The organism is Pseudomonas xantholysinigenes, assembly GCF_014268885.2.
GTDB lineage: Bacteria > Pseudomonadota > Gammaproteobacteria > Pseudomonadales > Pseudomonadaceae > Aquipseudomonas > Aquipseudomonas xantholysinigenes.
Genome location: NZ_CP077095.1, coordinates 5,253,701 through 5,310,318 on the forward strand (window position 1 = coordinate 5,253,701; position 56,618 = coordinate 5,310,318).

General features: G+C 65.1%; 52 protein-coding genes (2 of these 52 running past the window's edge). 20 read left to right on the forward strand and 32 right to left on the reverse strand.

Going from position 1 to position 56,618, the window contains the following annotated elements; translation table 11 throughout:
• Together hemW and HU772_RS23355 are read left to right on the forward strand one after the other, a co-directional pair.
• Positions 1-1,131 carry the 3' portion of a radical SAM family heme chaperone HemW gene (hemW, locus tag HU772_RS23350; protein WP_186656688.1) on the forward strand. 48 nt of this gene lie to the left of the window's left edge, so the window shows 1,131 of its 1,179 coding nt (coding positions 49-1,179); its start codon lies off the left edge, out of view; it ends in the stop codon at positions 1,129-1,131.
• 9 nt (positions 1,132-1,140) lie between these two features.
• Positions 1,141-1,467 carry a DUF3392 family protein gene (locus HU772_RS23355; protein ID WP_110735365.1) on the forward strand — a complete coding sequence of 109 codons (327 nt, stop codon included), beginning with the start codon at positions 1,141-1,143 and terminating at the stop codon, positions 1,465-1,467.
• A 624-nt stretch (positions 1,468-2,091) separates the two neighbouring features.
• On the opposite strand, the gene trmB is transcribed toward HU772_RS23355, so the two are convergent.
• The 4 genes from trmB to HU772_RS23375 form a co-directional block, all read right to left on the reverse strand.
• The gene (gene trmB, locus HU772_RS23360; RefSeq protein WP_186656690.1) at positions 2,092-2,814 is read right to left on the reverse strand and encodes a tRNA (guanosine(46)-N7)-methyltransferase TrmB; all 723 of its coding nucleotides are present in this window, start codon (positions 2,812-2,814) and stop codon (positions 2,092-2,094) included.
• Between the two features lie 9 nt (positions 2,815-2,823).
• Complete coding sequence (locus HU772_RS23365) at positions 2,824-3,636, reverse strand: thiazole synthase (protein ID WP_186656692.1); 813 nt, start codon at positions 3,634-3,636, stop codon at positions 2,824-2,826.
• Between the two features lie 52 nt (positions 3,637-3,688).
• Positions 3,689-3,889 carry a sulfur carrier protein ThiS gene (gene thiS, locus HU772_RS23370; RefSeq protein WP_186656695.1) on the reverse strand — a complete coding sequence of 67 codons (201 nt, stop codon included), beginning with the start codon at positions 3,887-3,889 and terminating at the stop codon, positions 3,689-3,691.
• A gap of 102 nt (positions 3,890-3,991) precedes the next feature.
• Positions 3,992-4,363 (reverse strand): DUF423 domain-containing protein, encoded by a 372-nt coding sequence (locus HU772_RS23375; protein WP_186656697.1) that lies wholly within the window; start codon positions 4,361-4,363, stop codon positions 3,992-3,994.
• 64 nt (positions 4,364-4,427) lie between these two features.
• Between HU772_RS23375 and mtgA the strand changes: the two genes are divergently transcribed.
• Complete coding sequence (gene mtgA / locus HU772_RS23380; RefSeq protein WP_186656699.1) at positions 4,428-5,138, forward strand: monofunctional biosynthetic peptidoglycan transglycosylase; 711 nt, start codon at positions 4,428-4,430, stop codon at positions 5,136-5,138.
• Positions 5,139-5,252: 114 nt separating this feature from the next.
• On the opposite strand, the gene rpoH is transcribed toward mtgA, so the two are convergent.
• From rpoH to ftsY, 4 genes are all read right to left on the reverse strand, one after another.
• Positions 5,253-6,107 carry an RNA polymerase sigma factor RpoH gene (rpoH, locus tag HU772_RS23385; protein ID WP_186656701.1) on the reverse strand — a complete coding sequence of 285 codons (855 nt, stop codon included), beginning with the start codon at positions 6,105-6,107 and terminating at the stop codon, positions 5,253-5,255.
• Between the two features lie 110 nt (positions 6,108-6,217).
• Positions 6,218-7,246, reverse strand: coding sequence for a permease-like cell division protein FtsX (gene ftsX / locus HU772_RS23390; protein WP_186656703.1), 1,029 nt, complete (start codon positions 7,244-7,246; stop codon positions 6,218-6,220).
• Positions 7,243-7,914, reverse strand: coding sequence for a cell division ATP-binding protein FtsE (ftsE, locus tag HU772_RS23395; RefSeq protein ID WP_186656705.1), 672 nt, complete (start codon positions 7,912-7,914; stop codon positions 7,243-7,245). The genes ftsX and ftsE overlap by 4 nt, the downstream gene beginning before the upstream one ends.
• Entirely contained in the window at positions 7,911-9,452 is a 1,542-nt protein-coding gene (gene ftsY, locus HU772_RS23400) for a signal recognition particle-docking protein FtsY (protein WP_186656708.1), read from the reverse strand. The genes ftsE and ftsY overlap by 4 nt, the downstream gene beginning before the upstream one ends.
• 234 nt (positions 9,453-9,686) lie before the next feature.
• Here ftsY and HU772_RS23405 point away from each other — a divergent pair, with 234 nt between their 5' ends.
• The 4 genes from HU772_RS23405 to HU772_RS23420 are packed head-to-tail and all read left to right on the forward strand — an operon-like array spanning position 9,687 to position 14,195.
• The gene (locus tag HU772_RS23405) at positions 9,687-11,042 is read left to right on the forward strand and encodes a M16 family metallopeptidase (protein ID WP_186656710.1); all 1,356 of its coding nucleotides are present in this window, start codon (positions 9,687-9,689) and stop codon (positions 11,040-11,042) included.
• Entirely contained in the window at positions 11,035-12,528 is a 1,494-nt protein-coding gene (locus HU772_RS23410; RefSeq protein WP_186656712.1) for a M16 family metallopeptidase, read from the forward strand. The genes HU772_RS23405 and HU772_RS23410 overlap by 8 nt, the downstream gene beginning before the upstream one ends.
• Positions 12,528-13,142, forward strand: a complete 615-nt coding sequence (gene rsmD / locus HU772_RS23415) for a 16S rRNA (guanine(966)-N(2))-methyltransferase RsmD (RefSeq protein ID WP_186656714.1) — start codon at positions 12,528-12,530, stop codon at positions 13,140-13,142. Before HU772_RS23410 ends, rsmD begins: the two co-directional genes overlap by 1 nt.
• Positions 13,143-13,202: 60 nt before the next feature.
• Positions 13,203-14,195 carry a hydrolase gene (locus tag HU772_RS23420; protein WP_186656716.1) on the forward strand — a complete coding sequence of 331 codons (993 nt, stop codon included), beginning with the start codon at positions 13,203-13,205 and terminating at the stop codon, positions 14,193-14,195.
• 191 nt (positions 14,196-14,386) lie between these two features.
• Here the strand turns inward: HU772_RS23420 and HU772_RS23425 are convergent, their stop codons facing one another.
• The 3 genes from HU772_RS23425 to HU772_RS23435 form a co-directional block, all read right to left on the reverse strand.
• Entirely contained in the window at positions 14,387-15,358 is a 972-nt protein-coding gene (locus HU772_RS23425; RefSeq protein ID WP_217858722.1) for an IS110 family RNA-guided transposase, read from the reverse strand.
• Positions 15,359-15,665: 307 nt separating this feature from the next.
• A complete protein-coding gene (locus HU772_RS23430) occupies positions 15,666-16,520 on the reverse strand; it encodes a sulfurtransferase (RefSeq protein ID WP_186662235.1) in 855 nt (284 codons plus the stop codon).
• Between the two features lie 35 nt (positions 16,521-16,555).
• Complete coding sequence (locus tag HU772_RS23435) at positions 16,556-17,221, reverse strand: TetR/AcrR family transcriptional regulator (protein WP_186662234.1); 666 nt, start codon at positions 17,219-17,221, stop codon at positions 16,556-16,558.
• 170 nt (positions 17,222-17,391) lie between these two features.
• Between HU772_RS23435 and HU772_RS23440 the strand changes: the two genes are divergently transcribed.
• From HU772_RS23440 to ggt, 6 genes are all read left to right on the forward strand, one after another.
• The gene (locus HU772_RS23440) at positions 17,392-18,822 is read left to right on the forward strand and encodes a coniferyl aldehyde dehydrogenase (protein WP_186662233.1); all 1,431 of its coding nucleotides are present in this window, start codon (positions 17,392-17,394) and stop codon (positions 18,820-18,822) included.
• Positions 18,822-19,307: a twin-arginine translocation pathway signal protein gene (locus tag HU772_RS23445; RefSeq protein WP_186662232.1), complete on the forward strand. Its 486-nt coding sequence runs from the start codon at positions 18,822-18,824 to the stop codon at positions 19,305-19,307. Before HU772_RS23440 ends, HU772_RS23445 begins: the two co-directional genes overlap by 1 nt.
• Before the next feature lie 50 nt (positions 19,308-19,357).
• On the forward strand, positions 19,358-20,956 hold the full coding sequence (locus tag HU772_RS23450; RefSeq protein ID WP_186662231.1) for a GMC family oxidoreductase: 1,599 nt from the start codon (positions 19,358-19,360) through the stop codon (positions 20,954-20,956).
• Between the two features lie 111 nt (positions 20,957-21,067).
• Complete coding sequence (coaD, locus tag HU772_RS23455; RefSeq protein ID WP_134691301.1) at positions 21,068-21,547, forward strand: pantetheine-phosphate adenylyltransferase; 480 nt, start codon at positions 21,068-21,070, stop codon at positions 21,545-21,547.
• Positions 21,548-21,655: 108 nt separating this feature from the next.
• Positions 21,656-21,907 carry a YfhL family 4Fe-4S dicluster ferredoxin gene (locus HU772_RS23460; protein ID WP_011531711.1) on the forward strand — a complete coding sequence of 84 codons (252 nt, stop codon included), beginning with the start codon at positions 21,656-21,658 and terminating at the stop codon, positions 21,905-21,907.
• Positions 21,907-23,589: a gamma-glutamyltransferase gene (gene ggt, locus HU772_RS23465; protein WP_186662230.1), complete on the forward strand. Its 1,683-nt coding sequence runs from the start codon at positions 21,907-21,909 to the stop codon at positions 23,587-23,589. The genes HU772_RS23460 and ggt overlap by 1 nt, the downstream gene beginning before the upstream one ends.
• Positions 23,590-23,711: 122 nt before the next feature.
• Here ggt and mutM read toward each other — a convergent pair whose 3' ends face one another.
• Together mutM and HU772_RS23475 are read right to left on the reverse strand one after the other, a co-directional pair.
• Complete coding sequence (mutM, locus tag HU772_RS23470; RefSeq protein ID WP_186662229.1) at positions 23,712-24,524, reverse strand: bifunctional DNA-formamidopyrimidine glycosylase/DNA-(apurinic or apyrimidinic site) lyase; 813 nt, start codon at positions 24,522-24,524, stop codon at positions 23,712-23,714.
• Positions 24,525-24,527: 3 nt separating this feature from the next.
• A complete protein-coding gene (locus HU772_RS23475) occupies positions 24,528-25,346 on the reverse strand; it encodes an HDOD domain-containing protein (RefSeq protein WP_186662237.1) in 819 nt (272 codons plus the stop codon).
• A gap of 298 nt (positions 25,347-25,644) precedes the next feature.
• Here HU772_RS23475 and HU772_RS23480 point away from each other — a divergent pair, with 298 nt between their 5' ends.
• Together HU772_RS23480 and ilvD are read left to right on the forward strand one after the other, a co-directional pair.
• Complete coding sequence (locus HU772_RS23480; protein ID WP_186662228.1) at positions 25,645-26,841, forward strand: class I SAM-dependent rRNA methyltransferase; 1,197 nt, start codon at positions 25,645-25,647, stop codon at positions 26,839-26,841.
• 274 nt (positions 26,842-27,115) lie between these two features.
• The gene (gene ilvD / locus HU772_RS23485) at positions 27,116-28,957 is read left to right on the forward strand and encodes a dihydroxy-acid dehydratase (protein WP_186662227.1); all 1,842 of its coding nucleotides are present in this window, start codon (positions 27,116-27,118) and stop codon (positions 28,955-28,957) included.
• A 198-nt stretch (positions 28,958-29,155) separates the two neighbouring features.
• On the opposite strand, the gene HU772_RS23490 is transcribed toward ilvD, so the two are convergent.
• Entirely contained in the window at positions 29,156-30,211 is a 1,056-nt protein-coding gene (locus tag HU772_RS23490; protein WP_186662236.1) for an HAD family hydrolase, read from the reverse strand.
• A gap of 247 nt (positions 30,212-30,458) precedes the next feature.
• Between HU772_RS23490 and HU772_RS23495 the strand changes: the two genes are divergently transcribed.
• A complete protein-coding gene (locus tag HU772_RS23495; protein WP_186662226.1) occupies positions 30,459-31,850 on the forward strand; it encodes an L-cystine transporter in 1,392 nt (463 codons plus the stop codon).
• A gap of 139 nt (positions 31,851-31,989) precedes the next feature.
• Here HU772_RS23495 and HU772_RS23500 read toward each other — a convergent pair whose 3' ends face one another.
• The 4 genes from HU772_RS23500 to HU772_RS23515 all read right to left on the reverse strand — a co-directional run bounded on the left by HU772_RS23500 (position 31,990) and on the right by HU772_RS23515 (position 36,603).
• Positions 31,990-34,380, reverse strand: coding sequence for a TonB-dependent siderophore receptor (locus tag HU772_RS23500; protein ID WP_437182460.1), 2,391 nt, complete (start codon positions 34,378-34,380; stop codon positions 31,990-31,992).
• Positions 34,381-34,496: 116 nt separating this feature from the next.
• Positions 34,497-35,447: a FecR family protein gene (locus tag HU772_RS23505; RefSeq protein WP_186662224.1), complete on the reverse strand. Its 951-nt coding sequence runs from the start codon at positions 35,445-35,447 to the stop codon at positions 34,497-34,499.
• Between the two features lie 29 nt (positions 35,448-35,476).
• Positions 35,477-36,010, reverse strand: a complete 534-nt coding sequence (locus tag HU772_RS23510) for an RNA polymerase sigma factor (protein ID WP_186662223.1) — start codon at positions 36,008-36,010, stop codon at positions 35,477-35,479.
• A 74-nt stretch (positions 36,011-36,084) separates the two neighbouring features.
• Positions 36,085-36,603 carry a dihydrofolate reductase gene (locus HU772_RS23515; protein WP_186662222.1) on the reverse strand — a complete coding sequence of 173 codons (519 nt, stop codon included), beginning with the start codon at positions 36,601-36,603 and terminating at the stop codon, positions 36,085-36,087.
• 54 nt (positions 36,604-36,657) lie between these two features.
• Between HU772_RS23515 and HU772_RS23520 the strand changes: the two genes are divergently transcribed.
• Both HU772_RS23520 and HU772_RS23525 read left to right on the forward strand, forming a co-directional pair.
• A complete protein-coding gene (locus HU772_RS23520) occupies positions 36,658-38,049 on the forward strand; it encodes a DUF2868 domain-containing protein (RefSeq protein WP_186662221.1) in 1,392 nt (463 codons plus the stop codon).
• Complete coding sequence (locus HU772_RS23525) at positions 38,042-39,406, forward strand: GTPase/DUF3482 domain-containing protein (RefSeq protein WP_186662220.1); 1,365 nt, start codon at positions 38,042-38,044, stop codon at positions 39,404-39,406. Before HU772_RS23520 ends, HU772_RS23525 begins: the two co-directional genes overlap by 8 nt.
• Positions 39,407-39,511: 105 nt before the next feature.
• Here the strand turns inward: HU772_RS23525 and HU772_RS23530 are convergent, their stop codons facing one another.
• The 7 genes from HU772_RS23530 to HU772_RS23560 all read right to left on the reverse strand — a co-directional run bounded on the left by HU772_RS23530 (position 39,512) and on the right by HU772_RS23560 (position 48,281).
• Positions 39,512-40,063: a phosphonate degradation HD-domain oxygenase gene (locus HU772_RS23530; RefSeq protein ID WP_186662219.1), complete on the reverse strand. Its 552-nt coding sequence runs from the start codon at positions 40,061-40,063 to the stop codon at positions 39,512-39,514.
• Between the two features lie 134 nt (positions 40,064-40,197).
• Positions 40,198-41,220: a putative 2-aminoethylphosphonate ABC transporter substrate-binding protein gene (locus HU772_RS23535; RefSeq protein WP_186662218.1), complete on the reverse strand. Its 1,023-nt coding sequence runs from the start codon at positions 41,218-41,220 to the stop codon at positions 40,198-40,200.
• Between the two features lie 30 nt (positions 41,221-41,250).
• The gene (locus HU772_RS23540; protein ID WP_186662217.1) at positions 41,251-42,975 is read right to left on the reverse strand and encodes a putative 2-aminoethylphosphonate ABC transporter permease subunit; all 1,725 of its coding nucleotides are present in this window, start codon (positions 42,973-42,975) and stop codon (positions 41,251-41,253) included.
• 1 nt (position 42,976) lies between these two features.
• A complete protein-coding gene (locus HU772_RS23545) occupies positions 42,977-44,035 on the reverse strand; it encodes a putative 2-aminoethylphosphonate ABC transporter ATP-binding protein (RefSeq protein WP_186662216.1) in 1,059 nt (352 codons plus the stop codon).
• A gap of 119 nt (positions 44,036-44,154) precedes the next feature.
• Positions 44,155-44,349 (reverse strand): hypothetical protein, encoded by a 195-nt coding sequence (locus HU772_RS23550; RefSeq protein WP_186662215.1) that lies wholly within the window; start codon positions 44,347-44,349, stop codon positions 44,155-44,157.
• A 715-nt stretch (positions 44,350-45,064) separates the two neighbouring features.
• Positions 45,065-45,934 carry a LysR family transcriptional regulator gene (locus HU772_RS23555; RefSeq protein WP_186662214.1) on the reverse strand — a complete coding sequence of 290 codons (870 nt, stop codon included), beginning with the start codon at positions 45,932-45,934 and terminating at the stop codon, positions 45,065-45,067.
• 115 nt (positions 45,935-46,049) lie between these two features.
• Positions 46,050-48,281 (reverse strand): heavy metal translocating P-type ATPase, encoded by a 2,232-nt coding sequence (locus tag HU772_RS23560; RefSeq protein ID WP_186662213.1) that lies wholly within the window; start codon positions 48,279-48,281, stop codon positions 46,050-46,052.
• Positions 48,282-48,395: 114 nt separating this feature from the next.
• Between HU772_RS23560 and cadR the strand changes: the two genes are divergently transcribed.
• Entirely contained in the window at positions 48,396-48,839 is a 444-nt protein-coding gene (gene cadR / locus HU772_RS23565; protein ID WP_186662212.1) for a cadmium resistance transcriptional regulator CadR, read from the forward strand.
• 127 nt (positions 48,840-48,966) lie between these two features.
• Here cadR and HU772_RS23570 read toward each other — a convergent pair whose 3' ends face one another.
• From HU772_RS23570 to HU772_RS23580, 3 genes are read right to left on the reverse strand one after another with little or no spacing between them, the layout of a single operon-like run.
• Entirely contained in the window at positions 48,967-49,938 is a 972-nt protein-coding gene (locus HU772_RS23570; RefSeq protein ID WP_186662211.1) for a thymidylate synthase, read from the reverse strand.
• A 46-nt stretch (positions 49,939-49,984) separates the two neighbouring features.
• Positions 49,985-50,794 carry a prolipoprotein diacylglyceryl transferase gene (lgt, locus tag HU772_RS23575; protein WP_186662210.1) on the reverse strand — a complete coding sequence of 270 codons (810 nt, stop codon included), beginning with the start codon at positions 50,792-50,794 and terminating at the stop codon, positions 49,985-49,987.
• Positions 50,795-50,810: 16 nt separating this feature from the next.
• Complete coding sequence (locus HU772_RS23580) at positions 50,811-51,593, reverse strand: sulfite exporter TauE/SafE family protein (protein WP_186662209.1); 783 nt, start codon at positions 51,591-51,593, stop codon at positions 50,811-50,813.
• Positions 51,594-51,724: 131 nt separating this feature from the next.
• Between HU772_RS23580 and HU772_RS23585 the strand changes: the two genes are divergently transcribed.
• A complete protein-coding gene (locus HU772_RS23585) occupies positions 51,725-52,471 on the forward strand; it encodes an NRDE family protein (protein WP_186662208.1) in 747 nt (248 codons plus the stop codon).
• Positions 52,472-52,579: 108 nt separating this feature from the next.
• Here the strand turns inward: HU772_RS23585 and ptsP are convergent, their stop codons facing one another.
• From ptsP to ilvA, 4 genes are all read right to left on the reverse strand, one after another.
• Positions 52,580-54,853, reverse strand: coding sequence for a phosphoenolpyruvate--protein phosphotransferase (gene ptsP, locus HU772_RS23590; RefSeq protein WP_186662207.1), 2,274 nt, complete (start codon positions 54,851-54,853; stop codon positions 52,580-52,582).
• 22 nt (positions 54,854-54,875) lie between these two features.
• Positions 54,876-55,355, reverse strand: coding sequence for an RNA pyrophosphohydrolase (locus HU772_RS23595; protein ID WP_028688498.1), 480 nt, complete (start codon positions 55,353-55,355; stop codon positions 54,876-54,878).
• Between the two features lie 152 nt (positions 55,356-55,507).
• Positions 55,508-55,933 carry a DUF2269 family protein gene (locus tag HU772_RS23600; protein WP_186662206.1) on the reverse strand — a complete coding sequence of 142 codons (426 nt, stop codon included), beginning with the start codon at positions 55,931-55,933 and terminating at the stop codon, positions 55,508-55,510.
• A 126-nt stretch (positions 55,934-56,059) separates the two neighbouring features.
• A protein-coding gene (gene ilvA / locus HU772_RS23605; RefSeq protein WP_186662205.1) for a threonine ammonia-lyase, biosynthetic crosses the window boundary here: on the reverse strand, positions 56,060-56,618 show its end. 956 nt of this gene lie beyond the right edge of the window; the window shows 559 of its 1,515 coding nt (coding positions 957-1,515); its start codon lies beyond the right edge, outside the window — the gene reads right to left on this strand; it ends in the stop codon at positions 56,060-56,062.

The window sequence follows — 56,618 nt, forward strand, 5'->3', positions numbered from 1 at the left end:
CTCCCGCCGCTGTCGCTGTACATCCACATTCCCTGGTGCGTGCGCAAATGCCCGTATTGCGACTTCAACTCGCACCAGGCCAGGCCATCGCTGCCGGAAGACCAGTACATCGACGCCTTGCTCGCCGACCTGGACCAGGAACTGCCTGCCGTCCAGGGACGCCCCATCAGCACGATCTTCTTCGGTGGTGGCACGCCGAGCCTGTTCAGTGCCAATGCGCTGGGCCGCCTGCTGCGCGGTGTCGAGCAACGCATCCCGTTCGCCCCGGACATCGAGATCACTCTCGAGGCCAACCCGGGCACCTTCGAGCAGGAGAAGTTCAAGGCCTACCGGCAGACCGGCATCAACCGCCTGTCCATCGGCGTGCAGAGTTTCCAGCCCGCCAAACTCGAAAAGCTCGGGCGCATCCACAATGGTGCCGAAGCGGTGCGCGCCGCTGACATGGCCCGTGCGGCAGGCTTCGACAACTTCAACATGGACCTGATGCACGGCTTGCCGGACCAGTCGCTCGACGACGCACTGGGCGACCTGCGCCAGGCCATCGAACTGGCGCCGACGCACCTGTCCTGGTACCAGCTGACGGTAGAGCCGAACACGGTGTTCTGGAACCAGCCGCCCGAGCTGCCCGAGGACGACATTCTTTGGGATATCCAGGAGGCCGGCCAAGCGCTGATGGCCGAGCATGGCTACCGGCAGTACGAAGTCTCGGCCTATGCCCAGGCCGGTCGCGCCGCACGGCACAACCTGAACTACTGGCGCTTCGGTGACTTCATCGGCATCGGCGCAGGTGCCCATGGCAAGCTGTCGTTCCCGGATGGTCGCATCCTGCGCACCTGGAAGACCCGCCTGCCCAAGGACTACCTAAACCCCGCCAAGCCGTTCAAGGCAGGCGAAAAGCTGTTGCCGGTCGATGAGCTACCCTTCGAGTTCCTGATGAACGCACTGCGCCTCACCGATGGCGTGGAAGCCGAACTGTTCAGCCGGCGCACCGCTCTGCCTCTGGCACAACTGGCCGAAGCCCGTCGCGAAGCCGAACAAAAAGGCCTTTTGCGGGTCGAACCGGATCGGTTGGCAGCCACGCCGCGTGGCCAACTGTTCCTCAACGACCTGCTGCAGTACTTCTTGAATTAAGGATGACCCATGGACCTGGTACTTGACCTGCTCTCGACCGTTTCCCGCTGGAGCCGCAGCAACCTGTCGGAGATCTCGCTGGCCCTGGTGGGCTGCCTGCTGGTGCTGTTCGGCACCGATATCAAAGGCTGGGTGGAAGGCCGCCTGGGCGGCTTGGCTGGCGCCCTGCGGGTGCCGTTCATGGCCCTGCTGGTGATGATCGGCAGCGGCGCGGCACTGATCTACGCAACGCCGTGGGTCGTGAAGGGGCTGGGGCAGTTCAACAACTATGCGCTGGCACCGGTGCTGCTGGTGGTGCTGGTGTTGATTGGCGTGGTGGCTGATCGGCGGGGTTGAGCGCTTGCTAAAAGCCGCCCTGGCTTGCCAGGGCGGCCTCTCACCCAACTAGCCCTTAATGGGCATCGTCGAAGTGATCGCGCAGGAAGTCTCTTGCGGTCCTGAATACGACCAGGATACGGATGAGCTTCCAGACACGGCTCAGCTTATTCAGCAAACGCTTCATATGCCTTGGCCTCCGTGTTGGCTGGGCCAATCTTCCAGCGCTTGACCGGCACTTCGGCGCCTTCGGAGATCATGTGAAGTCTCTCCAGTGAAGTGGCCAGGTGGGTGGCCCTTCGAGAAACTACCGGCGCGGTTCGTGGGCCGCGTCGAAGGGGCCGAGAATGAGTTCGTTTCCCGGCCCATCACTGGACTAATCCACATGAGAGCGGCGCCACTTTACGCCAGTAGAAAACTCAATGTTGTTACTGGCACGTTCACAGTTAATGCTGGATATTTCCAGCATTGACGTAGTATCAAGGCAGCCCTAGTATCGCGCTTGTGAAGTCTCTCCAGTGATACTGAAGTAGGCAGGCCTAGGGCTCGTAACCCAAAGCCCGCATAAAAAAACCGCCTTTCTCAAGGCGGTTTTTTGTACCTGCAGTTTCGCAGGTTTGAAGGGCTGCTCCGAACGAACCCGGCTCAGCCCACCTTCTCGAATTTCAAGTCCCACACCCCATGCCCAAGGCGCTCGCCGCGGCGCTCGAACTTGGTGATCGGGCGCTCTTCGGGGCGTGGCACGTAGGCGCCATCAGCCGCCTGGTTACGATAGCCGGGCGCTGCGCTCATCACTTCCAGCATGTATTCGGCATAGGGCTCCCAGTCGGTCGCCATGTGGAATACACCACCGGGCTTGAGTTTGCGACGCACCAGCTCGGCAAACTCCAGCTGGACGATACGGCGCTTGTGGTGACGGGCCTTGTGCCACGGGTCGGGGAAGAACAGCATCAGGCGATCGAGGCTGTTGTCGGCCACGCAGCGGTTGAGCACCTCGATGGCATCACAGTCGTACACCCGCAGGTTCTTCAGCCCCTGGGTCAGCACGCCGTTGAGCAGCGCACCGACGCCTGGACGGTGTACTTCGACACCAATGAAGTCCAACTCGGGCGAGGCCGCGGCCATTTCCAGCAGCGAGTGGCCCATGCCAAAGCCGATCTCCAGGGTGCGCGGCGCCGAACGGCCGAACACCTGGTCGTAGTCCACCGGGCTGTCAGCCAACGGCAGGATGAACAGCGGGCCGCCCTGGTCCAGGCCGCGTTGCTGGCCTTCGGTCATGCGCCCAGCGCGCATCACGAAGCTCTTGATGCGGCGGTGCGGGCGGGCTTCGCCGTCTTCGGTGATCGGCGTTTCTTGCGATTCAGTCATCGGGGGCTCTTACTTGATCAGACCTTCCAGCGGCGAGGACGCGCTGGCATAGAGTTTCTTCGGCATGCGCCCGGCGAGATACGCCATGCGGCCGGCAAGGATCGCGTGCTTCATGGCTTCGGCCATCAACACTGGTTGTTGCGCGTGGGCGATGGCCGAGTTCATCAGTACGGCCTCGCAGCCCATTTCCATGGCGATGGTGGCATCGGAGGCGGTACCCACGCCGGCATCGACCAGCACCGGCACCCTGGATTCTTCGAGGATGATCTGCAGGTTGTAGGGGTTGCAGATGCCCAGGCCGGTGCCGATCAACCCGGCCAGCGGCATGACAGCGATGCAGCCGGCTTCGGCCAGCTGGCGGGCGATGATCGGGTCGTCGCTGGTATAGACCATCACGTCAAAACCATCCTTGACCAGCACTTCGGCGGCCTTGAGGGTTTCGATCACGTTGGGGAACAGGGTTTTCTGGTCGGCCAGCACTTCCAGCTTCACCAGCGTCCGTTTCTCGTGGGACTTGTGGCCATCCAGCAGCTCACGGGCCAGGCGGCAGGTACGCACCGCCTCGACCGCATCGAAGCAACCCGCGGTGTTCGGCAGGATGGTGTACTTGTCGGGCGACAACACATCGAGCAGGTTCGGCTCGCCCGCATTCTGACCAAGGTTGGTACGACGCACGGCCACGGTGACGATCTCGGCACCCGAGGCCTCGGTGGCCAGACGGGTTTCTTCCATGTCACGGTACTTGCCGGTGCCGACCAGCAGGCGCGACTGGAAAGTGCGCCCGGCCAGGATGAAAGGCTTGTCGCTGCGAACGTTGCTCATCGATGTTCCTCTGGAAAGGTTACGGGCTTCTGGATGAATCGGCGGGGCGCGCTCAACCACCGCCAATGGCATGAACCACTTCGACCTGGTCGCCTTCGCTCAATGGCGTGCTCTCGTGCTGGCTGCGCGGCACGATGTCCAGGTTCAGTTCCACCGCCACCCGGCGACCGGCCAGCTCAAGCCGGCCCAGCAGCGCCGCGACGCTTTCGCCCTCGGGCAGTTCGTAAGGTTCACCGTTCAGTTGAATGCGCATGCGCACGGCCACCATTGTTCTTTGGGGCCCGCATTCTAGCCCCGATCCACCCCGCAACCCAAGGGCGGCGCGCGCCATTAGTCGCGATTGTGGACCGTTCGGTCAGCCCAGGCGCCAGGCGGCCAGGCCCAGGCACAACCAGCCGGCGAGGAAGCACAGGCCGCCCAGTGGTGTGATCATGCCGAGCTTGCCGAGGCCGCTCAGGGTCAGGACGTAGAGGCTACCGGAGAACAGCAGGATGCCCAGCGCGAACAGACCGCCGGCCCAACCAACCAGGCGCCCGGGCAGGTGCGCCGACAGCAGCGCCACGCCGAAGATCGCCAGGGCGTGCACCAGCTGGTAGGTGACGCCGGTATGGAAGATCGCCAGGTAGTCGGCACTGAGCCGGCTTTTCAGGCCATGGGCGGCGAAGGCACCGAGCGCGACGCCGGTAAAGCCGAAGAACGCGGCGAGCATCAGGAAGCTGCGAAGCATGGGACGACTCCTCGAAAGGGGTCTGTATAATGGCCCGTTCCTACGGTCCGGCCAAGCCATCAGCATGCTGTCATCCCTACTCCGCCGTCTCTACCGCGCCTTGCTCTGGTTCGCCGCCGGCAGTATTGCCGTGGTCCTGGTTCTGCGCTGGGTCCCGCCGCCGGGCACGGCGCTGATGGTCGAGCGCAAGGTGGAGTCGTGGGTCAGCGGCGAGCCGATCGACCTGCAGCGCGACTGGACGCCCTGGGCAGATATCTCCGATGAGCTGAAAGTGGCAGTGATCGCCGGCGAAGATCAGAAGTTCGCCAGCCACTGGGGCTTCGATATCCCGGCGATCCAGGCCGCGCTGGCCTACAACGAGCGTGGCGGCAAGGTGCGCGGCGCCAGCACCCTTACCCAGCAAGTCGCCAAGAACCTGTTCCTGTGGTCCGGGCGTAGCTGGTTGCGCAAGGGCCTGGAAGCCTGGTTCACCGCGCTGATCGAGTTGTTCTGGTCGAAAGAGCGGATCCTCGAGGTGTACCTGAACAGCGCCGAGTGGGGCAAGGGCGTGTTCGGTGCCCAGGCGGCGGCGCGTTATCACTTCGGTGTGGATGCCAGCCGACTGACGCGGCAACAGGCCGCACAGTTGGCGGCGGTGCTGCCGAGCCCGATCAAGTGGAGTGCTGGCAAGCCGAGTGCCTATGTAGCCAGCCGGGCGGGATGGATCCGTCGGCAGATGAGTCAGCTGGGTGGGCCGAGCTACCTGATGCAGCTGGATGCTTCGCGCAAGCTTTGAGTTTCGTGATTGCAATGCCGGCCTTGCCGGCGAAGTGGCCCGAGCAGACAACACAAATGAAAAGGCCGCTTGCCCAGGAGGCAAGCGGCCTTTTCAATCCAGCCAGGGCGCCGATCAGATAGTAATCAATGCCTTGACCTTGTTCATCGCGTTCTTTTCAAGCTGACGAATCCGCTCGGCCGACACGCTGTACTTCTCGGCCAGCTCATGCAAGGTGGCTTTCTCCTCGGCCAGCCAACGCTGGTAGAGGATGTCGCGACTGCGGTCATCCAGGCCCTGCAGGGCCTCATGCAGGTTGCTGGTGGAGTTGTCGCTCCAGTCAGCGTCTTCCAGCTGCACGGCCGGGTCGTAACGGTGGTCTTCCAGGTAATGCGCCGGCGACTGGAAGGCACTGTCGTCGTCGGCTTCGGCCGCCGGATCGAACGCCATGTCCTGGCCGCTCAGACGGCTTTCCATCTCGCGCACTTCACGGGGCTCGACGCCGAGGCTCTCGGCCACGCGATGCACTTCGTCGTTGTTCAACCAGGCCAGGCGCTTCTTCTGGCTGCGCAGGTTGAAGAACAGCTTGCGCTGGGCCTTGGTGGTGGCCACCTTGACGATGCGCCAGTTGCGCAGGATGAACTCGTGGATCTCAGCCTTGATCCAGTGCACCGCGAAGGACACCAGACGCACGCCCATCTCCGGGTTGAAGCGCTTTACCGCTTTCATCAGGCCGACGTTGCCTTCCTGGATCAGGTCGGCCTGGGCCAGCCCGTAGCCTGCGTAGCTACGGGCGATGTGGACAACGAAACGCAGGTGGGCCATCACCATTTGCCGAGCGGCCTCGAGATCCTGCTCGTAGAAGAGACGCTCGGCCAGTTCACGCTCCTGCTCCGGTGTCAGCAAGGGGATGCTGTTCACCGTGTGCACATAGGCTTCCAGGTTTGCACCGGGAACCAGGGCATAGGCAGGTTGCAACGAATTGGTCATTCAAGTACCTCCGGCTTACAGACTCATGCCTTTTGGGCACTGCCAGCATAGACAAGGAACCGTTGTACAAGTTCCATTATGAAAAATTTGTCAATACTGGCCACAAAACATTATCGCGGCGCCAGCTCGTTCAGGTGGCGAGCCACCGCGATCCATGCACCGATATACCCCAACAGCACCGCGCCGATCAAGAGTGAAAGACCGTCCGCAGCGGGAACGCCACCCAGGGCGAAATCACTGCCGTACAAGCCGGACAGCCCGACCACCGCGTCGTTGAGCCAGTTCAGGCCGAACGCCAGGATGCCCCAGGCCAGCACGCCGGCACCCAGGCCGTACAGCGCACCCATGTAGAGGAACGGCCGGCGCACGTAGCTGTCGGTGCCGCCCACCAGCTTGATCACTTCGATCTCGACACGGCGGTTTTCAATATGTAGACGAATGGTGTTACCAATTACTAACAGCAGCGCGGAAATCAACATCACCGCCAAGCCAAAGACAAACCGGTCACCGAGCTTGAGGATCGCGGCCAGACGCTCGACCCACACCAGGTCCAACTGGGCCGCCTCGACCCGCGGCAGCTCCGACAGGCGCTGACGCAGGGCCTCCAAGGCGGGCTTGTCGACCTCGGTCGGGGTCACCACCACCACGCCAGGCAGCGGGTTGTCCGGCAGTTCGCGCAGGGCCTCGCCCAGCCCGGACTGCTGCTGGAACTCTTCCAGCGCCTGTTCGCGGCTGACGTACTGGGCCTCGGCAACGCCCGGCATGCCCTTGATCTCGTCGCGCAGGGCCTCGCCATCGCGGCTGCTGGCATCGAGCTTGAGGTACAGCGAAATCTGCGCCGCGCGCTGCCACGAACCGCCGAGTTTCTCGACGTTCTTCAGCAGCAGCGACAAGCCCATGGGCATGCTCAGGGCCACCGCCATTACCAGGCAGGTGAAGAAGCTGCCGATCGGCTGCTTACCCAGGCGGCGCAGGCTGTCGGCCAGGCTCGCACGGTGGCTTTCCAGCCAGGCGTGCAGCAGGGTACGGAAGTCCGGGCCATCGTCGTCATGATCGCCGCGCTTGCTCTTGCCCGGTTGCGGGTCGGCGGCCTTCGGCGCGACGCGCTCGGAAACCTTGGGTGTACGTGTGGTGCTCATTGCCCGGCCTCCCCATCGCCGATCAAGCGGCCGCGTTGCAGCGTCAGCATGCGGTGGCGCATGCGCGCGATCAGCGCCAGGTCGTGACTGGCGATCAAGACAGTGGTGCCCAGGCGGTTGATGTCTTCGAACACGCCCATGATCTCGGCGGCCAGGCGCGGGTCGAGGTTACCGGTGGGTTCGTCCGCCAGCAGCAATGCCGGCTGGTGGACGATGGCGCGGGCAATGCCGACGCGCTGCTGCTGGCCGGTGGACAGGTCGGCCGGGAACAATTCGCCCTTGTCGGTCAACGACACGCGCTCCAACGCCGAGTCCACGCGTTTGGCGATCTCGGCCTTGGACAACCCGAGGATTTGCAGCGGCAGGGCGATGTTGTTGAACACCGTGCGGTCGAACAACAGCTGGTGGTTCTGGAACACCACGCCGATCTGCCGGCGCAGGAACGGAATCTGCGCGTTGCTGATCTGGCCCAGGTCCTGGCCGGCCAGCAGCAGCTTGCCGCTGGTCGGACGTTCCATGGCCAGCAGCAGGCGCAGCAGGGTGCTCTTGCCGGCGCCGGAGTGGCCGGTGACGAACAGGAACTCGCCACGACGCGCCCGGAAGCTCAGTTCGTGCAGGCCGACATGGCCGTTGGGATAGCGCTTGGCTACCTGTTCGAATCGGATCATGAAGGTTCCCGCTCGGCGAACAGCGCCTTGACGAAAGGTTCGGCCTCGAAGGTGCGCAGGTCGTCGATGCCTTCGCCCACGCCGATGAAGCGAATCGGGATGTTGAACTGCTTGGCCAGGGCGAAGATCACCCCGCCCTTGGCGGTGCCGTCCAGCTTGGTCAGGGCCAGGCCGGTCAACTCGACGCTCTGGTTGAAGTACTTGGCCTGGCTGATGGCGTTCTGCCCGGTACCGGCATCGAGCACCAGCAGCACCTCGTGCGGCGCCTCGGCATCGAGCTTGCCCATGACCCGACGGACCTTCTTCAGCTCCTCCATCAGGTTGTCCTTGGTGTGCAGGCGACCGGCGGTGTCGGCGATCAGCACATCGACGTTACGGGCCTTGGCGGCCTGCACGGCGTCGAAGATCACCGAGGCCGAGTCGGCGCCGGTGTGCTGGGCGATCACCGGGATCTGGTTGCGCTCGCCCCACACTTGCAGCTGTTCCACCGCGGCGGCGCGGAAGGTGTCGCCAGCGGCGAGCATGACCTTCTTGCCTTCGAGCTGCAGCTTCTTGGCCAGCTTGCCGATGGTGGTGGTCTTGCCGGCGCCGTTCACGCCAACCACGAGGATCACGTACGGCTTGTTCTGCGCCTCGATCTTCAGCGGTTGCTCAACCGGGCGCAGCAGCGCGGCCAGCTCGTCCTGCAGCGACTTGTACAACGCGTCGGCGTCGGCCAATTGCTTGCGGGCGACCTTTTGCGTGAGGTTCTGGACGATGGTCGAGGTGGCCTCGACGCCAACGTCGGCGGTCAGCAGGCGGGTTTCGATCTCGTCGAGCAGGTCGTCATCGATGACTTTCTTGCCCAGGAACAGGCTGGCCATGCCCTCGCCGATGCTGGCGCTGGTCTTCGACAGGCCTTGCTTGAGGCGGGCGAAGAAGCCTGGCTTGGCGGGCTCGGCAGCGACTGGAGCCGGTTCCACGGCAGCCGGAGCGGGAGCGACAGGCGCTTGTGACTCGAGCACAGGGGCGGGTTCAGCCGCCACCGCTTCGGGGACCGGTCGTTCGGGGATAGCGGGCGGGGTCTTGGGCTCAAGGTCAGGCACCAGTGCCACCGGCTCTTCCGCGACCGGCAGCACCAAGTTGCTCACTGGCGCGGCGGGTGTTGGCTCGGCCACCAGCGTTTGCAGGTCCGCAGCATTCGCGGGCAAGCCCGCTGCCACAGGGGGCTGCGGCGCTTGCGGCAGAGCGAATGGCTCAGGCTCGGCTGGGGCCTCTACTGGCACAGGCTGGGGTGCTTCGACCACCGGGGCAGGCTGAGGCGCAACGGCAGGCTCAGGTTCGACCGGCGCGATTACCGGTGCCGGCTGTGGCGCCTCGGCCACCGGAGCGGGCTGCTCGACGGCGGGTTGCGGCACCACCGGTGCCTCGACCGGCGGTTGTGGGCTTTGCGGCTGTTCGGCGACAGGTTGCTCCGGCTTCTTGCGGAACCAGCTGAACAGGCCTTTCTTCTCGCCAGCCGCGGCCGGCGCTTTTTTGTCGTCGTTGGAACCAAACATGGAAGACGGCTATCTCAGGGTAGCGATGGGCCAGCAGCGGCGCATCGGAAATTCTCGTGTCACGCAGAACAGACTACCGTAGGGCCATCGGGTTCATGCGCAACGTTTTGTCGTAAGGGCCTGCGGGCCAGAACGGCGACAGGCATGGTCGCCAGGCAACCGGATCAGTATCCTAGCACCTCCTGGCCCGCCGACGCTAAACCCAAGCGGGCCGCCGAACAGGTTAAACACCGTATGAATGCTCTAGCCCGCCGCGCCGCAGGCCTGTTGCTCGGCACCTTGTGCCTGCCGCTTGCGACTTTTGCCGCCGATGTGCAGCCCACCCATGAATTCATCCTCGACAACGGCCTGAAAGTGGTCGTGCGCGAGGATCACCGCGCCCCGGTGGTGGTCTCGCAGATCTGGTACAAGGTCGGCTCCAGCTACGAGACTCCGGGCCAGACCGGCCTGTCCCATGCCCTGGAACACATGATGTTCAAGGGCAGCGCCAAGGTTGGTCCCGGCGAGGCCTCGCGCATCCTGCGCGACCTCGGCGCCGAGGAAAACGCCTTCACCAGCGACGACTACACCGCCTATTACCAAGTGCTGGCCCGCGACCGCCTGCCGGTGGCCTTCGAACTCGAGGCCGACCGCCTGGCCAGCCTGCGCCTGCCCGCCGACGAGTTCAGCCGGGAAATCGAGGTAATCAAGGAAGAGCGCCGCCTGCGCACCGACGACCAGCCCAACGCCAAGGCCTTCGAGCTGTTCCGCGCCATGGCCTACCCGGCCAGCGGCTACCACACCCCGACCATCGGCTGGATGGCCGACCTCGAGCGCATGAAGGTCGAGGAGCTGCGACACTGGTACGAATCCTGGTACGCGCCGAACAACGCCACCCTGGTGGTGGTCGGCGACGTCAAGCCCGACGAAGTGAAGGCCCTGGCGCAGAAGTACTTTGGCCCTATCCCCAAACGCGCCGTGCCGCCGAGCAAGCTGCCGCTGGAGTTGGCCGAACCCGGCCAGCGCCTGTTGACCCTGCATCTGCGCACGCAACTTCCCAGCCTGATCTACGGTTTCAACGTCCCGGCCCTGGCCACCGCCAAGGACCCGCGCAGCGTCAACGCCCTGCGCCTGATCTCGGCGTTGCTCGACGGCGGCTACAGCGCGCGCATGCCGGCACGGCTGGAGCGCGGCCAAGAGCTGGTGGCGGGCGCTTCGTCCAGCTACAACGCCTTCACCCGCGGCGACAGCCTGTTCATGATCTCGGCCACGCCCAACGTGCAAAAGCACAAGACCCTGGCCGAGGTCGAGAAAGGCGTCTGGCAACTGCTCGACGAACTCAAGACCACCCCGCCCAGCGCCGAAGAACTGGAACGCGTGCGCGCCCAGGTCATCGCCGGCCTGGTCTACGACCGCGACTCCATCAGCAGCCAGGCCACCACCATTGGCCAGCTGGAAACCGTCGGCCTGTCCTGGAAACTGATCGACAGCGAGCTCGACGACCTCAAGCGCGTCACCCCGCAGGACATCCAGGACGCCGCCCGCACCTATTTCACCCGCGAACGCCTGAGCGTTGCCCATGTACTGCCCGAGGAGTCCGCTCATGAGTGATCGCAGCGCACCGCGCTACACCTTGTTCGGCCTGGCGATCATCGTGCTGGTGGTGGCCCTCGCGGTGCTGCTGGCCCGCCCGGCCCAGTCCGACAACCAGGCCACGCCAGACACCGCGGCCCGCCCGGCCAACACCCTGCAGTCGCTGGCCGAGCTCGATGGCAAGGCGCCGAGCCGGCGCCAGTTGGACATCCAGCACTGGACCACCGCCGAAGGCGCCCGCGTGTTGTTCGTCGAAGCCCGCGAGCTGCCGATGTTCGACCTGCGCCTGACCTTCGCCGCCGGCAGCAGCCAGGACGGCAGCGTCCCGGGCCTGGCCACCTTGACCAACGCCATGCTCAACGAGGGCGTTGCCGGCAAGGACGTGACCGCCATCGCCGAAGGCTTCGAAGGCCTGGGCGCCGACTTCGGCAACGGTTCCTACCGCGACATGGCGGTGGCCTCGCTGCGCAGCCTCAGCGCCGTCGACAAGCGCGAGCCGGCGCTCAAGCTGTTCACCGAGGTGGTGGGCAAGCCGACCTTCCCCGAAGATGCCCTCACGCGCATCAAGAACCAGATGCTCGCCGGTTTCGAATACGAGAAGCAGAACCCGGGCAAGATCGCCGGCAAGACGCTGTTCGCCAACCTCTACGGCAATCACCCCTACGCCCACCCCAGCGATGGCACCGCGCAGACCATCCCCGGCATCACCCTGGCGCAACTGCGCGCGTTCCACGCCAAGGCCTACAGCGCCGGCAACGCGGTGATCGCCCTGGTCGGCGACCTCAGCCGCGGCGAGGCCGAGGCCATTGCCGCCCAGGTCTCCGCCGGGCTGCCCAAAGGCCCGGCCCTGGCCAAGCCCGGGCAACCAGTGGCGCCCAAGCCGGGCGTGACCCATGTCGACTTCCCGTCCAAGCAGACCCACCTGATGCTGGCCGAGCTTGGCATCGACCGTAACGATCCGGACTGGGCCGCCCTGTCGCTGGGCAACCAGATCCTCGGCGGTGGCGCCTTCGGCACCCGCTTGATGAGCGAAGTGCGCGAGAAGCGCGGCCTGACCTACGGCGTGTACTCGGTGTTCAGCCCGATGCAGGTGCGCGGCCCGTTCATGATCAACCTGCAGACCCGCGCCGAACTCAGCGAAGGCACGCTCAAGCTGGTCCAGGACATCCTCGCCGAGTACCTGAAGAATGGCCCCACCCAGCAAGAGCTGGACGACGCCAAGCGTGAACTGGCCGGCAGCTTCCCGCTGTCCAATGCCAGCAATGCCAGCATCGTCGGCCAACTGGGCGCGATCGGCTTCTACGACCTGCCACTGAGCTGGCTGGAAGATTTCATGCAGCAATCCCAGGCGCTGACTGTCGAGCAGGTCAAGACCGCGATGAACAAGCACCTCGCGGCGGACCAGCTGGTGATCGTCACCGTCGGCCCGAAAGTGGCGCAACAGCCGCTGCCGGCCCCCACTGACAAACCCGCCGAGCAACCGCTCGGTGTACCGGAGCACTAATGGCAAGACCCAACACCCCCGCGCGCCCGGCCCCGGGCGCCAGCAAGGGCCCCGGCCAGCTGCGCATCATCGCCGGCGAGTGGCGCAGCCGCCGCCTGGCCGTGCCGGAAGGCGACGGCCTGCGTCCGACCCCCGATCGTGTACGCGAGACCTTGTTCAACTGGCTGGCACCCTACATCGAGGGCGCCCAGGTGCTCGACGCCTTCACCGGCAGCGGCGCGCTGGTGCTCGAGGCGCTGTCGCGTGGCGCCGAGGATGCCGTGGCGCTGGACAGCAACCCGGCGGCCATCGCCAACCTCAAGCACAACCTCGAGCTGTTGCGCTGCCCGCGCGGACAGATCCTGCAGACCGACGCCCTGCGCTACCTGCAAGGTCCGACCAAGCAGCAATTCGACGTGGTGTTCCTCGACCCGCCGTTCCACCAGGACCTGCTGGCCAATACCTGCAACCTGCTGGAACAGGGCCAGTGGCTGCGCGAACAGGCGTGGATCTACACCGAAAGCGAAGCCGCCCCTTCCTCACTGCCGATGCCGGGCAACTGGCGCCTGCACCGCGAGAAAAAGACCGGCCAGGTGCACTACGCCCTGTGGCAGCGGACGGCAACCGACCAATAGCGCAGGTACAGTGGCGGTGTTTCATGGCACTCTAGGCGGGCACAACACGAGCCCCGCCGCATGCCCAGCCTCACCGCCACCTTCCGCCCGGCCACCGGCCTGTCCAACCCCCACCTGCAAACCTTGTGGGGGCCGCTGTGGCGCAAGCTTCCCGACCTGTCACGCCAGCGCGAACGGCTGTGGCTGGCCGACGGCGACTTCCTCGACCTCGACTGGCACGGCCCGCACCAGCCCGACGCACCGCTGGTGCTGGTGCTGCACGGTCTGACCGGTTCATCCCACTCCCCATACGTCAAAGGTTTGCAGCAAGCACTGCAGGCGCAAGGCTGGGCCAGCGTCGCGGTGAACTGGCGTGGTTGCTCGGGCGAACCCAACCTGCTGGCGCGTAGTTACCACTCTGGGGCGAGCGAGGACCTGGCCGAAACCATCCGCCACTTGCGCGCCCAACGACCGCTGGCACCGCTGTACGCCGTGGGCTATTCGCTCGGTGGCAACGTGCTGCTCAAGTATCTGGGCGAAAGTGGTTCGGCCAGCCAATTGGAAGCGGCGGTGGCGGTGTCGGTACCTTTTCGCCTGGACCAATGCGCCGACCGCATCGGCCAAGGGTTTTCCAAGATCTACCAGGCGCACTTCATGCGCGAGATGCTGGCCTACGTGCAGGACAAGCAGCGGCATTTTCGCGACCAGGGCCACCATCAAGGGCTGGCCGAGATCGAACGCCTGGGGCCTTTGCGCAACCTGCGGACCTTCTGGGACTTCGATGGACGGGTAACCGCGCCGCTCAACGGTTTCAGCGATGCCCACGATTACTATCGGCGCGCCTCGAGCCGCTATTACCTGGGCGAGAACCGCACGCCGACGCTGATCATCCAGTCCAGCGACGATCCATTCGTGTTCGACCATAGCCTGCCAAACGCCCATGAGCTGGCGGCAGGGACACAGTTCGAATTGCACAGCCGAGGCGGCCATGTCGGTTTTGTCGACGGCAGCCTGCGCAATCCGGGGTATTACCTGGAGCGGCGGATTCCGCAGTGGCTTCTGGAAGGTCGATAACGGTAATTCTGCAGGAGATCGCTCAGGCAACCCTCCCCTGTGGGAGCGGCTTCAGCCGCGAACACCGGCACAGCCGGTGCAGGCACCGCGTCGCTTGCTTCACGGCGGTTCGGCGCCCCGATAAACCCGCTCCCACAGGCGTAGCGCATGGCATGAGGTCGGCGCGGTCCCTGTAGATACCGTCTTGACTCTCACCCCGCAAGAGGGATTTTGGGGTCAAACGGTATCCCCGACTTCACCACCCCGTAAACCAGGTGCAGCAGCTTGCGCATCGCCGCGCAGACGATCTGTTTGTAAGCTTTGTGCCGGCTGCTCAACCGCTCTGCCAGTTCCTTCACAACAGGGTTATGTCTGATTGAGACAGTGCCTGACATCCACAAGCCTGCACGCAGCCTTGAGGCGCCTGTACGCGAAATAGTGCTCTTACCTATGAACTCTCCCGATTGCTGCACCACTGGGTTTAAGCCTGAAAACGCGACAATCGCAGAAGGGCTTTGGTATTTCAGTGGATCGCCCAGTTCGGCGAGCAGCAACGTAGCAGTGGTGTCACCCAAACCATCAATCGAGGTAATCAGCTCACGTCGCTTGCGCAGGTCTGGATCATCATCGATCGTCTGCTCGATGGCCTTCCTGGTCTTTTCCAGCTCTTCGTTGATGTGCCCGATTACGTCTTGAATCGACTGCTGTACCGCATCTAGTGCGACATCCAAACGATTCTGCTCCATCTGGCGCATTTCCTTGAGGTCGTCCAGTCGCCGCACCAGAGCACGCAAGCGGCGCTGCGCAGGGGGCTCAGGCTCCCACTGGCGAAGCGAGACAGCCTTTTGTTGGCCATAGGCAGCAATGACTTTGGCGTCAGCCTTATCTGTTTTGACGCGCCGAAGCTCCACGTCAGCGAATTTCGCAATCACCGCCGGGTTCAGAATGCACACCCGATAACCTTGGTTGTGACAGTGCTCGGCCAGCGCTTCGTGATAGATGCCTGTAGCCTCCATAACAATCCAGGCGCCTGGTTCAGCATGGCGCTCAAGCCAGTCGCTAAACTGCCTGAACCCTCCAGGATCATTGGACAGCTTGGCTTTGGTGCGCATCTTGCCATTGGGGAGCGGGATGGCAATGTCGAAAGATTTTTTGGCGACATCAACGCCAACAAAGACGGACATGATCTCCTCCTTCAAACTACGAAAGTCGATCACCCTACACTCAGTTCAACCTTGTTAATGCGTGCTCACGCCGGGGGCGGGCACTAGATACCGTTCGAACTCGTCGAGTGGGGTTGGAAGACCAGAGCGTTATCTACAGTGCGGGCTTGATGCCCTTGGAGCGGCTCTGCTTCAAGGCCTTCCCTCGATGATCAGTCGAGAACTTTCGCCTCTAGGGAGGCGAAAGTCGAGATACAAGGAGCGGCCTTGCGTCGCGAAAGGGCTGCGCAGCAGCCCCAGCAATTTCGATCATGGCTCCGAATCTGGGTCAGTCGCCGGTCGCCACTGGGTGCTGCGGAGCATTGATCCACTCGCTCCAGGAACCTGCGTACAGCCGTCCCAGCGGGTATCCCGCCAGCGCCAGGGCAAACAGGTTGTGGCAAGCCGTCACCCCCGAGCCGCAGTAGGACACCAGCTGCCCTGGCGAACGATCGCCCAGTTTTTCGGCAAAACGCTGCTTGAGCTGCGCGGCAGGCAGGAATCGTCCGTCGCCACCGAGGTTGTCGGTGAACGCCGCGCATTGCGCCCCTGGAATATGCCCGGCCACCGGGTCGATCGGCTCGACCTCGCCTCGGAAACGCGGCAACGCACGGGCGTCGATCAGGGTCAGGTCTGCTTCGCCCAGATGCTTGACCAGGTGCTCGGCGTCAATCAGCAACTTCATGTCCGGCTCGCCGCTGAAGCTGCCCTCGCGCCGCAACGGTGGATCGAGGCTCAGCGGCAAATGCGCGGCATGCCAGGCCTTGAGGCCGCCATCGAGGATGAACACCCCGTCGCGCTTGCCCAGCCAGGCCAGCAGCCACCAGGCGCGGGCGGCATAAGCACCCGGGCCATCGTCGTAGAGCACTACCTCGCTGTCATTGTCCACACCCCACTCACGCAGGCGCTCGACCAGCCGCTGCGGGTCCGGCAACGGGTGTCGCCCAGTACGGCCCTTGATCACCGGCCCGCTCAGGTCGCGCTCAAGGTCGGCGAAATGCGCGCCGGCGATATGCCCCTCGGCATAGCTGCGTTGGCCATAGTCGACATCTTCCAGGGCAAAGCGACAGTCGAGGATCACCAGGCCGGGGGCGTCCAGGCGTTCGGCCAGTTGTTGCGGGGTGATCAGTTGCGCAAGGGGCATGACAATCTCCTGACAAGTGACTCGAAGGCCTTGGCTCAGTGCTCCAGGGCCTGGTTGAAAGGTACGTGGAATTCTTCGCAGAGGGTGTCCACGGCACTGCGCGCGGCGGGCGTGACGAAGCCCAGCTCCAGCACCAGTACCTGGTAGACGCCGCGCATGAACGCTTCTTCACCCAGGTGCGCGCTATGCTCGCGGGTGGTGCTGAGAAAACGCACCCAGGAGGTCAGCACGATCCAGGCATTGATGGTCAGCGATTCGATCTGCGCCGCATCCATGGCCAGGATCCCGGCTTCGACGAAGCCGCGGTAGATCGCCTGGCCCTGCTGCAGGCAACGCCGCGAAAAGCGCCGGTAGCGGGCGGCCAGCTCCGGATCGCTGTCGAGCAGGTGCTCGAGGTCGCGGTGCAGGAAACGGTAGTTCCACATCGCCGCCAGCAGCGCCTTGAGGTAAAAGCGCTTGTCCTCAACGGTGGCGACGCGGCCCTGGGGCGGGCGCAGGAAGCTGTCGACCAGTTCTTCGTACTGATTGAACAGCACGGCGATGATCGCCTGCTTGTTGGGGAAGTGGTAGTACAGGTTGCCGGGCGAGATTTCCATGTGCGCGGCAATGTGATTGGTACTGACACAGCGCTCGCCCTGCTGGTTGAACAGCTCCAGGCTGTTCTGCACGATGCGCTCTCGGGTCTTCATGCGCGGGGCCATGCTCAGCTCCAGTCTCCGGGCGTTCAAGTGATGGGGCATCTTACGGGCTATTGGCCGGCAACGTCAGCGCCAGGTTGCGTAAATGTCCGTTGATCTGGCCGAAGCAACACTCACCCTGGAACGAATTAGAGTATAGGCTCTATTAATCCTCAACCACGGGTGCCCGTGCCATGACCTCGATCATCACTCCGCCTCCTGCTGCATCCGACCTCGGCCTGGAGGCGATGTTCGCCGCCCAGCGCCAGGCATTCGTCGGCAATCCCATGCCCCCGGCGGCGCAACGCCGGCAGTGGCTGAAAAGCCTGCGCGAAGCGCTGGTCAATGAGCAGGAGGCACTGATCGCGGCCATCGACAGCGACTTTTCCGGGCGCAGCCGCGACGAGACCCTGATCGCCGAACTGCTGCCTTCGGTGCAGGGCCTGCGCCACGCCGAGCGCCATCTGCAGCGCTGGATGCGGCCTTCGCGCCGACGCGTGGGCCTGGCGTTCCAGCCGGCCAGCGCCAAGGTGCTGTACCAGCCACTGGGGGTGGTGGGGGTGATCGTGCCGTGGAACTACCCGCTGTTCCTCGCCATCGGCCCGCTGGCCGGCGCCCTGGCCGCCGGCAACCGGGTGATGCTCAAGCTCAGCGAGGCCACCCCGGCCACCGGCCTGTTGCTCAAGGCATTGCTGGAGCGGGTGTTCCCCAGCGACCTGGTCAGCGTGGTGCTGGGCGAGGTGGAAGTGGGCCAGGCCTTCTCACGCCTGCCCTTCGACCACCTGCTGTTCACTGGCGCCACCAGCGTGGGCCGTCATGTCATGCAGGCGGCCGCGCACAACCTCACCCCGGTGACCCTCGAACTGGGCGGCAAGTCGCCGGCCATCGTGTCGGCTGACGTGCCCCTGGACACCGCCGCCGAACGCATCGCCTTCGGCAAGCTCCTCAATGCCGGCCAGACCTGCGTCGCCCCCGACTACGTGCTGGTGCCACGCCCTCGGCTGGACGCCTTCGCCGACGCCTACCAACGCGCCGTGCGCCGACAATTCCCGCGCGTCACCGACAACCCGGACTACACCCGGATCATCAACCCGCGTCAGTTGCAGCGCCTGGAGCACTTGCTGGCCGATGCCCGCGAACGCGGCGCCAGGGTGCTCGACCTGTACCCCGACGAACCGCGCCAGGGCCGCTGCCTGCCGCCGCACCTGCTGCTGGAGGTGAACGACGGCATGCAGGTGATGCACGAGGAGATCTTCGGCCCGTTGCTGCCGCTGGTGCCCTACGACAGCCTCGACGACGCCCTGGCCTACATCAAAGAGCGCCCGCGCCCGCTGGCCCTGTACTACTTCGGCTACGACCGCGACGAGCAGGCCCGGTTGTTGCGCGACAGCCATTCCGGCGGGGTCTGCCTCAACGACACCCTGCTGCACGTGGCCCAGGACGACCTGCCATTCGGCGGTATCGGCCCCTCTGGCATGGGCCACTACCACGGCCACGAGGGCTTCCTGACCTTCAGCAAGGCCAAGGCGGTGCTGACCAAGCAGCGCATCAATGCCGCCCGGTTGATCTACCCGCCCTATGGCAAGGCCTTGCAGCGCCTGGTCTACAAGCTGTTCATCCGTTGATGCAGCGGCGCGAGCTGCTGCGCTTCGGCGTGGGCGCCACGCTGTTCCTGGGCGCGACCAGCCTGGTCGGCTGCACCCAGCAGGCGCCCTCGGCCGGCTACCAGGCACTGCGCGAGGACGACCTGCCGCTGCTGCGGGCCTTGATCCCCGTGGTGCTTGCCGGCACCCAGGCGACGCCGGAACAGGTGCTGCACAGCCTCGACCACAAGCTGGCAGCGCTGTCGCCGGCCATGCTCAAGCTCAGCCGGCAGTTGTTCGATGTGCTCAGCCTGCCCCTGACCCGCGGGCCGTTGACCGGAGTCTGGGGCAACTGGGCGAACGCTGGAGACGCGCAGATAGAGGCGTTTCTGCAACGTTGGCGCGACAGCTCACTGGACCTGCTGCGCCAAGGCCACGCGTCATTGCTGCAATTGCTGTTGATGGCCTGGTACGAACGCCCCGAAGCCTGGGCCGCCTGCGGCTACCCCGGCCCACCCAGGATCTGACTCATCGCCCCCAGGATTTCAACCACCCGGTAGTCGCCAGAGAAAAGCCCATGCCCGTGCCCGACCCGTTTCGCCAAGGCCTCGAACGAGGCTGGACCACCCATGACGGTTCACGCCTGGAACAGGACCTGACCCTCGAAGCCGACGTCGCCGTGATCGGCAGTGGCGCAGGCGGCGCCACCACCGCTGAGTCGCTCAGCGCCACCGGGTTGAAGGTACTGCTGATCGAGGAAGGCCCGCTGAAGACCAGCAGCGACTTCCATCTGCTGGAAAACGAGGCCTATGCCGACCTCTATCAGGAAGGCCTGGGGCGCCTGAGCAAGGATGGCGCCATCACCATTCTCCAGGGCCGCGCGGTGGGCGGCACCACCCTGGTCAACTGGACCTCGAGCTTCCGCACGCCACCCCAGACCCTGGAACACTGGGCCCGGGAACACGCGGTCAAAGGCCTCGACAGCGCCGCCATGGCGCCCTGGTTCGCGCGTATGGAGCAGCGCCTGGGCATCAGCCCCTGGGCGCTGCCGCCGAATGCCAACAACGATGTGCTGCGCCGCGGCTGCGAAGCCCTCGGCCATCGCTGGGCGGTGATCCCGCGCAATGTGCGCGGCTGCTGGAACCTGGGCTATTGCGGCATGGGGTGCCCGGTCAACGCCAAGCAGTCGATGCTGGTGACCAGCATCCCCGCCACGTTGGACAAGGGCGGCGAACTGCTCTACCTGGCCCGCGCCGCACGCTTCAGCCACGACGGCCAGCGCATCGACCACCTGCAATGCCAGGCCCTCGACGCCCAAGGCATCCAGCCCACCGGTCGCCAGGTGCGCGTCCGTGCCCGCCACTACGTGCTGGCCGGCGGCGGCATCAACAGCCCGGCCCTGCTGCTGCGCTCACAGGCGCCGGACCCCCACCAGCGCCTGGGCAAACGCACCTTCCTGCACCTAGTCAACTTCAGCGCCGCACAGTTCGACGCACCCATCGACCCCTACTACGGCGCCCCGCAGTCAATCTACAGCGACCAGTTCCAATGGCAGGCTGGTGTCACCGGGCCGGTCGGCTACAAACTCGAAGTCCCGCCACTACACCCGGCGCTGGCTAGCACCCTGCTCGGCGGCCATGGCCAGGACAATGCCCTGCGCATGGCCGAGCTGCCCCATACCCACGTGATGCTGGCGCTGCTGCGCGATGGCTTCCACCCCGACAGCCCGGGCGGCCAGGTGGAGCTGCGCGGCGACGGCTCGCCGGTGCTCGACTACCCCGTCACCGACTACCTGCGCGACGGCTTGCGTCGCGCCTGGCACAGCATGGCGCAGATCCAGTTCGCCGCCGGCGCGCGCCGGGTGTTGCCGGTGCACGGCGATGCGCGCTATGTCGACACGGCCGACCAGGCCCAGGCGATGATCGACCGACTCCCCCTGCAACTGCTGCGCATGCGCTTGGGCAGCGCCCATGTGATGGGCGGCTGCGCCCTCGGCGAAGACCCGCGCCAGGCGGTCTGCGACAGCCTCGGCCGGCACCACCAGCTGGAAAACCTGTCGATTCACGACGGTTCGCTGTTCCCCACCAGCATCGGCGCCAACCCGCAATTATCGGTATATGCCCTGGCCGCGCGGCTCAGCGACGCATTGATCGGCCGCCTGGCACCGCGCGCATGACAGCCAATGGCCGTACTGTCTATAGTGCCATCGGCCGGCCACGCGACTTGGCCGAGCGCAATCGCTGCGCTACCATCCGACTCCCCAACGCACTCCAGCCAGGATGACGCGATGAACCGAGTGTTGTACCCGGGTACTTTCGACCCCATTACCAAAGGCCATGGTGACCTGGTCGAGCGCGCCTCGCGCCTGTTCGACCACGTGATCATCGCCGTGGCCGCCAGCCCCAAGAAAAACCCCCTGTTCCCGCTGGAACAACGGGTCGAGCTGGCCCGCGAGGTCACCAAGCACCTGCCCAATGTCGAAGTCATCGGCTTCTCCACGCTGCTGGCGCATTTTGCCAAGGAGCAGGGTGCCAATGTGTTCCTGCGTGGCCTGCGCGCGGTCTCCGACTTCGAGTACGAGTTCCAACTGGCCAACATGAACCGCCAGCTTGCACCGGACGTCGAGAGCCTGTTCCTGACCCCGTCCGAGCGCTACTCGTTCATTTCCTCGACCCTGGTCCGGGAAATCGCTGCGCTGGGGGGGGATATCACCAAGTTCGTCCACCCGGCGGTGGCCGACGCGCTGACCGAGCGTTTCCGCAAGTAAGGCGCGGGGCAGGATGTCGCGCCCGCGTGCACTGCGGGCGCGAATCCGGCACAATTGCGCCCATCGCTTTGAAACATGCCCGGGCCCGATGCCCAGGCCGGAGTCCCCATGTCCCTGATCATCACCGACGATTGCATCAACTGCGACGTCTGCGAACCCGAGTGCCCGAACGCCGCCATCTCGCAAGGCGAAGAGATCTACGTGATCGACCCCAACCTGTGCACCCAGTGCGTGGGCCATTACGACGAGCCGCAGTGCCAGCAGGTCTGCCCGGTCGACTGCATCCCGCTGGATGAAGCCCACCCGGAAACCGAAGACGAGCTGATGGCCAAGTACCGCCGGATCACCGGCAAGGCCTGATGCCGTTCGTCGCCGCGATACGCCGCGCAGCCATCGGCGCCATCCTGGCGCTGCTGGCCACCAGTGCCCTGGCCGATGACCCGGGCCGCGCCGCGATCGCCAGCCCGCACCAGGCGGCCACCGCGGCGGCGCAACAGGTTCTGCAGCAGGGCGGTAACGCCTTCGATGCCGCCGTGGCCATCAGCGCCGCGCTGGCCGTGGTCGAGCCCTATGGCTCCGGCCTGGGCGGTGGCGGCTTCTTCCTCCTGCGTGAAAGCGGCGACACGCCCCGCTATGCCTTCCTCGACGCCCGTGAGCGCGCGCCCGCCGCCGCTCGGGCCGACATGTACCTGAAAGACGGCAAGGTGCAGCCCGGCCTGTCGATCAACGGCCCGCTGGCCGCCGCCATCCCCGGCCTGCCCCAGGCCCTGGCCGACCTCGCCGCCAGCCACGGCAGGCTGCCGCTCAAGGACAGCCTGGCCCCGGCCATTCGCCTGGCCAACCAGGGCTTCGCCGTCGACCGCATCTACCGCGACCGCGCGACCATGCGCCTGAACGCCCTGCGCGACGACGCCGAGAGCGCCCGGCTGTTCCTTGCCGCCAATGAGGTGCCGGCGCTGGGCACGGTAATCCGCCAGCCTGAACTGGCCGTCACCCTGCAAGGCCTGGCCGTGCATGGCCGCGACGGTTTCTATCGCGGCCCGCTGGCTCGGCGCCTGGTCGATGGCGTGCGCCAGGCTGGCGGCATCTGGACCCTGGACGACCTGGCCGGCTACCGCACAGCCTGGCGCGAACCATTGCGCTACCCGTTGGCCGAACAGCGCGAGCTGATCAGCAGCCCGCCGCCCTCGGCCGGCGGCATCGCCCTGGCCCAGAGCCTGGCCATGCTCCAGCGCCTGCCCTGGCAGAGCGCCGAGCCGGTGCAGCGCAGCCACTATGTGATCGAAGTGCTGCGCCGGGCCTACCGCGACCGCGGCCTGCTGGGTGATCCGGACTACGTCGGCAACCCGATCAATCGCCTGTTGGCGCGGCACTACCTGACGGGGCTGGCCGACAGCATCGATGTGCGCCAAGCCACCCCGAGCAGCGCCCTGCCACCTTCACCCGCCTGGCGCGAAGGTGACCACACCACGCACTTCTCGGTGATCGACGCCCAGGGCAACGCCGTTTCCGCCACCCTGTCGGTCAACCTGCCATTCGGCGCGGCGTTCAGCGTGCCCGGCACGGGCCTGGTGCTGAACAACGAGATGGATGATTTCGCCGCCGATCCCGGGGGCAGCAACAGCTACGGCCTGGCCGGCAGCCAGGCCAACGCGGTGGCGGCGGGCAAGCGGCCGCTGTCGAGCATGAGCCCGACCTTCATCGAAAGCCCCGGCCAGTTCGCCAGCTTCGGCACGCCGGGTGGCAGCCGGATCCCGAGCATGGTGCTGCTGTCGGTAATGGGCTTCCTCGAAGGACGACCGGTGGCCGAGTGGCCAGCGACGCCGCGCTATCACCATCAGTACCTGCCGGATGTGGTGGAGCATGAGCCGGGGACGTTCAGCGCAAGACAAAAGACCGAGCTTGAAGAACGTGGGTATCGGTTGAGGGATGTCGGGCGCCAGTACGGCAATCAGCAGGTACTGTACTGGGACAAGGCTGGTGGGACCATGGAAGCGGCCAGTGATCCCAGGGGTGTGGGGCAGGCGACAGTCGTCGACTGATCCGATTCAAACTCCTGTAGGAGCCAGCCTTGCTGGCGAATCAGGCAACGCGATGCCTGGCACCGGCTACGCCGGTGTTCGCGGGCAAGCCCGCTCCCACTGGGATCGCTGCACGTATTGACTCAACGCTGGCATTTCGGGCAGAACACGCTCGCCCGCTGCCCCAGCTTCACCTCGCGCAGTTCGGTACCGCACAGCTTGCACGGCTGCCCGCCGCGCCCGTACACGAACAACTCCTGCTGGAAGTACCCCGGCTGCCCATCGCCACCGATGAAATCGCGCAAGGTGGTCCCGCCCTGCTCGATGGCCGCCGCCAGCACCCGTTTGATCTCGATCGCCAGCTTCAGGTAGCGCGCCCGGGAGATCCCGCCCGCCTCGCGGCGCGGGTCGATTCCGGCAGCGAACAACGCTTCGGTGGCGTAGATGTTGCCCACTCCCACCACCACGGCGTTGTCCATGATGAACGGTTTGACCGCCATCGAGCGCCCGCGCGACAGCTGGAACAGCCGCTCGCCGTCGAACAGCTCGGTCAACGGCTCCGGCCCGAGGCGGATCAGCAGTTCATGATTGAGCGGATCGAGGCTCCAGAGCATGGCGCCAAACCGACGCGGGTCGGTGTAGCGCAGCATCAGCCCCGACTCCAGCTCGATATCCACATGTTCGTGCTTGGCCGCCGGCAGCCCGAGCTCGACCAGACGCAGGTTGCCCGACATGCCCAGGTGGCTGATCAACGTGCCGACCTCGGCATTGATCAGCAGGTACTTGGCGCGGCGCTCGACGCTGACGATGCGCTGCCCCGACAGGCGCACGTCGAGGTCTTCTGGAATCGGCCAGCGCAGGCGCCGGTCGCGCACCACCACACGGCTGACCCGCTGGCCTTCGAGGTGCGGCGCGATACCACGGCGGGTGGTCTCGACCTCTGGTAATTCCGGCATGGTTCAGTGCCCGCCCATTTCGCGGATGTTCTGCTTGAGCTGCTCGAAGTCGTAATCAGTCAGGCCGATGTAGTCCAGCACCAGCGGGCCGACCATGTTCCATTCGTGGTCGACGCTCTGGTTGCCCAGGACACGGTACGAAGCGCAAATGTGCTCGGCCATTTTCAGCACCGCCAGCAGGTTCTTCAGCTGGGTCTGGGTGTTGCGCGAGGAGTCGTCGCGGAACACCGCCAGGGCGTTGTGGTGGTTGGCGATGGCCGCGCTGATGTGCTCGGGCAGGCGCCAGGACTTGGCGGTGAAATAGCCGACCACCGAATGGTTGGTGTTGAACACGCGGTTCTCGGTGTCCACCACGCGGACTTCGTCATTGGCCTTGGCATAGGACTCTTCCAGCACTTCCATGTAGTTGGGGAAGCGCTTGTGCATCAATGGCACGCCGCAATCGTGGAACAGGCCCAGGGTGTAGGCTTCGTCCACCGCCTGGATGCCAGTGCGCTTGGCCAGGGTCAGGCAGGTCATGGCCACGTCCTGGGCGGTGTCCCAGAACGGGTTGAGGGTGACAATGGTCTCGTCGCTCATCTCGCCCTTGATCGATTGCGCATTGATCAGGTTGATGATCGAGCGGCTGCCCAGCAGGTTCACCGCGCGTTGGATCGAACCGATCTTGTTCGCCAGGCCGAACTGCGCCGAATTGACCAGCTTGAGCAAGGCGCCGGAGAGCCCTGGGTCCTGCGCTATCAGCTTGGCGATGGTCTCCAGGTCCGGGTCGGGCATGTACTGCTCGAACTGCAGGTCGACCATGATCTGCGGTTGCGGCGGGATGGTGATGCCTTGCAGGGCTTGCTGGATCTGTTCGGCGGTAAGTTCCTGGGACATGCGTGCTTACTCTGGGGGGACCGGGGGATTCTAACCTCCTGACGCGCCAAGCGACCAACCACTGAGTTGTTGTGGGAGCGGCCTTGTGTCGCGCAAGGGCCGCGAGGCGGCCCCGACAATGGCTGCTGCGCAGCTGAAAACCTGGGGCCGCTGCGCGCCCCTTTCGCGACGCAAGGCCGCTCCCACAAGGGACGCGCCAACAGGCGACAGGGTATACTCCCGCTCTTTTTCCCGGAGCGACGTCATGTCCCTGCCCAGCCTTCGTCTCAAAGCCAACGCCGACCGCCGCCTGCGCGCCGGCCACCTGTGGGTCTACAGCAATGAAGTCGACGTTGCCGCGACCCCGCTACAAGGCCTGAAGGCCGGCCAGCAGGCCATTCTCGAAGCGGCCAACGGCAAGCCCCTGGGCGTGGTGGCCATGAGCCCGAACAACCTGATCTGCGCCCGCCTGCTGTCGCGCGACATCAAGCTGCCGCTGGACAAGTCGCTGCTGGTGCACCGCCTGAACGTGGCCCTGTCGCTGCGCGAGCGGCTGTTCGACAAGCCGTGCTACCGCCTGGTCTACGGCGACTCCGACCTGCTCCCGGGCCTGGTGGTCGATCGCTTCTTCGACATCCTCGTGGTGCAACTGGCCTCGGCCACCATGGAAGCGCACAAGGACGACGTCATCGCCGCCCTGGTCCAGGTGCTCAAGCCCAGCGGCATCCTGTTCAAGAACGATTCCGCCGCCCGTGACGCCGAAGGCCTCGAGCGCTATGTCGAGACCGTCTATGGCGAAGTGCCAGACTGGGTCGCGCTGGAAGAAAACGGCGTCAAGTTCGAAGCCCCGGTACGCGAAGGCCAGAAGACCGGTTGGTTCTATGACCACCGCATGAATCGCGCGCGCCTGGCCCCCTACGTCAAGGGCAAGCGTGTGCTCGACCTGTTCAGCTACATCGGCGGCTGGGGTGTGCAGGCCGGCGCGTTCGGCGCCAGCGAGGTGTTCTGCGTGGATGCCTCGGGCTTCGCCCTGGACGGCGTCGAGCGCAACGCCGCGCTGAACGGCATCAGCGAGAAGCTGACCTGCATCGAAGGCGACGTGTTCGAGGCCCTGCGCGAGCTGAAGGCCGCCGAAGAACGCTTCGACGTGATCATTGCCGACCCGCCCGCCTTCATCAAGCGCAAGAAAGACCTGAAAAACGGCGAAGCAGCCTACCGCCGCCTCAACGAACAGGCCATGCGCATGCTTACCAAGGACGGCATCCTGGTCAGCGCCTCGTGCTCGATGCACCTGCCCGAGGACGACCTGCATAACATCCTGCTGACCAGCGCCCGTCACCTGGACCGCAACCTGCAGCTGCTCGAGCGCGGCGGCCAGGGGCCGGACCACCCGGTGCACCCGGCCATCGCCGAGACCCGCTACATCAAGAGCATCACCTGCCGCTTGCTGCCAAACAGCTGATCGCTGCCAAAAAGGGCCGCCAAGCGGCCCTTTCCTGCTGCAATCCCCTCGCCAAGCCTCCACATCTGCATTCCCTCGCCGCGCCAGCGGTGTAGAATCGGCCTATTCATCGCCAGTCATCCCCGGCGGGTTTATGAGCTCTGGTCGAGCCTGCGGCGATCCCGCGCGGTCCTTCGACTCCCATCCTTGCCTGTGGCAACCGGCCTTCGGCGTATTAGGACAAGAGAAGCTCACTCCCCTATTAGTGACCTGATTATGCCGCCAGGAGCGCTCCATGCCTGATTATCGTTCCAAGACTTCCACCCAGGGCCGCAACATGGCCGGCGCCCGTGCCCTGTGGCGCGCCACCGGGATGAAGGACGAAGACTTCAAGAAGCCGATCATCGCCATCGCCAACTCGTTCACCCAGTTCGTCCCGGGGCATGTGCACCTGAAGGACCTGGGCCAACTGGTCGCCCGCGAGATCGAACGCGCCGGTGGCGTGGCGAAAGAGTTCAACACCATCGCCGTGGACGACGGCATCGCCATGGGCCACGACGGCATGCTCTATTCGCTGCCGAGCCGCGAAATCATAGCTGACGCCGTCGAGTACATGGTCAACGCCCACTGCGCCGACGCCATCGTCTGCATTTCCAACTGCGACAAGATCACCCCTGGCATGCTGATGGCCGCCCTGCGCCTGAACATCCCGGTGATCTTCGTTTCCGGCGGCCCGATGGAAGCCGGCAAGACCAAGCTGGCCAGCCATGGCCTGGACCTGGTCGACGCCATGGTCATCGCCGCCGACTCCAGCGCCAGCGACGAGAAAGTCGCCGAGTATGAGCGCAGCGCCTGTCCGACCTGCGGTTCGTGCTCCGGCATGTTCACCGCCAACTCGATGAACTGCCTGACCGAGGCCCTGGGCCTCGCCCTGCCGGGCAACGGTTCGACCCTGGCCACCCACTCGGACCGCGAGCAGCTGTTCCTCACTGCCGGACGCACCATCGTCGAGCTGTGCAAGCGCTACTACGGCGAAAACGACGAGTCGGTACTGCCGCGCAGCATCGCCAACTTCAAGGCGTTCGAGAACGCCATGATGCTCGACATCGCCATGGGCGGCTCGACCAACACCATCCTGCACCTGCTGGCCGCGGCCCAGGAAGCGGAAGTGGACTTCGACCTGCGCGACATCGATCGCCTGTCGCGCAAAGTGCCGCAGCTGTGCAAGGTGGCGCCGAACATCCAGAAGTACCACATGGAAGACGTACACCGCGCCGGCGGCATCTTCAGCATCCTCGGCTCGCTGGCCCGTGGTGGCCTGCTGCACACCGACCTGCCCACCGTGCACAGCCGCAGCATGGAGGAAGCCATCGCCAAGTGGGACATCACCCAGACCGATGACGAAGCCGTGCACACCTTCTTCAAGGCAGGCCCGGCCGGCATCCCGACGCAAACCGCCTTCAGCCAGTCTACCCGCTGGGAAACCCTCGACGACGACCGCGAGAACGGCTGCATCCGCAGCTTCGAGCACGCCTATTCGCAAGAAGGCGGCCTGGCCGTGCTGTACGGCAACATCGCCCTGGACGGCTGCGTGGTGAAAACCGCCGGCGTCGACGAGTCGATCCACGTGTTCGAAGGCACCGCGAAGATCTTCGAGAGCCAGGACAGCGCCGTGCGCGGCATCCTCGCCGACGAGGTGAAGGCCGGCGACATCGTGATCATCCGCTACGAAGGCCCGAAAGGCGGCCCGGGCATGCAAGAGATGCTCTACCCGACCTCGTACCTGAAGTCCAAGGGCCTGGGCAAGGCCTGCGCCTTGCTCACCGACGGCCGCTTCTCCGGCGGCACCTCGGGCCTGTCCATCGGCCATGCTTCGCCGGAAGCCGCCGCAGGCGGCGCCATCGGCCTGGTGCAGGACGGCGACAAGGTGCTGATCGACATCCCCAACCGCTCGATCAACCTGCTGGTCAGCGACGACGAGCTGGCCGCACGCCGGGTCGAGCAGGACAAGAAGGGCTGGAAACCGGCCGAAGTGCGCCCACGCAAGGTGACCACCGCGCTGAAGGCCTACGCCCTGCTGGCCACCAGCGCCGACAAGGGCGCGGTGCGCAACAAGGCGATGCTCGACGGGCTGTGAGGCGCCGAAGGCAATAAAAAACCGGCGCCTGGTGCGCCGGTTTTTTTATGCCTGTGCCGGCCCTTTCGCGGGTAAACCCGCTCCCACAGCGACCGCGCTAGCTTTAGCAGTTGAGCAAGACAGTTGCTCCCACTGGGCAGTGAACATCCTGTGGGAGCGGGTTTACCCGCGAAGAGGCCGGCACACTTGGCACAAGACCTACTGGATCTGCTCCGGCGTGACGATCACCCAGTTCTTATCCGCTGTCACCGGCAACCCTTCCTTGGCCTGGGCCGCCGCGGTCTTCGCGATCATCCCGTTCAACTGGTCCATGTACTTGGCCTTGCGGTTTATCCACAGGTGGATGCCGCCCTTGCTCACATCGACGCCATGGAACTGCATGTAGCCATCGCTGGTTGGCGTATCGCCCCCCACCAACACCGGCTTCTTCCACTCATCGATATAGGTGAGGATGGCCGCCTGCTTGCCGGCCATCCAGGTCGCCGGGGTCCACAGGTAAGGGGTCAGTTCCAGGCCTTCGTTGGCCTTGGGGTCGTAGTGCCCAGCGCTGATCTGCTTGCGTGCGGTGGTCAGCTGACCAGTGGCGCGGTCCTTGAGCAACAGGCTGACGCCGATCACATTCTCAGGTTTGACGTTGTAGCCGTACTTCGGATCGGCGGCGACCATGCGTACCAACTCTTCGGACGCCGCCGAGATCACATAGACCTCGATGCCGTTCTCCATCAGCTTGTTGTACAACTCGGCCTGGCCAGTGAAGACCTTGGGCGGCTGCACTTCGATGCGCTTGACCTGGTCACCCTCGAAATAGCTCGCCGGAACCGGCTTGCCCGAGGCCATCAGCTCATCCACCTGCTGCTTCAGTTCCTTCAGGGTGAAACCGGAGAACACCTGGGCCACCCAGGGGTAGCAGACCATATCGTCGACTTCGCACAGCCGGTAGTAATAGCTGAACAGGCTCTCCTTGTGCTCGGCAGTGTCCTTGAACGGCATCAGCTTGAGCGAAGGGTCGAGTTTGTCGCGGCTCAGCAGGCCCTTGTTCTCCATGAACGGCAGCAGTGCTTCCTCGAGGTCGAAGCGATAGCTGGTGTTGTCCATGTCGAACACCGCGTAGTTGCCCTTGTTGGCATTGGCGGCAATCATCGCGTCCAGCTGTTTCGCCGCTTCGGCGGGCCAATGCTTGAGCTCGGTGGCCGCCCAGCTGCTGGCACTCAGCAACAGGGCCAGGCCGCCGGCGAGGATTCGTGGGGCAGACATCATGTGCAGTTCTCCCAAAGACGTGGCCGCTCAACCCTAGACCCGATTTGTGACAACCAGGCGTTCGTTACCGACCCCGACGCACCCGCAAACGCCATGTTGATTGCCAATAGCGACACGCCGTTATTCCATAAACGACTATGCAAATTCCTTTTGGGTATAAATTCGTTTGTTTTCAGGCTGTTAGCATTTCCGTTCGTAATCGCTCACAGAGGCGATGCCTCTTCCGCCTTCAACTGGAGCTTCAATGAACCTGCCCCTGTCACTCAACCTGCTGGCGTTCCTGGCCCTGCTGCTGGGCCTGGCGCAAACCCGCCGCACCGACTGGAGCCTGGCCAAGAAGGTCCTGCTCGGCCTGGTGCTGGGCGTGCTCTTCGGCCTGGCCCTGCATACGCTCTATGGCGCCGGCCATCCGGTGCTCAAGGCCACCCTGGCCTGGCTCGACCTGGTCGGCAACGGCTACGTCGGCCTGCTGCAGATGATCGTCATGCCGCTGATCTTCGCCTCGATCCTCAGCGCCGTGGCCCGCTTGCACAATGCCTCGTCCCTGGGCCGGATCAGCGTGCTGAGCATCGGCACACTGCTGCTGACCACCGCCATCGCCGCATTGATCGGCATCGCCCTGACCAACCTGTTCGGCCTCAGCGCCGAGGGCCTGGTGGCCGGCGTCCAGGAAAGCGCGCGCCTGCAAGCCATCCACAGCGACTACGCGGGCAAGGTCGCCGACCTCAACATCCCACAGCTGCTGCTGTCGTTCATCCCCAGCAACCCCGTGGGCGACCTGGCCCGGGCCAAGCCGACCTCGATCATCAGCGTGGTGATCTTCGCCGTGTTCCTCGGCCTTGCCGCCTTGCAGTTGATCAAGGACGACAAGGACAAGGGTGAACGCGCGCTGTCGGCCATCGACGTGCTGCAGGCCTGGGTGATGCGCCTGGTGCGCCTGGTGATGAAGCTCACGCCCTACGGCGTGCTGGCGCTGATGACCAAGGTGGTGGCCAGCTCCAACCTGGAAGACATCCTCAAGCTGGGCAGCTTCGTGGTGGTCTCGTACATCGGCCTGGGCCTGATGTTCGTGGTCCATGGGCTGATCCTGGCGCTGACCGGCGTCAGCCCGCTGCGCTTCTTCCGCAAGGTATGGCCGGTGCTGACCTTCGCCTTCACCAGCCGCTCCAGCGCCGCCAGCATCCCGCTGAACATCGAGGCGCAGACCCAGCGCCTGGGCGTGCCGCAGTCGATCGCCAGCTTCAGCGCCTCGTTCGGCGCCACCATCGGCCAGAACGGCTGCGCCGGGCTGTACCCAGCCATGTTGGCGGTGATGGTCGCCCCAGCGGTGGGCATCGATACCTTCGACCCGCTGTGGATCGCCACCCTGGTGGCCATCGTCACCCTGAGCTCGGCCGGTGTCGCCGGCGTGGGTGGCGGCGCCACCTTCGCCGCGCTGATCGTGCTGCCGGCCATGGGCCTGCCGGTTGAACTGGTGGCACTGCTGATTTCGGTGGAGCCGTTGATCGACATGGGCCGCACGGCCTTGAACGTGAATGGCTCGATGACCGCGGGCGTGGTCACCAGCCAACTGCTCAAGCAGACCGACCAGCAGGTGCTGGGCGGGGATGAGCATGCCGAGTTGAGTCATTCCTGATAAATCGCCGGGGGCGCTTTGCGCCCCTTTCGCGGCACGAGGCCGCTCCTACAAGGGTTATGCGATCCCTGTAGGAGCGGCCTTGCCGAGGCGTCGGACCGGCCGGAAAGGGCTGCAAAGCAGCCCCGGCGATTCAGGCTCAGTACGTCGCCCGCAGCTTCAACGTCAGGTTGCGCGGCTCGCCGTAGAAGTTCGAGCCCCAGGCACTGTCCACCCGCTCGTAGTACACCCGGTCGAACAGGTTGTTGGCGGTCAGCGTCGCCGACAGATGCTTGTTGAAGCGATACCCCACCTGGGCCGTGGCCACGCTGTAGCCGCCCTGGACGAAGTCCACCTGGTTGCGCGTGTAGTAGGTGGAACTGACCACCCGCACGCCCCCGCCCACACTGAACCCTTCCAGCGGCCCATCGGCAAACGCATAGCGCGTCCACACATTGAAGTTGTGCTTGGGCGTGATGCTGATGCCCTGGTAGTCGGCCTGGCTTCCCGACTCCAGGCGGGTGAAGGCATAGCCGGTGCTGAGGCTCCAGTTGTCGGTCAGGTTGCCCGACAGCTCGGTCTCCCAGCCTTGGCTGCGCACCTTGGCCTGGGCCTCGTAGAACGGCGTCTGGCCGATCTGCTGGGCACGGTTTTCGTCGTAGATGCGAAACACCGACAGGCTACCGTTCAGGCGGCCATCGAAGAACTCGCGCTTCAAGCCCAGCTCATACTGCTTGCCCTCGCGCGGATCCACCGTGCTGTTGCCACCGGCCATTTGCGTCTGCGGTTTGTACACCGTCGTGTAACTGGCATATGCCGACAGCTCGGGGGTGAGCTTGGCAACCAGCGCACCGTAGGGGATCACCTTGCGGCGCACGCTGCTGTGCGGGTCGGAGAACTCGTTGAAGAATGGGTTGGCGTTATGCCCATCGCTGTCGAACCAGATCACCCGGCTGCCGAGGATCACGTCCAGCCAGTCGTTGGCGCTGATCTTGGTGCGGCCATATACCCCGTACTGGTTGGATTTCGACGAGTTGCCGTTGTCCATCGCGTAGTCGACCTTGGGAATGTTGATACTGCCCGGATCGAACACATTGATATCGAAGTACTCGCGGCCACCGTAGCGAAAGTCCTTGTCCACATGCTGGTAGTCGGCCCCCAGCGTCAGCTCATGGGTACGCCCGAACGCCTCGAAAGGCCGCGTCACGAAGCTGTCCAGGCCCAGGGTCTTGATATGGGTGTAGTAGTTGTAGGCCACCGCCGAACTGGCGCCGGTCTCGGGGTTCACCGAGCCGTCGGTCCAGGTGAAGTTGCGCGTCGGTGCCTCGGCATCGCGGTAGGTCAGCGAGGTCTTGAACTGGCCGCCATCGTCCAGCGCATGGTCGACCTCGAAGAAGCTCTCCCATACACGCTCGTCCAGCTCGTTCCACTTGGCGTCGACGAAGGTCGAACGCTTGACGTCGAGCAACTTGCCGCTGTCATACGCCGGCAAGCCGAACGCCGGCACCGACTTGTTGCGCTGGTAGGCACCGCCCAGGGTCAAGGTGGTGGCTGGCGACAGGTCGTACTCCAGGCGCCCGTACATCATCGGGCGCTCGTTCTGGGCGTAGTCGACGAACGCCTGGTTGTTCTCGTAGGCGGTGACGAAACGCCCACGCAAGCTGCCGTCGCTGTTCAACGGGCCAGTGACATCCACTGTGGAGTGGTAGCGATCATAGGTGCCGGCCGACAGCTCGCCAGACAACGCGAACTGCCCCAGCGCCCGCTTGCGCACCAGGTTGATGGTGCCGCCAGGCTCGCCCGCGCCCTGGTACAGGCCGGATGGCCCGCGCAGCACTTCGACACGGTCGTACATGGCCAGGTCGAACGCCGTGGCCATGTCGCCCTGCCCGGTGGGCTGGGTGACGCCATCGACCTGCACCATGTCGACCGGGAAACCACGCATGTACACGTCGTTGAGGTTGGAGCCGGTGTTGTAGCTCTTGATCGTGGTGCCGGTCACCTGCCGCATGGCGTCCTGAAGGCTGTTCATGTTCTGGTCATCCAAACGCTGGCGGGTCACCACCGAGACCGACTGAGGAATGTCCTTGAGTTTCTGCTCGCCCTTGCCCAGGGTCAGCGAACCCGTGGTGTAGGAGCCGGTGCCTTCGGTGGTGGTACCCAACTGGCTGCTGTCGATCTTGACCGCGCCCAGTTGCAGGGCACTGTCATTGACGCCGCGCTGGCGCTCCAGGGTGACGCTGTCGCCGTCGATGTAGGCGGCGCGCAGGCCGGTGCCCTGGAGCAGGCGAGCCAACGCCTGGTCCTGTGGATAACTGCCGCTCAGGCCCGACGAACGCAAGCCCTGGGTGAACTCGCCCGGCACCAGCACCTGAACCCGGGTCACCGCACTGAAGGCCGCCAGGGCCGCGTCCAATGGCTGCGCCGGAATATCGAAACGGTAGACCTGCGCCTGGGCGGCGGCCAGGGCGTGCCCAGGCCCGGCCAGCGCCGTGCTGCCCAGCGCAATGGCCAGGCCCAGCACGGCCCGAGTGGCAGTGGTTTTCATCAGTGGAACTCCCCGAGTTCAGCCAAGTGATAGAGCGGCGCGGCACTATCTGAGAGTGCTTATTATTTGCGCCTACTCAATCAAGGACGTCGTACCCGTGGCAATCCCCGAAACTTTTTTCAACTTTCGCGCAGGATGCGCAGGTAGGGGGTGTATTGCTCGGTGCGCACGCCCAGGATGCGGGTCAGGGCCTTGAGCACGGCCTCGGGCTTGTCGATGTCGAACACCCCGGACACCTTGCGCTGGCGCAGCGTGTCGCCCAGCACCAGGGTCTGCCCGGGCCAGTAGCGGTTGAGCTCGGCGACCACTTCGGCCAAGGGTTGCTGGCTGAACACCAGTTGCCGCTCGCGCCAGGCAAAGGCGCGACCCGGGTCGAACGGGTGAATGGCCCCCGTGCCGCTGGCGGCGTACTCCACGGCCTGCCCCGGCTCGAGCATGACCGGCGCCGCGCTGCCCACGCCTACCTCGACCTTGCCCTGGGCCAGGCGTACATGGGTCTGCCCCTCTGCCTGGGCAACGCTGAAGCGCGTGCCGATCACCCGCACCCAGCCATCGCCGGAGCGGACCACGAATGGCCGCCCTGGGTCACGGGTCACTTCGAACCAGGCTTCACCCCGCAACAGATGGATGCGCCGCTCGTCTGCCCTCAGCTCGACCTGCAGGGCGCTGTCGGTATTGAGCTGGATCCGCGAACCGTCCTCGAGCTGCACGCTGCGCGACTCGCCGGTAGCGGTGGCGTAGTCGGCGCGCCAGCGATCGAGCCAAGGCGTCTGGCTGACCAGCACGCCCATCAGCAACACCGCGGCGGCGGCACTCGCCATCCGGCCCCAGGGCCGGCGTTTGCGGGCACGCCAGGCCGCCTGCTGTTGCTCACGCAGCTGGCGGGCGGGGCCCTGCAAGGCGCCGAGCAAGCTGAGTACTTCGTCCCAGGCCTGCGCCTGGCCTGGCCCCTGGGCCCGCCACACGGCGAAGGCCTGGCGCTCGTCCAGGGTGACGTCCTCTGCGTGCAGGCGGTAGTACCAGGCCGTGGCTTCGGCGAACAACTGCTCGTGGTCGGGCGTGTCACTCATCGACGTGGTCCTGTCCTCGGGTACACGGCTCATTGGCGTTGCGTCCTTGCGCTGCCGTCCAGTTGCGCCTTGATGAACGCACGGCAGTCGAGCAGCGCGCGGCGCAACTGGTATTCGACGCTGCGCGGGGTGATCTTCAGGCGCTCGCCAATGTCGCGGTAGGTGCAACCGTCGACATGATAGAGCAGGAAGATCTGCCGGGTCGCCTCGGGCAAAGCCTGGATGGCGGCCTGCATCAGCGCCTGTTCCTGCAGGGCGGCCAGTTGTTCGTCGGCCGCAGGTGCCTCGCAGGCCAGCTCGTCACTGGGTTCGCCGCCGTCCAGGCGCTCGCGGCGAATGGCCTGGCGCTGGTGATCGCGCACCAGGTTGCTGGCGATGGTGAAGAGAAACGCCGGCAGGTTGTCGATCTGCTTGTCGGCAGGCAGCCGCGCCAGGCGCAGGAATGATTCCTGGGTCAGGTCGGCGGCCACCTGGGCGTTACCGGTGCGGCGGGCGACAAAGGCTTCGAGGGCTTTCTTGTGTTCGGCGAACAACCGGGCGATCTGCTGGTTCCACGAAGACACGGCACGTCCTGGCTCTAGGTCTCAAGAGGTGCGCACGCTAGCAGAAGATGAGATGAATTCGCAATTGCTGCCAATCAGCGTTTATCCCAGACCTCGAAATGGTAGGCCGGGCCATCGCCTTCGGCAGCCTGGGCCTGACTCGACGCCAACTGCCACTGCCCCGGGTCGTACTCGGGGAACCAGGCGTCGCCCTGGGGCGACAGCTCGACCCGGGTCAGGTACATGCGGCTCACCAGCCCTTTTTCCAGCGCCTGGCCGTAAAGCTGCGCGCCGCCGATCAGCATCAGCTCCTCGACGCCCTGCTCTTGGGCCCACTGCTCGGCGCGTACCAGCGCAGCTTCCAGCGAGGCGAACACCTCGGCACCGGCCAGTTGCAGCCCAGGCTGGCGGCTGACGACGATGTTCAATCGCCCCGGCAATGGCCGGCCCAGCGAATCCCAGGTCTTGCGCCCCATGATGATCGGCTTGCCCAGGGTGGTGGCCTTGAAGTACTTGAAGTCCCCCGGCAGGTGCCAGGGCATGGTGTTGTCGATGCCGATCACACGGTTCTCGGCGAGCGCCGCGATCAGGCTGAGGGGGAGAGATGTGTTCATGCCGGCGAGGATAGCACCGGGCACGTGGGTTATGCTTGCGCCCTGACCTGTGCAATGGAAGAGCTTGTGACGGCACTGACTCCACTCGACAAACGCTGGCTCACCGAAGCGGTGCGCCTGCGCGAGGAACACGCCGGCCCCCTGGAGGACCAGGAGGCCAACCGTCGCGCCCGCCAGCAAGGCGGCGACCTGGCCACGCGCATTGAGGCTCGTGCCCTGTGGCTGGCCGAGCGCGACGGCATGACCACGGCGCTGCGCCACTGGAAGCAAGGTGCGCGCCTGGCGCTGCTGGCACTGGCCCTGCTGGCCGTGCTCAGCGGTGCCGGCCTGGGGCTGGCCGCGCTGGGCGACGGCCAGCGCCCGGTGAATGTGTTCTGGGCCCTGGGCAGCCTGCTTGGGCTCAACCTGCTGTTGCTGCTCGGCTGGGCGGTCGGTTTCTTTTTCGCCGGTGAGCAAGGCGCGACCCTGGGCCGCCTGTGGCTGTGGCTCAGCGAGCGTTTCGCCCGCGACGCCAAGGCCGCGCAACTGGCCCCCGCGCTGCTGGTACTGCTGCAGCGCCAGCGCCTGAACCGCTGGCTGCTCGGCCTGCTGGTGCATGGCTTGTGGCTGCTGGCGATGCTCGCCGCCCTGGGCATGCTGCTGGCACTGCTGGCGACCCGGCGCTACGGCTTCGTCTGGGAAACCACGCTGCTCGCCGCCGAACCTTTCATCAATCTCACCCAGGCCTTGGGCGCCCTGCCCTCGCTGCTCGGATTCGGCGTGCCGGACGAAACCATGATCCGCGCCAGCGGCGCCACCCTGCCGGCCCTCGATCTGGCGCGCCAGGCCTGGGCCAGTTGGCTGCTCGGCGTGGTGCTGGTCTATGGCCTGCTGCCACGCCTGGTACTGGCGGTGCTGTGCCTGTGGCACTGGCGCCAGGGCCGCACCCGCCTGGCCCTGGACCTCAATCTGCCCGGCTATGCCGCGTTGCGCGACGCCTTGATGCCCCGCAGCGAGCGTATCGGTGTGCAGGACGCCGCGCCCGAGGCACTGCCGCGCTTCGAAGCCGGCCAGCTGGAAAGTGGCAGCAGCGGCGCCCTGCTGGTGGGCCTGGAACTGGATGACCAACGGCCCTGGCCCCCGCTGTTGCCGCAGGGCGTGACCAACGCCGGTGTGCTCGACAGCCGCGAATCACGCAACAAGTTGCTCGAGCAACTTGGCCGCTTTCCCCCGGCGCGCCTGGCCATCGCCTGCGATCCGCACCGCTCGCCGGATCGCGGCAGCTTGGCGTTGCTCGCGGAGCTGGCGCGCAATGCCGGCGCCACGCGTATCTGGCTGCTCCAGGCCCAACCCGGTGAGGCCCTGGACGCCGCGCGCCTGGGCGACTGGCACGAGGCCCTCGACCGCCTCGGCCTGGCCCATGCCGACACCTCGCCCCTGACCTGGCTGGAGCATGGCCATGACTGAGCCGCTGAAACTGGCCGTGGTCGGCCACACCAACGTCGGCAAGACTTCGCTGCTGCGCACCCTGACCCGCGATGTCGGCTTCGGCGAGGTCTCGCACCGCCCCAGCACCACCCGCCATGTCGAAGGCGCGCGCCTGTCGGTCGACGGCGAGCCACTGCTGGAGCTGTACGACACCCCAGGCCTGGAGGACGCCATCGCCCTGCTCGACTACCTCGAACGCCTGGAGCGTCCGGGCGAGCGCCTGGACGGCCCGGCCCGCCTCGAGCGCTTTCTCCAGGGCAGCGAGGCGCGCCAGCGCTTCGAGCAGGAGGCCAAGGTGCTGCGCCAGTTGCTGGCGAGCAATGCCGGCCTGTACGTGATCGACGCCCGCGAACCGGTGCTGGCCAAGTACCGCGACGAGCTGAAGGTACTGGCTGGCTGCGGCAAGCCGCTGCTGCCGGTGCTCAACTTCGTCGCCAGCAGCCAGCACCGCGAGCCGGAGTGGCGCGAAGCCCTTGCCCGGCTAGGGCTTCACGCGCTGGTGCGGTTCGACAGCGTGGCCCCGCCTGAAGACGGCGAGCGTCGCCTGTACGAAAGTCTCGCCCTGCTCCTGGAAGACGCCCGCCCGGCCCTGCAACGGCTGATCGACGACCAGCAGGCCCAGCGCCTGGCCCGCCAGCACAGCGGCAAGCGCCTGATTGCCGAGCTGTTGCTCGACTGTGCCGCCTGCCGGCGCAGCGTCGAGACCGAGCCCGCCGCCGAGGCGCGGGCCATCGAAGCCCTGCGCCAAGACGTGCGCCAGCGCGAGCAGCGTTGTGTCGAGGCGCTGCTCAAGCTGTATGCCTTCCGCCGCGAGGACGCCAATGCCGGCGACCTGCCATTGCTGGACGGGCGCTGGGGCGATGACCTGTTCAATCCGGAAACCTTGAAACTGCTGGGTGTACGCCTGGGCAGCGGCGTGGCGGCCGGGGCCGCGGCGGGCGCGGGCGTGGACCTGCTGGTGGGCGGCCTGACCCTGGGTGCGGCAGCACTGGCTGGGGCAATCGCTGGCGGTGCGCTGCAAACCGCGCGCAACTATGGCTCGCGGCTGATGGGCAAGTTCAAGGGACTACGCGAGCTGACCGTGGACGACAGCGTGTTGCGCCTGTTGGCGCTGCGCCAGCAGCAGTTGATGGTGGCGCTGGAAGGCCGCGGACATGCGGCGCAGGACAGCATTCGCCTGGGCGCACTGGACGAAAAGGCCTGGCGCGAAGGCAAACTGCCCGAGGCGCTGAACAAGGCGCGCGCGCATCCGCAGTGGTCGACGCTCAATCCGGGGGCCAAGGTGAATCAGCCGGAGCGCCAGGAGCAGTTGGAAGCGTTGCTCTCTCAGCTTTGAGAACAGGTTCGGCCTCTTCGCGGGTAAACCCGCTCCCACAGTGCCTGCACATGACCTGTGGGAGCGGGTTTACCCGCGAAGGGGCCGGTGCAGGCCATCAAAGTCTCAGAGCAATGCCAAGGCCTTCTGCCTCAGCACCATCAGGTCCATCACCTCCACTCCAACTTCCTTGGCCAGCTCATCCCACTCCCGCATCCGCAGGCTTACCGCAAACAACGGATCCCCCTCGAACGCATCCGCCTCGACCTCGCTCATCACCCCGCCCTGATACCCCAGCGTGCGCCGGCTGGCCTCGCTCAGCCGTTCGTAATACCCGGGCTGGCGCAGGGTCAGGTAGCGCTTGGCCTCGACGTGATACTGCACCAGCCGCGCCATGCGCTCGCTGAAACCGGCCTGACGCAGGTAGTCCGCGCCTAGGCGTTCGTGGCTGACCACGCCATAGCCGCCCATGCTGGCCTGGCCTTCGGCGCACAGGTGGCCGATGTCGTGGAAGAACGCAGCCAGCACCACCTCATCGTCGTAGCCCTCGGCCATGGCCAGTTGCGCGGCCTGGGACATGTGCTCGAGCTGGGTGATGGCTTCGCCGATGTAGTCGGCGCTGCCGTGGCGTTGGTAGAGAGTAAAGATCTGCTCGATGGTCTGGTCGCTTGTCGTCATTCAAATATTCACAGGTTCGATGGCCAAGGGGGCCGCTGCGCGGCCCATCGCGACACAAGGCCGCTCCCACAGAACCGAGTGGAGCCTGTGGGAGCAGCCTTGTGTCGCGATCGAGGCCAACGGCCTCGCCGCTCTTATTGCTGCGCTACCTTCTCGGACTTGCCGTCATAGCGCTTGCGCCATTCGCTGAGAATCTCGTCGCGGTTCTTCGAGGCCCAGGCGAAGTCGTTCTTGATCAGGCGCTGCTCGTAGTCGGCCGGCAGCTCGGTCTGCGGCTTGGCGATACCCGGCGCGGCGAGTACGGCAAAGTTTTCCTTGTACAGCTCCATCGCCGCCGGGCTGGCCGAGAAGTCGGCCAGGCGCTTGGCCGCATCGGCCTTGGGCGAGCCCTTGATCACCGCCGTGGCTTCGATCTCCCAGCCCAGGCCTTCCTTCGGCAGCACGATGTCCAGCGGTGCGCCCTGGCGCTTGAGCTGCACCGCCGGGTACTCGAACGAGATACCGATCGGGAACTCGCCGGCCGCCGCCAGCTTGCACGGTTTGGAGCCGGAATGAACGTACTGGCCGATGTTCTGGTGCAGCGCATCCATGTAGGCCCAGCCCTGCGGCTCGCCGAAGGTCTGCAGCCAGGCGCTCACATCGAGGAAGCCGGTGCCGGACGAGGCCGGGTTGGGCATGACGATCTTGCCCTTGTACTCAGGCTTGGTCAGGTCCTGCCAGCTCACCGGTTTGCTCAGGCCTTGTTTCTCGGCTTCAACGGTGTTGAAGCAGATGGTCGCAGCCCAGACATCCATGCCTACCCAGGCCGGCGGGTTGGCGGCGTCGCGGTAGTTTGCCGAGATCTTGCCCAGGTCTTTCGGTGCGTAGGCTTCAAGCATGCCGTTCTGGTCGAGGATGGCCAGGCTGGAAGCCGCCAGGCCCCATACCGCGTCGGCCTGCGGGCGGTCTTTTTCGGCCAGCAGCTTGGCGGTGATGATACCGGTGGAATCGCGAACCCATTTGATCTCGATGTCCGGGTTGGCCTTCTCGAAGGCCTGCTTGTAGCTCTTGAGCTGTTCGGCCTCCAGGGCGGTGTAGACGGTCAGCTGGGTGGCGGCCGAAGCGTGCAGGGTGAAGACGGCGGATACGGCAGCGGCAAGTGCAAAGGGCTTGAACATGATGCGTTTCCTATGGGTATGGGCAGTCGGTCAGTGGCCAGGCGCACGCTGGCGCCAGGCCTGGGAGCGGCGCAGCAGGCCGCGTGAGGCGCCAGCCAGGAGCAGGGAAGCGGCAGCGCTGGTGAGCAGGATCAGGGTGGACATGGCGGCGGCGCCGCCCACATTGCCGGCGTCGTCCATGTTCAACACGGCGACGGCGGCGAGGATGGTATCGGGGCTGTAGAGGAAGATCGCCGCCGACACCGTGGTCATCGCCGAGACGAACAGGTAGCGGATGATGTCCAGCAGCGCCGGTAGGCAGATCGGCACGGTCACGCGCAGGAAGTGCTTGTACAGCGGCGCCTTGAGCGACAGCGCGGCGGCCTCGAACTCACCGTCGAGCTGGCGCAGGGCGGTGGTGGCGGTCATCTGCGCGGTGGTCAGGTAGTGGACGATGGTGCACAGCACCAGCAGCGTCATGCTGCCGTAGAACACATGCAGCGGGTTGCCGGCCAGGTTGAAGAAGAACACGTAGCCCAGGCCCAGCACCAAGCCCGGCACCGCCATGGGGATGAAGCTGAGCAGGCGCAGTAGTTGGTTGAGCGAACGCTGGCCCTGGGTCTTCTCCATCAGGTAGGCACCGGTGAAGATCACCACGCTGCCGATCAAGGCGGTGTACAGGGCCATGGTCACGCTGTTGCGGTAGGCCAGCCAGCCGCCGCCGGCGGTGTCGTCGAACATGTAGTGCTTGAGCGACAGCGACAGGTTGTAGGGCCAGAACTTGACCAGTGACGAGTACACCGCCATGCCGATCACCGCCAGCAGCGCCGCGCACACCAGCAGCACGATGGCCAGGTAGCAGCCATCGCGCAGCTTCGACGGCTTGGGCTCGAACACCTGCGCGCGGCCACTCATGCCCTGGCCCTGGCGCCGACGCAGCCAGGCGTCGACGGCAAAACTGAGCAGTGCTGGCAGCAACAGCACCATGCCGATCAACGCACCCCGGCCAAACTGTTGCTGGCCGACCACCGCCTTGTAGGCCTCCAGCGCCAGCACCTGGTAATCACCACCCACCACCACCGGCACACCGAAGTCGGTGATGGTCAGGGTGAACACCAGGCAGAAGGCGGCGAACACCGCCTGACGCGTGGCCGGCCAGGTAATGCTGAAGAATGCCCGGGCAGCTCCGGCGCCCATGCTCGCCGCCGCGTCGAACAGCCGCGCATCGGCCAGCGACAGCGCAGAGAGCAGGATCATCAGGGCATGGGGGAAGGTGTAGATGGCCTCGCCGAGGACAATGCCCCAGAAGCCGTAGATGTTGTCGCTGAGCAGCCCGCGCAGCAGGCCCTGGTTGCCGAACAGGTAGACCAGGGCGATCGCCGGCAGCATCGACGGCGCCAGCAGCGGCAGCAACGAAATACCGCGCCACAGGCCCTTGGCCGGGATCAGCGTGCGTTGCAGGGCGTAGGCGAACAGGTACGCCAGCGGCACGACGATCAGCGCCACGGTGAAGGCCACCGTCAGGCTATTGCCGAGCAGCCAGTGGAAGTTCGCGCTGGCGAACAGTTCACGGGCGGCCAGCAGCCCACCGCCCTGGCCTGGCTCACCGCTGAAGCCTTTCCAGAAGATCGCCAGCAGCGGCAGCAGCACCGCCAGCACCAGCAGGATCAGCAGCAGGCTCTTGCCACCGACGACGAACAGGCGGTCACCCAGGGCGACACTGTTGCGCGGCGCGGCCTTGGCGTGGATGAGCGGCTGGGTCATGGACACGGCCATCTCAGGCGAACACCTGCAGGCTCTGCGGCGGCAGCGCCACCCAGATGTCCTGCGAGCCCAGGCGTGGCATGGCGTCCGGCGCCAGCTCGGCAAGCAGCGCGTGGCCTGGCAGGGCCATGAGTTCGAAGCTCATGCGGCAGCGGTTGCCGAGGAAGGTGATTTCGCGGACTTTGGCCGGGAACAGGTTTTCCTCGTGCACCACCGGGTTGACGGTGATCGCCTCGGGTCGGCAGAACAGGCGGCCACTGCGGGCGCTTCCGGCGTTGCTGGCCAGGCGCATGTGCATGCCGCCGACCTGGGCATGGCTGTCGCCGCTGCGCTGGAAGGGCAGCCAGTTGCCCTGGCCGACGAATTCGGCGACGAACGGCGTGGCCGGTTGGTCGTAGATGTCCTGGGGCGTGGCGTACTGCTCGACCTGGCCGTTGTTCATCACGGCGATGCGGTCGGCCATGAGCATGGCTTCGTCCTGGTTGTGGGTGACCATCAGGGTGGTGATGCCGAGCTGGCGTTGCAGCTGGCGCAGTTCGGTGCACAGGTGCTCGCGCACACGGGCGTCGAGTGCCGACATGGGTTCGTCGAGCAGCAGCAATGACGGCGCTGGTGCCAATGCGCGGGCGAGGGCCACGCGCTGTTGCTGGCCGCCGGACAGTTGGCCGGGGTATTTCTTTTCGCTGCCTGAGAGGCCGACCAGTTCGAGCATTTCGGCGACCCGTTGGCGCGCGGCGTCGCGGTTGCCGGTGGCCAGGCCGTAGGCGATGTTGGCCTCGACGGTGAGGTTGGGGAACAGTGCGTAGGACTGGAACAGGATGCCGTAGTCGCGGGCCTGGGGCGGCAGTTCGGAGATGTCGCGGTCACCGATGTGGAGGGTGCCGCGGTCCTGGCGTTCGAGGCCGGCGATGCAACGCAGCAGGGTGGTCTTGCCACAGCCCGAGGGGCCGAGCAGGCAGACCAGCTCGCCGGCGGCGATGTCGAGGGACACGTCGTTGAGCGCGGTGAAGGCGCCGAAGCGTTTGTGGATACCGCGCACCTTCATCTGCGCGCCTGGGGTGACGTTGTTCATGGCCGGTCCTCATCGAAGCGATGGAGGCCATGCTAGGAAGGCTATGAGACGGTTGTATGGCGGTGAGGCCAAAGCGGCTGATAGTGGTATTGGTGGATTTTGTACTAGCCATGCAAGTGTTAGCTGTTGGCTTTGGCTTTGGCTTTGGCTTTGGCTTTGGCTTTGGCTTTGGCTTTGGCTTTGGCTTTGGCTTTGGCGATCATAAGGTTATCCACAGCACTCGCTAGCGACAGCTGCGCCAGCCCAGGCGCCGCCCGTACCTTCGCGACTTCAGGAGGCCGAACGCAGGCCTTGCGGAGGGAGGTGACGGGCATGGATGCCCGTCAAGCGCTGCGCCCCAGGATGGGGCGTTCAGCGCGGTCCTCCCGGGAGCAAGGCCGGAGTGAGGGAACCCGGAGCGCAGCGGAGGGCCGGATGAATGGAGCGCAGCGTTTTTTGGTTACTTTTTGTCGCGTTTGACAAAAAGTGACTCGCCGTAAAGGCGAAAAGGTGATTATGCGTAGATATATCAAATGAATGCGCTTAAAACTATAAAAACCGACACCGATTGACTTTGACTTTGACTTTGACTTTGACTTTGACTTTGACTTTGACTTTGAATTGCAAAGCGTGGGTCTTGAAAGTTATATGCTCATTCATTTCCCATGTCGACGCATAGTCACCTTTCCGCCTTTACGGCGGCCTACTTTTGCACGCGGGCAAAAGTAGGCAAAAACCGCTCGCTCCATTCATCCGGCCCCTACGCTTCGCTCCGGGGTCCCCTCGCTACGTTCTTGCTCCCGGGAGGACCGCGCTGAACGCCCCATCCTGGGGCGCAGCGCTTGACGGGCATCCATGCCCGTCACCTCCCTCCGCAAGAACTCCGCTCGGCCTCCTGAAGTCGCAATTGGCGGTGCCTGAACTATCGCGCGCTTAGAAGCAAGATCAAGATCAAGATCAAGATCAAGATCAAGATCAAGATCAAGATCAAGATCAAGATCAAGGGATATATCTGATTGCGACCTGAAAGAGGATAGGCCATCTGTAGAATCAGAACTGCGATCCGGCAACTTCCTGCGCTACCCCCATAAACGCCGCCGGCAACCGCGCCTGACGCCGCTCTTTCAGGCAATACAAATATTCATGCATCACGGGCGCATTTTCCAACACCAACACCCGTAATTCCGAGTTATGCGGCACTTCATGCCGCGCAATGATGCTGATACCAATATTACGCAGGACCGCCTCACGAATAGACTCTCGACTACCAATCTCCAACAGAGCCCCAGCCTTGACCCCTGCAGCCTGCATCATCTGCTCAGTCAGCTTGCGCGTGGTCGAACCCGCTTCGCGCATCAACAGGCAATGCCCGGCCACCGCCTCGATCGACACCACCTGGCGCTGGGCCAACGGATGGCTACGGTGCACCGCCAGCACCAACGGGTCTGCCCCCAGCACCCGGCGCACTAGCCGCGCATCCTCGAGCAACTGCGACGAGGCGGCGATGTCCACCCGGTAGTCCTCGAGCATCTCCAGCACCTGCTGCGAGTTGCCGATTTCCACCGCCACCTCCACCTGAGGCAAACGTTCGCGAAAAACCTTCACCAAATCGAGGATGTAGTACGGCGCCGTGGCGGCGATACGCAGGCTACCCTGGGCCTGGCCGCTGTTGCGCAGCTCGAACTCGATGTCGGCTTCCTGCTGCAACAACGCCTTGACCAGTGGCAACAAGCGCACACCCTCCTCGCTCAGCACCAGGCGCCGACCACCACGGTAGAACAGCTCGACGTTGTACTGGCTTTCGAGGTTGCGAATCTGCGTGGTCACCGTCGGCTGGCTGAGCCCGAGCTTCTTTGCCGCCAGGGTGACACTGCCCTGGCGGGCCACCATGTAGAAGGCTTTGAGCTCGGCGCTCAGCATCGCCGGGCTCCACAGCCACAAGCTTCAAGCTGCAAGCCACAAGAAAAAGCCAGGCCGTATCGTTTCACTAATCTCACGTTCACCTCGATCAGCTTGCCGCTTGCCGCTTGAAGCTCTACTTCCGCAGCAGGCGCAGACCGTTGAACACCACCAGCAGGCTCACCCCCATGTCGGCGAACACCGCCATCCACATGGTCGCCATGCCGGCGAAGGTGATCGCCAGGAAAATCGCCTTGATCCCCAGGGCCAGCACGATGTTCTGGGTGAGGATCGCCGCGCATTGGCGCGACAGCCTGACGAACGCCGGGATTTTGCGCAAGTCGTCATCCATCAACGCGACGTCGGCGGTCTCGATGGCCGTGTCGGTACCGGCGGCGGCCATGGCGAAGCCGATCTCGGCACGGGCCAGGGCCGGGGCGTCGTTGATGCCGTCACCGACCATGCCGACCCGGTGCTGCTGGGCATACAGGCTCTCGATGGTGGCCAGCTTGTCCGCCGGCAACAGGTTGCCCTCGGCACGGTCGATCCCCACCTGGGCGGCGATAGCCTGCGCAGTGTGCGGATTGTCGCCGGTCAGCATGACGGTCTTGATACCCAGCTCATGCAACTCGGCGATGGCCTGGCGGCTGCTGTCCTTGACCGTGTCGGCCACGGCGAACAACGCCAGCGGGCCGTTGCGGTCGAGCAGCAGCACCACGGTCTTGCCCTGGCGCTCCAGCACGTCCAGCTGCGCCTCCAGCTGCGGCGAGCACAAGCCGAGCTCCTCCACCAGGCGATGGTTGCCCAAGTGGTAGGTCTGGCCTTCGATCTCACCGCGCACGCCACGGCCGGCCAGGGCGGCGAACGCAGTGACCTCGCTCAGGACCAGGCCCTGGTCCTTGGCGAACAATGCAATGGCACCGGACACCGGGTGGTCGGAACGCGCCGCCAGGCTGGCGGCCAAGGCCTGGGCCCGGCCTTCGAACAGCGGTTCGAGCACCAGGCTGTCGGTCTGCACCGGCTTGCCGTGGGTGATGGTGCCAGTCTTGTCCAGGGCCAGAAAGTCCAGCTTGCGCCCGCCCTCCAAATACACCCCGCCCTTGATCAGGATCCCCTTGCGCGCCGCCGCGGCCAGGCCGCTGACGATGGTCACCGGGGTGGAAATCACCAGTGCGCATGGGCAGGCCACCACCAGCAGCACCAGGGCCCGGTAGATCCAGTCGAACCAGGCACCGGCCATGAACAACGGCGGGATCACCGCCATGGCCAGGGCCACGGCAAACACCACGGGGGTGTAGATGCGCGAGAACTGATCGACGAAACGCTGGGTCGGGGCACGGGCGCCCTGGGCTTCCTCGACGGCCTTGATGATCCGCGCCAGGGTCGATTGGCCGGCGGCGGCGCTGACGCGGTATTCCAAGGCGCCGGTCTGGTTGATGGTGCCGGCGAACAGCTTGTCGCCAACAGCCTTCTCAACCGGCAGGCTTTCGCCGGTGATCGGCGCCTGGTCGACGCTGGACTGGCCACTGACCACCTCGCCATCCAGGCCTATACGTTCGCCTGGGCGCACCCGTACCAGGGCACCGATGGCCACCTCGCGCACCTCGACTTCACGCCACTGGCCATCGGCCTGCTGCACGGTGGCCAGGTCCGGTGCCAGCTGCATCAGCCCGCCGATGGCATTGCGCGCGCGGTCCAGCGAGCGCGCCTCGATCAGCTCGGCGACAGTGAACAACACCATCACCATCGCCGCTTCCGGCCACTGGCCGATCAGCACGGCGCCGGTCACGGCGATGCTCATCAAGGCGTTGATGTTGAGGTTGCGGTTCTTCAGGGCGATCCAGCCTTTCTTGTAGGTGCCCAAACCACAACCGAGGATCGCGGCCAGGGCCAGCGCAGCCACCAGCCACTCCGGTGCCTTGCCGGAAAAGTGCGCAAGTTCCGCGCCGATTGCCGCGATACCCGACAATGCCAACGGCCACCAGCGAGTCTTGGCCGCCTGCGGCGCCACCGCGCTGCCGTCGTCCTCGGCGACCAGCGGCTCGGCCTTCATGCCCAGGCTGTCGATGGCCCGCTCGATCTCGGCGGTATCGCCCAGGGTATGGCGCACGCCAAGCACCCGGTTGATCAGGTTGAACTCCAGTTGCTCGATGCCGGTCAGCTTGCCCAGCTTGTCCTGGATCAGGGTCTGCTCGGTGGGGCAGTCCATGGCCTCGATGCGGAAACGGCTGAGCTGCGCCTGGGCGCTGGCCTTTTCGCTCAGCTGCACCAGGGCCGGGGCGGCCTTGCTGGCACAGCAGCTGTGGGCATGGGGCTCATGACCATGCGCGTGGTCATGCTTGTGGTCGGGGCTGACAGGCTGGTTCATGGAATCATCCTTAACTGAGCACAGGCCTCTGCGGATATCCGCAGAGTGGGTTGTTGCCAAGTGAACACCCTGTAGCCACTATAGGGTCAAGCCCCTTGCTGGAGATTTGCCATCATGAAGATCGGAGAACTGGCCAAAGCCACCGACTGCGCCGTGGAAACCATCCGCTATTACGAGCGTGAGCAACTGCTGCCAGAGCCGGCGCGCAGCGACGGCAACTACCGGCTGTACACCCAGGCCCACGTCGAGCGGCTGACCTTCATCCGCAACTGCCGCACCCTGGACATGACCCTGGACGAAATCCGCAGCCTGCTGAACCTGCGCGACAGCCCGGACGGCTCATGCGGCAGCGTCAATGCGCTGATCGACGAGCACATCGAGCATGTACAGGCACGGATAGATGGTTTGATGGCGTTGCAGCGGCAACTGGTGGAATTACGCCGGCAATGCAATGCGCAGGGCGCGGAGTGCGCGATATTGCAGCAGTTGGAAACCAATGGGGCGGTGACGGTGCCAGAGACCGAGCATTCCCATGTTGGGCGCAGCCACGGGCATTGATGGCGTCTGTACCTACGCATTCGCGGGCAAGCCCGCTCCCACAGTTCACCGCTACCTTCAGGGCCTACGGTGTGCCTGTGGGAGCGGGCTTGCCCGCGAATGCGTCAGTTCAGGCGATAAAACGCTGTCAGACCGCCATCGGCGCGGTCATTGGCGCATGGTGCTCATAGCCTTCCAGCCAGAAATCACTTGGTTCGATCTTCTCCAGCCACTCCGGCTCGTACTTGCCGGTCTCGGCAAACGCCGGCACGCGGTCGCTGATCACCAGCTTCGGCGCCGCCAGCGGCTCGCGCTTGAGCTGCTCGCCCAGCATGTCCAGGTGGTTCTCGTACACATGGGCATCGCCAATGAAGTAGGTGAACCAGCGCGGGGTGTAGCCGGTCAGGCGGCCGAACAGCGACAGCAGCGCCGCGCCTTCGGTGAGGTTGAACGGCGTGCCCAGGCCCAGGTCGTTGGAGCGGATGTAGAGGGTCAGGGAAATTTCCCGGGTCTCGACATTCGGGTGGAACTGGTACAGCAGGTGGCACGGCGGCAGGGCCATCTCGTCGAGCTGGGCGCAGTTCCAGCCGTGGAACAGGATACGCCGGCTGCCGGGGTCGTTGGCGATGGTATCCAGGCACTGGCGCACCTGGTCGATGGCTTTGTACAGGATGACGAACGCCTGGCCGTCCTCCTCGTCCCGGGCGATCTGACGGAAGCCCGCCTTTTCGGCCATTTCGATGGCCGCCGAATTGTTCAGGGGGATGCGCTTGTAGCCCGGCCACTGGCGCCATTGCACGCCGTAGATCTCGCCGAGGTCGTCATGCCCCTGGCGGAACGGATTGGCCAGCCACTGGGCGTTTTCATTGGCGTTCTGGTCCCAGACCTTGCAGCCCAGGTCGCGGAATTGGCCGGCGTTCTTCACCCCGCGCAAAAAACCCACCATCTCGCCGATCGCCGACTTGAACGCCAGCTTGCGCGTGGTGATGGCCGGGAAGCCTTTTTGCAGGTCGAACTTGAGCATGGCGCCCGGCAAGCTGATGGTGCCGATACCGGTGCGGTTCTGCTGCAGCGTGCCGTTGTCGATGATGTCACGGACCAGGTCTAGATACTGTTTCATGGCTTACCTGTAGCAAGAACGGCAGGGGATCGCCCTGCCGTGGAAATCAAACGGTGGCCTTGGCCGTCGGTTTGCGGTTGTAGGCCCACCAGATCAGGAACAGGCCGCCGACGATCATCGGCACGCACAGCAACTGACCCATGGTCAGCCAGCCGAAGGCGATATAGCCCAGTTGCGCGTCGGGTACCCGCACGAACTCCACGATGAAGCGGAAGATGCCATAGAACAGCGCGAACATGCCGGAAACCGCCATGGTCGGACGCGGCTTGCGCGAGTACAGCCAAAGGATGACGAATAATGCCACACCTTCGAGGGCGAACTGGTACAGCTGCGACGGGTGACGCGGCAGTTGCGCCGGGTCGCTGAACGGCGGGAACACCATCGCCCAGGGCACATCGGTGGCCTTGCCCCAGAGTTCGGCGTTGATGAAGTTGCCAATGCGCCCGGCGCCCAGGCCAATCGGCACCAGCGGTGCGACGAAGTCCATCAGCTCGAAGAACGACTTGTTGTTGCGCTTGCCGAACCACAGCGCCGCCAGCATCACCCCGATGAATCCACCGTGGAACGACATGCCGCCTTTCCACACCTCGAAGATCAGCGTCGGGTTGGCCAGGTACTGGTGCAGGTCATAGAACAGCACATAGCCCAGGCGGCCACCGACGATCACCCCCATCGACAACCAGAACACCAGGTCGGAGAGTTTCTCGCGGCTCCAGGTCGGGTCGAAACGGTTGAGCCGACGCGAGGCCAGCAGCCAGGCGCCGCCGATGCCGATCAGGTACATCAGGCCGTACCAGTGGATTTTCAGCGGCCCGAGGGCCACGGCCACGGGGTCGATCTGCGGGTAAGGCAGCATGGATTTTCCTCTTGGTTCAAATAAGGAAGCTGAGGCCGACGCAGAACAGCAACGCGGCGAACAGGCGCTTGAGCAGGCGCGGCGACAATTTGTGCGCCAGGCGCGCGCCGAAGCGGGCGAAGAACATGCTGGTCACGGCAATGCCGACCAGCGCGGGGAGGTAGACGTAACCGAGGCTATGGGCCGGCAGGCGTGTCTCGTGCCAGCCCAGCCACATGAAGCTCAGGGCGCTGGCCAGGGCAATCGGCAGGCCGCACGCCGACGAGGTCGCCACCGCCTGCTGCATGGGCAGGCTGCGCCAGGTCAGGAACGGCACGGTCAGCGAGCCGCCGCCGATGCCGAAGATCGCCGAGGCCCAGCCGATCACCCCGCCGGCGGCGGTCAGGCCCGGTTTGCCGGGGATGCCGCGGCTGGCCTTGGGCTTGAGGTCCAGGGCCATCTGCGCGGCGATCACCAGGGCGAATACGCCGATGATCTTCTGCAGCATCGGCCCCTGGATCAGCGACGCGGTCTTGGCCCCGACCAGCGCGCCGAGCAGGATGCCCACGGTCATCCAGGCGAAGATCGGCCACTGCACCGCGCCCTTGCGCTGGTGCTCGAGCACGGCGTTGATCGAGGTGAAGACGATGGTCGCCAGCGACGTGCCCACGGCCAGGTGGGTCAGCACCGAGGGTTCGAAACCCTGCAAGGTGAAACTGAACACCAGCACCGGCACGATGATGATGCCGCCACCGACGCCGAACAGCCCGGCCAGCACGCCGGCGCAGGCGCCCAACAGCAGATAGAGTACGAATTCCATTCGCCGCCCCTGTGGAAAACAATCCGGCATGGTAACGGATGCCAAGCCCGGCGCTCTAGTGAACTCTGTGTCAGATGATGGATAGCGACCAGCAGCGCGGGTAGAGTGGCCGAAAACACAGGGGACAACCTATGTGCCTGATCGTATTCGCCTGGCGGCCGGGGCACGCCCTGCCGCTGATCGTCGCGGCCAACCGCGACGAGTTCTACGCCCGGCCGACCCAAGCCCTGGCCGCCTGGGCGGACGCCCCCGGGGTGCATGCCGGGCGCGACCTGGAGGCCGGCGGCACCTGGCTGGGCGTCGGCCCGGGCGGGCGCTTCGCGGCGCTGACCAACATTCGCGATCCGGGCCAGCCGGTGGGGCCTCGCTCACGGGGCGAGCTGGTGGCGGCGTACCTGCAGGGCACGCTGGGGGTGGAGGCCTACCTGGACCAGGTGGCCAGCCGCAGCAAGCACTATTCAGGGTTCAACCTGCTGGTGGGCGACGGCGAGCGGCTGGGTTACCTGCATGCCCGCGACGCCGCTCCGCGCCTGCTGGAGCCTGGGGTCTACGGGCTGTCGAATGCAGGGCTGGATACGCCGTGGCCAAAGCTGGTGAAGGCGCGCAACGGGCTTGAGGGATTGCTTGAGAGCGCCGATCCACAGCAGCTATTGGCGCTGCTGGGCGATACACAGCCTGCGTTGGACGGCGACTTGCCTGAGACCGGCGTGGGGCTGGCCACCGAGCGGCTGCTGTCGAGCGTGTTCATTGCCAGCCAGAACTACGGGACGCGGGCGAGCACGGTGTTGATCGTCGATGACCAGGGGCGGCGGCGGATGGTCGAGCGCAGTTTCGGGCCGTTTGGTGGACACTTGGGCGAAGTAGAGCTTTTGCCTTGAATGCCGTGGGGCTGCCATGCAGCCCATCGCGGCACAAGGCCGCTCCTACAGGGGTATGCGATCTCCTGGAGAACCGGCCGGAAAGGCCCGCAAAGCGGGCCCAGGATCTCAAAGGGTCTTGTTCGGCCCGATCATCCGCGCCAGGCCAAGGTTCTTCAGCGCCAACTGCAACGAGCTGTGGATAACTTGCGGATTGTCGTGACTCATGGCGTCGGCCAGCAATTCACGCGCCTTGCCAAGATTGACCTGGCGCAGCATCCACTTGACCTTCGGCAGGTTGGTGGCGTTCATCGACAAGCTGTCGAAGCCCATGGCCATCAACAAGATCGCCGCCGCCGGGTCACCGGCCATCTCGCCACAGATGCTCACCGGCTTGCCTTCCTCGTGGGCCACGCTGACCACCGTCTGCAAGGCTTGCAGCACCGCCGGGTGCAGGTAGTCGTAAAGGTCGGCGACCCGTGGGTTGTTGCGATCCACCGCCAACAGGTACTGGGTCAGGTCGTTGGAGCCGACCGACAGGAAGTCGACCTGGCGCGCCAGTTCGCGGGTCTGGTACACCGCAGCCGGGATCTCCACCATCACCCCCACCGGCGGCATCGGTACATCGGTGCCTTCGTCACGCACCTCGCCCCAGGCGCGGTGGATCAGGTGCAGGGCTTCTTCCAGCTCGTGGATGCCGGAAATCATCGGCAACAGGATGCGCAGGTTGTTCAGGCCTTCGCTGGCCTTGAGCATGGCGCGGGTCTGCACCAGGAAGATTTCCGGGTGGTCGAGGGTGACGCGGATGCCGCGCCAGCCGAGGAACGGGTTCTCTTCCTTGATCGGGAAGTACGACAGCGACTTGTCGCCGCCGATGTCGAGGCTGCGCATGGTCACCGGCAGCGGGTGGAAGGCCTGCAGCTGCTCGCGGTAGATCGCCAGCTGCTCCTTTTCGCTGGGGAAGCGCTGGTTGATCATGAACGGCACTTCGGTGCGGTACAGGCCAACGCCCTCGGCACCGCGCTGCTGGGCGCGGGCGACATCGGCGAGCAGGCCGGTGTTGACCCACAGCGGCATGCGATGGCCATCGGGGGTGATGCATGGCAGCTCGCGCAGGGCGTCGAGGCCCTGGGCCAGCTGGCGTTCTTCCTCGACCACGTCGCTGTACTGCTTGCGCAGCACCTCGCCGGGGTTGGTGAACACCTCGCCCTTGTAGCCGTCGACGATCATCTCGATGCCGTCGACTTTCGAATACGGCAGGTCGACCAGGCCCATGACGGTGGGGATGCCCATCGCCCGGGCCAGGATCGCCACATGGGAGTTGCCCGAGCCCAGCACCGACACCAGGCCCACCAGCTTGCCTTCCGGCACTTCGCCGAGCATGGCCGGGGTCAGCTCCTCGCTGACCAGGATAGTGTTGTCCTGGTACACCAGCGACTGCGAGCGGGCTTCCTGCAGGTAGGCGAGCAGGCGCCGGCCGAGGTCCTTGACGTCGGAGGCGCGCTCGCGCAGGTAGTCGTCGTCCATCAGCTCGAAGCGGTTGACGTGCTCGCCAACCACCTGGCGCAGGGCGCCCTGGGCCCACTGGCCGGTCTTAATGACCTCGATCACCTCGCCACCGAGGGCGGCGTCCTCGAGCATCATCAGGTACACATCGAACAGCGCGCGCTCCTCGGGACGCAGCTGGGTAGCCAGCTTGGTCGACAGCTTGCGCATGTCCTCGCGCACGCCTTCGAGGGCGTTGTTGAACAGTTTCAGTTCGTTGTCGATATCTTCGACGGTCTTGTCCGGCACCACTTCAAGGTCGGCGGGGGGCAGCATCACCACGGCGCGGCCGACCGCCGCGCCGGGCGACCCCGGCACGCCGACGAAGCGCGCCTCCTGGATACCCTTGCCCTGGCGGCCCAGGCCACGGATCGAACCGGTGGCCTCGGCATGGGCGATCACCCCGGCGAGCTGGGCGCTCATGGTGACCAGGAAGGCTTCCTCGCCTTCGTCGAACTGGCGGCGCTCCTTCTGCTGGATGACCAGCACACCGACCACGCGCCGGTGGTGGATGATCGGCGCGCCGAGGAACGAGGCGAATTTCTCTTCGCCGGTCTCGGCGAAGTAGCGGTAGCGCGGGTGATCGGCGGCATTCTCGAGGTTGAGCGGCTCCTCGCGAGTGCCGACCAGACCGACCAGGCCCTCGTTGGGGGCCATGCTGACCTTGCCGATGGAACGCTTGTTCAGGCCTTCGGTGGCCATCAGCACGAAGCGGTTGCTGTCCGGGTCGAGCAGGTACACCGAGCAGACCTGGCTGCCCATGGCCTCCTTGACGCGCAAGACAATGATACCCAACGCCGTCTTGAGATCTTTGGCGGAGTTCACTTCCTGGACGATCTTGCGCAGCGTATTGAGCATGGCTCGGGGTCGGACTCCGTCGTCAGTCGCGCGTCAGCAGGCGCGGGGCTAGCTCTTTCAGGGCGCGGCGGTACACCTCGCGCTTGAATGTCACCACCTGGCCCAGCGGATACCAGTAGCTGACCCAGCGCCAGCCGTCGAATTCCGGTTTGCCGGTGAGGTCCATGCGCACCCGTTGCTCGTTGCTCACCAGACGCAGCAGGAACCACTTCTGTTTCTGGCCGATGCACAGCGGCTGGCTGTGGGTGCGCACCAGGCGCTGGGGTAAACGATAACGCAACCAGCCACGGGTGCAGGCAAGAATTTCCACGTCCTGGCGTTCCAGGCCCACTTCTTCGTTCAGCTCGCGGTACAGGGCGTCTTCCGGCGTTTCATCAGGGTTGATGCCACCCTGGGGAAACTGCCAGGCATCCTGGTTGATCCGCCGAGCCCATAGCACCTGCCCGGCATCATTCGTAAGAATGATCCCGACATTGGGGCGAAAACCATCCGGGTCGATCACGGCAGCAACCTCGCAAACGCATGTCGCCGCATTGTTCCACAAAGCCCGAGCGCGCAGCAACGCGCCCGCCAAGCTTATCTGCGGCGCGGTGAAAACGCCGTGTGCGCCTGGCATCGCCAGCCAGGCTGACGCCTACCGCTGGGAGCAGGCCTCTAGACCGGCTTGGCGCCCATCAAGCCGGCGATGGACAGGAAGCACACGCCACTGAACAGTGCCAACGCCAGGGTGAGCTTGAGGCCCACCGTCTCGGCCCTGCGCAGACGGTTCAGGCGCACCAGCAACCACCACACGGCGAACGCGCCAACGGTGTAGATGATGCTGGAGGCCAGCACCCAGGTCTGCCCCAGCGGCCAACCGACCAGGTGCACCAGCCACCAACCGGTGAATGGCATGCTCACCAGGCACAGGCCCATCAGCAGCCAGACGAACAGCAGCGGCCGGCGCAGCAGCTTGGCATAGGCTTCGGTGTCACCCTTGCGCCGGGCGAGCACGGTCCAGATCGCCAGGCCCAGGGCGCCAAGCAGCAACAGGGCGGTGGCGAGGATATGCAGGGTCTTGAGGGTGGTCAGGTGTTCCATGTCTTCATCGTCCTTCAGCAGGGTAATTCGCGCCCGTCTCTTCGCGGGTAAACCCGCTCCCACAGGGAACGCGCGCGCCTGTGAGGCGGGGTGACCCGCGAAGGACCATACGCCCAGCTTAGTCAGTTAACCCAAGAACAGCCGGTAAGCCGGGTTCTCGGTCTCATCCCAGTACGGGTAGCCGATCTTGGCCAGCGCCGCCGGCACCAGGTGGCGCTCTTCTTCCGGCACCTGCAGGCCCGCGACCACACGCCCATCGGCGGCACCGTGGTTGCGGTAGTGGAACATCGAGATGTTCCAGCGCCCGCCCAGCTTGTTGAGGAAGTTGAACAGCGCCCCTGGTCGCTCGGGGAACTCGAAGCGCAACACCATCTCGTCGCGGGCCCCGGCCGAATGGCCACCCACCATGTGGCGGATATGCAGCTTGGCCAGTTCGTTGTCGGTCAGGTCGGTGACCGGGAAGCCCTGCTCGCTCAACTGCTGCACCAAGGCCGCGCGCGGGTCGGTTTCCGGGTGAGTCTGCACGCCGACAAAGATATGCGCCTCGTCGGAGGTGTGCTTACGGTAGTTGAATTCGGTGATCTGGCGCTTGCCAATGGCCTCGCAGAAGGCCTTGAAGCTGCCTGGACGCTCGGGAATGGTCACGGCGATGATCGCCTCGCGCTTCTCGCCCAGTTCGGCACGC

Coding starts and splice junctions, on each gene's coding strand:
- HU772_RS23355 (WP_110735365.1), top strand. CDS start 1,141: ATGGACCTGGTACTTGACCTGCTCTCGACCGTTTCCCGCTGGAGCCGC.
- trmB (WP_186656690.1), bottom strand. CDS start 2,814: ATGACTGAATCGCAAGAAACGCCGATCACCGAAGACGGCGAAGCCCGC.
- HU772_RS23365 (WP_186656692.1), bottom strand. CDS start 3,636: ATGAGCAACGTTCGCAGCGACAAGCCTTTCATCCTGGCCGGGCGCACT.
- thiS (WP_186656695.1), bottom strand. CDS start 3,889: ATGCGCATTCAACTGAACGGTGAACCTTACGAACTGCCCGAGGGCGAA.
- HU772_RS23375 (WP_186656697.1), bottom strand. CDS start 4,363: ATGCTTCGCAGCTTCCTGATGCTCGCCGCGTTCTTCGGCTTTACCGGC.
- mtgA (WP_186656699.1), top strand. CDS start 4,428: ATGCTGTCATCCCTACTCCGCCGTCTCTACCGCGCCTTGCTCTGGTTC.
- rpoH (WP_186656701.1), bottom strand. CDS start 6,107: ATGACCAATTCGTTGCAACCTGCCTATGCCCTGGTTCCCGGTGCAAAC.
- ftsX (WP_186656703.1), bottom strand. CDS start 7,246: ATGAGCACCACACGTACACCCAAGGTTTCCGAGCGCGTCGCGCCGAAG.
- ftsE (WP_186656705.1), bottom strand. CDS start 7,914: ATGATCCGATTCGAACAGGTAGCCAAGCGCTATCCCAACGGCCATGTC.
- ftsY (WP_186656708.1), bottom strand. CDS start 9,452: ATGTTTGGTTCCAACGACGACAAAAAAGCGCCGGCCGCGGCTGGCGAG.
- HU772_RS23405 (WP_186656710.1), top strand. CDS start 9,687: ATGAATGCTCTAGCCCGCCGCGCCGCAGGCCTGTTGCTCGGCACCTTG.
- HU772_RS23410 (WP_186656712.1), top strand. CDS start 11,035: ATGAGTGATCGCAGCGCACCGCGCTACACCTTGTTCGGCCTGGCGATC.
- rsmD (WP_186656714.1), top strand. CDS start 12,528: ATGGCAAGACCCAACACCCCCGCGCGCCCGGCCCCGGGCGCCAGCAAG.
- HU772_RS23420 (WP_186656716.1), top strand. CDS start 13,203: ATGCCCAGCCTCACCGCCACCTTCCGCCCGGCCACCGGCCTGTCCAAC.
- HU772_RS23425 (WP_217858722.1), bottom strand. CDS start 15,358: ATGTCCGTCTTTGTTGGCGTTGATGTCGCCAAAAAATCTTTCGACATT.
- HU772_RS23430 (WP_186662235.1), bottom strand. CDS start 16,520: ATGCCCCTTGCGCAACTGATCACCCCGCAACAACTGGCCGAACGCCTG.
- HU772_RS23435 (WP_186662234.1), bottom strand. CDS start 17,221: ATGGCCCCGCGCATGAAGACCCGAGAGCGCATCGTGCAGAACAGCCTG.
- HU772_RS23440 (WP_186662233.1), top strand. CDS start 17,392: ATGACCTCGATCATCACTCCGCCTCCTGCTGCATCCGACCTCGGCCTG.
- HU772_RS23445 (WP_186662232.1), top strand. CDS start 18,822: ATGCAGCGGCGCGAGCTGCTGCGCTTCGGCGTGGGCGCCACGCTGTTC.
- HU772_RS23450 (WP_186662231.1), top strand. CDS start 19,358: ATGCCCGTGCCCGACCCGTTTCGCCAAGGCCTCGAACGAGGCTGGACC.
- coaD (WP_134691301.1), top strand. CDS start 21,068: ATGAACCGAGTGTTGTACCCGGGTACTTTCGACCCCATTACCAAAGGC.
- HU772_RS23460 (WP_011531711.1), top strand. CDS start 21,656: ATGTCCCTGATCATCACCGACGATTGCATCAACTGCGACGTCTGCGAA.
- ggt (WP_186662230.1), top strand. CDS start 21,907: ATGCCGTTCGTCGCCGCGATACGCCGCGCAGCCATCGGCGCCATCCTG.
- mutM (WP_186662229.1), bottom strand. CDS start 24,524: ATGCCGGAATTACCAGAGGTCGAGACCACCCGCCGTGGTATCGCGCCG.
- HU772_RS23480 (WP_186662228.1), top strand. CDS start 25,645: ATGTCCCTGCCCAGCCTTCGTCTCAAAGCCAACGCCGACCGCCGCCTG.
- ilvD (WP_186662227.1), top strand. CDS start 27,116: ATGCCTGATTATCGTTCCAAGACTTCCACCCAGGGCCGCAACATGGCC.
- HU772_RS23490 (WP_186662236.1), bottom strand. CDS start 30,211: ATGTCTGCCCCACGAATCCTCGCCGGCGGCCTGGCCCTGTTGCTGAGT.
- HU772_RS23495 (WP_186662226.1), top strand. CDS start 30,459: ATGAACCTGCCCCTGTCACTCAACCTGCTGGCGTTCCTGGCCCTGCTG.
- HU772_RS23505 (WP_186662224.1), bottom strand. CDS start 35,447: ATGAGTGACACGCCCGACCACGAGCAGTTGTTCGCCGAAGCCACGGCC.
- HU772_RS23515 (WP_186662222.1), bottom strand. CDS start 36,603: ATGAACACATCTCTCCCCCTCAGCCTGATCGCGGCGCTCGCCGAGAAC.
- HU772_RS23520 (WP_186662221.1), top strand. CDS start 36,658: ATGGAAGAGCTTGTGACGGCACTGACTCCACTCGACAAACGCTGGCTC.
- HU772_RS23525 (WP_186662220.1), top strand. CDS start 38,042: ATGACTGAGCCGCTGAAACTGGCCGTGGTCGGCCACACCAACGTCGGC.
- HU772_RS23530 (WP_186662219.1), bottom strand. CDS start 40,063: ATGACGACAAGCGACCAGACCATCGAGCAGATCTTTACTCTCTACCAA.
- HU772_RS23535 (WP_186662218.1), bottom strand. CDS start 41,220: ATGTTCAAGCCCTTTGCACTTGCCGCTGCCGTATCCGCCGTCTTCACC.
- HU772_RS23540 (WP_186662217.1), bottom strand. CDS start 42,975: ATGGCCGTGTCCATGACCCAGCCGCTCATCCACGCCAAGGCCGCGCCG.
- HU772_RS23545 (WP_186662216.1), bottom strand. CDS start 44,035: ATGAACAACGTCACCCCAGGCGCGCAGATGAAGGTGCGCGGTATCCAC.
- HU772_RS23550 (WP_186662215.1), bottom strand. CDS start 44,349: ATGCCCGTCACCTCCCTCCGCAAGGCCTGCGTTCGGCCTCCTGAAGTC.
- HU772_RS23555 (WP_186662214.1), bottom strand. CDS start 45,934: ATGCTGAGCGCCGAGCTCAAAGCCTTCTACATGGTGGCCCGCCAGGGC.
- HU772_RS23560 (WP_186662213.1), bottom strand. CDS start 48,281: ATGAACCAGCCTGTCAGCCCCGACCACAAGCATGACCACGCGCATGGT.
- cadR (WP_186662212.1), top strand. CDS start 48,396: ATGAAGATCGGAGAACTGGCCAAAGCCACCGACTGCGCCGTGGAAACC.
- HU772_RS23570 (WP_186662211.1), bottom strand. CDS start 49,938: ATGAAACAGTATCTAGACCTGGTCCGTGACATCATCGACAACGGCACG.
- lgt (WP_186662210.1), bottom strand. CDS start 50,794: ATGCTGCCTTACCCGCAGATCGACCCCGTGGCCGTGGCCCTCGGGCCG.
- HU772_RS23580 (WP_186662209.1), bottom strand. CDS start 51,593: ATGGAATTCGTACTCTATCTGCTGTTGGGCGCCTGCGCCGGCGTGCTG.
- HU772_RS23585 (WP_186662208.1), top strand. CDS start 51,725: ATGTGCCTGATCGTATTCGCCTGGCGGCCGGGGCACGCCCTGCCGCTG.
- ptsP (WP_186662207.1), bottom strand. CDS start 54,853: ATGCTCAATACGCTGCGCAAGATCGTCCAGGAAGTGAACTCCGCCAAA.
- HU772_RS23600 (WP_186662206.1), bottom strand. CDS start 55,933: ATGGAACACCTGACCACCCTCAAGACCCTGCATATCCTCGCCACCGCC.